The organism is Corynebacterium sp. MSK218 (assembly GCF_030232655.1).
In the GTDB taxonomy this organism is placed as follows: Bacteria; Actinomycetota; Actinomycetes; order Mycobacteriales; family Mycobacteriaceae; genus Corynebacterium.
Map to the genome: position 1 here is coordinate 1 of NZ_JASPGN010000016.1, position 57,543 is coordinate 57,543.

Sequence of the window (57,543 nt, forward strand, 5' to 3'; positions counted from 1 at the left end):
TTTCCAAAACGGAATTATGGTGTGGCACCCCAAATTCGGCGCTCACGCTATAACAGGCGATGTCCTACTGCAGTGGGTGTATGCAGAAGCAATCGGAGAAGGTCAGGGGTATCCCACCGGAGATCCACAAGATTTTCAAGAGGGATGGAAACAGCAGCCCTTTGAAAAAGGAACAATTTATGGTTCCCAGCTGGAAAAGTTTTTCCCCGAGTACCTCCCCGATGCAGGAGTCGGACAAGATACGCCCACCCTACAAGGTAGCGGAACTGCCGGGGGGAATGACTACACCGATGAACTTCTTTTGGAGACTAAGGATATGTGTGGTAAGCCCATTTTGCTGCGACGTGGATGGTTTAATACGACGGACAAAGCTCCATGGGGATACGACAAAATTGTTCATAAGCACAACATTTGGAGCTTGTGGTCTATAAAAACCGTGCTTAATAACTCTTGTGTGCGAGAGCCCCAAGGGCCTTCCATGAGATATGAAGAAATGGTTTATCAAGTCATATGCTACGATCCCGCAGGAGCAGTTTGCCGACTTACGGGTGAATCTTTTGCTTACCGTGCGATTGTTGAGCCGAAACCTCGTAAAAACGCTTCAGAGCCACGCGGAATCACAACCATGTATCCCGTTCACAATACAGGCACTCATGGAACGAGCGACAAGGCGCCCAGCTGGTTTAGCACAGACATTCCCACTTTGGACTTGTGGAAATGGCAGTAGCCCCAGAGCATCATTTTGATCTAAAGGCCGCAGCGCTCTTTTTGGCGGAAATCCTTAACAAGGATGCTTTGAGCGAAAAAAGGTTCAGGGATGAAGCTACCATTTTATCACCGAAATTTCATGGCGCCGCCGCTTGGATCGATAACTTTTTATATATTATATTAAAAGTGGAGACACTTAACGGGTCAGCCTTTGTTGGGTTTGAAACTATTTTTTACCCTGAGGGAAATTTTCAAGAATACTCGGTTGAGTATGAAAATGTCCATGACTTGTGGGCGTATGAAATTGCTGGCGATTCATTTCTTAAAGAACTCGACTTTGAGGATTCAGATCGTATCACTTGGCTGAAAACAGATAGGAATAGTTTCGTTCCCTCTACATGGAACGATTTGCTCGATTTTAAAAATGCTTCGAATGGAATATGGATCCAGGATTAAAAGGTTTTCCTTTTGGCTCTTACTACAATGAAACTTGACCACTGAAAGCGAGATGACTCGTATCCACTAGCAGGCCATCGCAAATCGCGGCTACTGCAAGGCGCTCTCGCTTCTTGACGATCACAGCTATCATTCGCGACGATCTGACACGGCCAGAGTGGCCATATCCATCATCGCTTTAGCGGAGAAACCTACCTATAAAGGAAGGATAGAAACTCTGACTGGTTCAGCTTGACAATCTTCAGGTATGAGGGCATCGCTAGGAGACATTTTATGCGTAGCTTGTTATGGGCCTCTTTGCGTCCGCGGCGCCCGGTGGTCTCACGTTGGAGTCTTTGTCGGCAACTGGTGAGCTTGTCGGCTGCTAGATGCACTACATGGAAAGGGGCCATGACTTTGTTTGCTTGTGGTAGTTGCTCCTCGACTGCAGTGGCATAACTGGTGAACCCATCCATGGTCACCACCTGTATCTGCTCCCGGAAGCTGGGGTCGCGCTCTTTAAGAGCCGAAAATAAAGCTCTTCTAGGTATTATTCCGTCCGTTTATCGAAAGGGTAAATAGACATCGGAATTGTGTATGCCCCTTTTGCAGTACCACCTTGCATAAGCTGGCTAAGCTTCGCGATATGCGCGCCATCCTTATCCGCAGATGGGGCTTTGAATGAAAAAGAATGTACGCGAAGCTCTTCAGCACCGTCAATCGGCTGAGTTACGATATATACATTTCCGCCGTCGATAGTTGCAGATACAGGACGGCGATCTGCGTCGATTAGCGGTTCAGTTTCTTTAACTTCCTGACGCTCGAGATTAACTGCCACGATCGTACCTCGACTCGTAAAGTACGACACGCTTCCTTCTTCGTAGCGAGAGGACCTATTTACGCCTGGTATCGGCAGCCTTTCGATATTTCCTTCGTGTTTTAAAGCTGGTTTTTCATTCGAGGTATCGACCGAGACAACATACACACCACCAATATCGTCAGGAAATGAAATATATGATTTTTCTTTCCCACACCCAAGAACAGAGAAGTATTCAGATGCGACTGTTCCGGCAGGTGTATCAAGACGAGATTCAGACAGCAACCCGTCGACTCCCATACGTACAAGCGTTAAACCGCTTCCGTCATCTTCGTCACGTTCTATCCAGACAGCTTTTTCATCAGTACAAGCCCTTAACGCGACTGGTCTCCTATCGCGAGTTACCGTGCTTGTAGATTCCTTAGTTGCGAGCACTATGCGGCTTGCATACGGACTATTGCTCGTGCTTTCGTTAAAAACAAACACTGCTGCTTTATTGTCCACAGAACCAGCAGAAGCCGTTTGGGTTGGTAGATCTAAACCTGCGAGTGGTTTCTCAGATTGTTTGCGAAAATCTGAATCAAAGACAACCAATTGATCCTTATCTGGAGCCACATACCCTTCACCGAGCCGCTCCATCGAAGGGTTATACACCGATGCAAGTTCAGCGAGAGAGTCCACCTCGCCAGTGCTCGTTCCAAAAACATAATTGTGGTTGCTTACGGAAGGAGTCACAGATACAGCTCTAGCGATCCCACCCCATTCCCAAGTGGCAGAAGACTTCGATGTTTGTGAACGCTCTTGCGCACACGAAGAAACGACAAGTGCACAGACGCCGAGAGCGCAAACCGCTAGGAGTTTTCGAAGTAGTGCTATGAGCATTGCGCTTTCACTTTCTGGATCCAAGCCCATTTCCCGTCCATACCGAATACCGACAGCGCATACAGCGGTTCATTCCAGTCCTACCCAGGTGGTGGTGTCGTCGGTGTGGAGCTGTTCCTTCCAGATGGGGACTTCCGCCTTGACGCGGTCAGCGCAGGTCGACGCTGCTTCGAAGGCGTCCTTGCGATGCGCGGAGGCGGCGGCGACGATGAAGGCGGATTCGCCGATTTCTAGTGCTCCAGTCCGGTGCGCGCACCAGAGGCGCACGGCAGGGAAGGCGGCGGCGACCTCGCCGGCGACGCGCTCGATCTCCTGCTGGGCGGTGGGGTGCGCGGTGTAGGTAAGGAGTTTCACACCCCGGCCGGAGTCGTGGTTGCGCACGATGCCGTCGAATACAACGACAGCACCCGTTTCCGCGGTGGCGATGTCCGGGGCCGTGATGGGCTCAGCACTGATGCGCGCGCCGAGCAGGCCGTAGTTAGTGCTCATTGATGCCTTCCAGCTGGTTGATGATGTGGTCAAGAATCGGTTCAAGGACCGCGCAGCCGTCCTTGGCAGCACCCGTGGAGCCGGGGAGGGCCATGGCGAAAGTGGACCCGCTGACTCCGGCAACCGTGCGGGAGAGTGCTGCGGTGGGGATGGCCGCCGAGTGCGCGTAGAAGGCGTGGGCCAGGCCGGGTAGTTCGCGCTCTAGGTACGGGGCGAGTGCCTCGACGGTTCGATCATCTGGTGTGATGCCGGTGCCGCCGGAGGTGAGGATGACGGAGGGGGCATCGGCGAAGGCAGTGGCGAGGGCGGAGTCAATGTCGGCGTCCGCGACGACGAGGGGCTGCGGGGTATCGAAGCCCTGCTCACGCAGGAAGTTCACCAAGATAGGGCCGGATCGGTCCTCGTACTCGCCGGCGGCGGCGCGGGTGGAGGCAACAATAACGAGCGCAGTGCGGGTCATGAGAGCGGGAACACCTCCACGAGGTCGCCGGCTGAAAACTGCGCGTCGGCCGGGATACGGATGAGAGCGTTGGCGCCGATGGCCTGGGACATCAGGTGGGAGCTGGTGCCGCCGAGGAAGGAAGCTGTTGCTGTGCCGTCGTTGATAGCTAGGGTGCCACGGCGGAACTGCTCGCGGCCCTCCAAGCCTTCGGCGGGCTCGGCAAGGCTGGCGCGGACCGGGTCCGGGGCGTGACCGAGAACGGGTGCCAAATAGAGGCGGAAGCTCACCAGCGTGGAGATGGGGTTGCCGGGGAAGCAGACCACGGGGACGTCGCCAAGGCGGGACAGGCCCTGTGGGCCGCCGGGCTGCTGCGCCACGTGGCCGAACCAGCCGTCTTCTTCGAAGATTTGGCGGATGACCTCGAATTTTCCGTGGGAGATGCCGCCGGAAGTAACGATGACATCGGGGTGGTGGGTAATGACTGCTTCGGCGAGGTCCGCGCGAAGGGCAGAAGGATCGTCGTTCGTGCGCACGAAGCCGGCCACCTCAATGCCATATTGCGCAGCCAAGGCCGCGAGCATGGGCGCATTGGAATCGGGGATGGTCGCCTCCCCGTCGCCATCGATTTCCGCACCGCCGGTGCAGATGAGGATGCGGGCGGGCGCGTACGTGAGGACCTCGGCCAAGCCTTGGGAGGCGAGGGTGGCGATGGAGGGGGCGTCGAGAAGTGTGTGCTCATTGATGAGGGTTGTGCCTGCCTTGACGTCGGAGCCCGCGCGGCGGATGAACTGCTCGGGGGCTGCCGGCACAGTGACCGTGGCGCCCTCTTCCGGGAAGTGCGGGGGCTCGCAGTGCTCGACGGGGACGATGGTGGCGGTGCCTTCAGGGACCTTCGCGCCGGTCATAATGGGGAGGGCGGTGCCTTGCTCGAGCGAGCCCGGGGGATCCCCCGCCGCGATGGTGCGGCCGACGGTGAAGGTGCCGCCGTCACATGTGGGAAGCGCATAGCCATCCATCTGCGAATTATCGAAAGGCGGAAGGTCCTGCTCCGCACGGTACGTCGCGGCGGCGCGGCGGCCGAAGGCGCTGGTTAGGGGAGTGGAGACCACCCGGGGCTGCGGAAGAGCCGCGCGAACGGCGGCGAGGTGCTCCTCATAGGTGCGCATCAGATTCCTTCCTGTCACGGAGGCTGGCATAGTGGCAACCATGGTTGACATACACTACTTTGCCGCAGCCCGCGCCGCCGCAGGGCGCGCGCAGGACACAGCGCAGGCAGCGACGCTGGGGGAGTTGCTGGACGTGTTGCGTGCTCGACACACCGGCAGCACCGAGGCCGGCATGAGCTTCGCGGAGGTGTTGGAGCGCTGCACCTTCCTGGTGGATGGTGCGAGCGCTACAGAGGACGCAGTGCTTTCCGACGCCTCCCGCGTCGACGTCCTCCCACCCTTCGCTGGTGGTTAGTTTCGGCTGCGCAGTGCTAGTTGTTGCTTCGCAAGGGGCTGGTGAAGAAGTTCACCACGCTGGAGACAATCGCGAGGACAATCGCGCCGATAATGGCGGCGCCCCAGCCGTCGATGACAAGTGAATCCATCAGCGCGCTGACGAGGAGCAGGACCGCGCCGTTGATGACGAGCGCGAAGAGGCCCAGTGTCAGGCAGGTCAGCGGTGCGCCAAGGAAGCGGAGAATCGGGGTGACGACCTCGTTGACGATGATGAACACCGCCGCGATGAGCAGGAAATTCTGGGTGGTCGCAGGAACGATGTCGATTCCGGGGACAATCGCTACCACGGCCCAGAAGGCCACCGCGACGGCAATGACGTTGAGTGCAAAATTGATAAATGTCTTCACAACTGCACTCTAACGCGGAAACTAGCTCCGTGCAGCGAAGGCGGCGTCCCACGCCTTGAGTAGTGTCTCGGTTTCCTCCGCTGTGGTGACGGTGATGCGCACGCCCTCAGGGAAGGCGCGGACGAGGACGTCATTCTCCGCGAGCTGTGCGGCGACATCCTGCGGGGAGCCCAGCTTCGCAATGGCATCGGCGGCGAACCAGATGTGGTTGGCCTGGGATTCCGGAACGCCAAAGTCCGCGAAGTGCTCCACCAGGCGGTCGCGCTGCTCAACGGTCTCATCGGTGCGCTCGCGCAGCTCCTTCTGGGCGGCCAACGAGGCCACCGCACCCGCTTGAGCGATGGAGTTCACGGAGAACGGGATGGCCACTTTGCTTAAGGCCTCGATGATCTCGGCGTTGCCGAAGGCATAGCCCAAGCGCACACCAGCCAAGCCATAGGCCTTGGAGAAGGTGCGCAGGCCAATAACGTTGTCGTGGGTATGGACATAGTCGGTAGCCAGCGGGACGGCGTCGTTGCGGTTGTACTCGATGTAAGCCTCATCGAGCGCCACGATGACGTCCTTCGGGACCTTGGCCAGGAAGGCGTCGAACTCCTCCTTGGTGATGATGGAGCCGGTGGGGTTATTCGGGTTACACACGAAGATCAGGCGGGTCTTGTCCGTGATGGCCGCAGCCATGGCTTCCAAGTCCACGCGGTGATCCGCGGTGAGCGGAACCTTGACCGGGGTAGCGCCCACGACCTGCGCGAAGATGGGATAAGCCTCGAAGGATCGCCACGGGAAGACAATCTCATCACCGGGCACCGAGGTGATCTGCACCAGCTGCTGGCATATCGCGGAGGAACCAGCACCCGTAGTGACCTGCTCCGGAGTGACGCCAAGGTTTTCCGCCAGCGCCTTGCGGATTTCCACCGCGCCCATATCCGGGTAGCGGTTAACGTGCGCGGCGGCGGTCTCCATGGCCTTGAGCGCGCCGGGCAGCGGCTCCTGAGTTGCCTCGTTGGAGGAAAGCTTCAGGGCGTGCTCGGCATTCTTGCCGGGGACGTAGACGGGCAGGGAGGAAAGGTCTGGTCGAATCATGTTGTCCACCTTAGGCGTTGCGCGGGCCGCGGGGCCCGAAGTCGAAATCAGCGGTCTGCGGGCCGAAGGCCTGGAGGCCCTTCGGCGCGTCGAAAGGATCGAGGCGCACCTCGAGGAAGGCGCCGCGCTCCGGGTGAGCGGCGATGTCCTCCAGGGCCTTCGACAATTCGCCTTCGGTCGAGGCCACGTAGGACTCCATCGTGGTGTCCTTCATGAAGGCCTTCGGCAGTGCCGTGTAATCCCACATCTGGATCTCGTTGTATTCGCGCTCCATGCCCAGAATGAAGCGCTCGATGGTGTAGCCATCGTTGTTGACCAGCACGATGATGGGCTTCAAGTCCTGGCGCAGGATGGTGGAGAGCTCCTGGGCTGTGAGCTGGAAGGAGCCATCACCGATGAAGAGGACGTGGCGGCGCTCCGGGTTGGCCAGCTGCGAGCCGAGCACGCACGGCAGGGTAAAGCCGATGGAACCCCAAATGGTGGAGTTAATGTACTGCACGCCCTCGGGCATGCGCTGTTGGCCCAGACCGATATTGGAGGTGCCAGCCTCGGCGATGACCACGTCATCTTCCTGGATGAAGCCGAGCATCTGCGGCCAGATGCGCTCCTGGGTCAGCGGGGCATCCGAGTTCGGCTCGAAGGGCTCGGGCTCGAAGGCCGCGCTTGCCGACGCCTCCGCTGCCGGAATGCGCTCCAAGAGGACGTCGAGAAGCTCCAGCGTATTAATGCCCACGAAGAACTCGCCATCGGCGTTGACGTGCTGGTCACCGAAGTTGTAGACGCGGGCCTCAGCCAGGTTGTGGGTGAAGGAACCGGAGTTGACCTCGATGAAGCGCGGGTTCGTGGTGACCAGGAAGTCGGACTTTTCGATGCGCTCCTGCACGCCCGGCGCCGATGCCGCGCCGTTATAGGTGCCGATGAACAGCGGGTGGCGCTCAGACAAGATGGCCTTGCCGGAGGAGAGCTGGGAGTAGGGCAGCTGGGCCTTGTCGATGATGGCGCGGAACTTCTCGGTGAAACCGTGGCGGTTGGTGTCCTGGTCGATGAGGATGATGGGGTCCTTGGCCTTCGCGAGGTGCTCCAGCACGTAATCCGCAGCGGCGTTGAGGCGCTCCGGATCGGAGGGTGCCAGCTCGGTCGAGAAAGGCTCGTCAGGGACCTCGATGGTCAAGTGCGTGATATCGGACGGGATCTGAATGTGCACCGGGCGCTTTTCGCGCAGGCAGGTGTGCAGGGCGCGGTCGAATTCCTCAACCACGTTCATCGGGGATACGCGCGTGGCAACTTCCGTGAACGGTGCGATGGAGTCGAGCATGTTGGCAAAGTCGCCGTCGGCAAGCGAGTGGTGCAGGTTCCAGCGGAACTCCGTGGCGTACTGCGGCGGCGCACCGGCGAGAGACACCAGCGGGACGTGCTCGGCGCGGGCACCAGCGATGCCGTTGAGCGCGGAAAGCTCGCCCACGCCATACGTGGTGAGCAGGCAACCCACACCTTTCTGGCGGGCATAACCGTCAGCGGCATAAGCAGCGTTGAGCTCGTTGCAGGCGCCGACGAAGCGGATGCCCTCAGCGGCCTTAATCTGCTCGAGGAAGCTCAAGTTGAAGTCACCGGGCACGCCGATGATTTCGGAAATACCGATGGCTTTCAGCCGGTCAATGATGAAATCACCAATGGTGGTCTGCATAGGGGAGGAGTCCTTTTCTTCTTTAGTTACTTAGTGCGGGCGTCGTGGCGCTTCTTGCCCAGCCAGATGAGAGCCAAGGTCACAATCCAACAGGGTAGGACAATCGCGCCGGTGCGGTAGTCCGGCAGCATGAACATCAAAGCGATGACGAGAGCGAAGAAGGCCAAGCACAGGTAGTTGGCAATGGGGTAGAGCGGTGCGCGGAAAGCGGCGTTCGGGCAGCGCTTGCGGAATTTCAGGTGGGCCACGGCGATAGCGGACCAAGAGATGAGCTCCGCGCCGACGATGATGGCGAGGAGAACCAGCAGGATCTTGCCCTCGAAGAGGAAGTTAAGCAGCACGGCCGAGCCCATGAGCAGGGCGTTGAAGAGGAGGGCGCGGACAGGCACGCCCTTGGCATTGACGGAATCAAAGAAGGGCGGGGCCTGGCCGCCGCGGGAAAGATCGCGCAACATGCGCGCGCCGGAGAAGGTCATGGTGTTGAACACGGAGACAGCAGCGACGAGCACGATGAGGTTGAGGCCCGTGGCGGCGGCCGTAATGCCCAGGGTGCTCAGCGCGCGCACGAAGGGCGAGGTGGAGGTATCGAGTTCGTTCCATGGGGCGAGCAGCACGATGATGCCGATGCCGCCGACGTAGAAGATGAGGATGCGCCAGATCACGTTGTTGATGGCCTTGGGCAGGCTCTTGGCGGGATCTTGGGCCTCGCCCGCGGCAGTACCAATGGAGATGATGCCGCCGAAGGAGAAAATCACCGCGACGAGGGAGAAGAGCACACCGGCGGTACCATTCGGGAAGAAACCGCCGTGCTCGGTGATATTGCTTAGCCCAAGGGCGGGCTCCGGGGTGAGGCCACAGACGATGGCCGCGCCAACGACGATCATGAGGATGAGCGCGGCGACCTTGATGAGGGAGAGCCAGAACTCCGCCTCGGCGAAGGCGCCGACGTGCACCAGGTTGATGGCGGTGACGATGACGAGTGCGACGAGGGCGGTGAGCCAGTGCGGGATTCCGGGGAACCAGAAGTCCATGATGGTGCCTGCGGCGGTGAGTTCCACCATGCCGACGACGATGGTGGTAAACCACCAGTTCCAGCCGGTGACAAAGCCAGCGATGGGCCCGATGTATTCGCGGGCGTAGGCGCTGAAGGAGCCGGCGACGGGGTGCTCCACCGCCATCTCACCGAGCATGCGCATGATGAGGAAGATGATGAAGCCGCCGATGGCGTAGGCGGCGATAACACCGGGACCTGCCTCCTGGATGGAGGCGCCGGAGCCCAAGAAGAGGCCCGTGCCGATGCACGAGCCAAAAGCGATCATCTGCAGGTGGCGCGACTTCATGCCGCGCTGCAGGCCGTCGTCTGCACTGGTGTTGTCGCTGGCGACAACGTCCTGTGCCCTGACGGAATTGTTGGTTGTGGTCATGTAGACGCCCTTCATGAACGTATATCTGTGACGTGAGTCATTGAACTGTAGGAGATTATGACGCACCACAGTTTTGTTTGTCACTAGACAATATTCGGAAGTATCTTTGACATATGTCAAAAGTGACACCCCCGCAGCTGACGAGCATCCAAGATATCGTCGACGAATGCGCCCAGATCCTGCAGCGCTCCGTTGAGGTGACTACCCCCGCCATCGCGGTGATTGCGGCTAGTGCGCAAATCGGTGCCATTGATAAGAACAGGGCTGCCTCCATTCTCAACCGCACCCCGCCCCCGGAACCCATCCCGTGGATGCTCAGCTTCGGCATTCAGGAGGCGACCCTACCGGTGCGCCTGCCTGCTAATCCGCGCTATGACATGCTGCCCCGCGTGGTCATTCCCCTGCGTCACGAGGACGGGCTGGTGGGTTACCTGTGGATCATCGATGAGCCCGCGCTGGGCGACGCCCCCTTGGCCCGCCTGGACTCGTTGCTTGCGCCCCTGGCCAGGCTTATCGACGAACGCGATGCTCCCCTCGCCGCCCGCGCCCAACAGCTCGGCGAGTTGGCCCGCGAGGTGCTCACCGGCGATCCGGCCGCGCTGGCGGGTGCCCGGGAGCGCGATCTCCTGCCTAACGATGGTGAGCTGACGGTGCACCGCGTGCTGGTGGAGGGAGATCAGCGCGCGGTGGCCGTGGAACTTGCCCGCCCGCTGGCCCGCCGACCTTTCTTGGTGGCGGATTCTCACGATTCCCTCGTGCTCATTGAGTGCCGCCGCGATGACAAGGACACCGAGGCCCTCATGGAGGAGCTGCAGAGTGCTGCGCTCGTCGCCGGCGCTGAGGTAGTCGCCCGCGGATCGGCGCCGACGGCCCCGCAGGCGCGGCTCATGGCGGACGTGGCCAAACTCTGCGGCCAGGATTCGCTGCGCTGGGAGGAGGCCGGCGCGTGGCGGCTGCTGCGCGGGTGGGAGCTGACCCCGGCAACGGTGGTGGAGATGAGCCCCGATGCCGCCGTGCTTCTCGACGACCCCCGCAACTCCTACTGGCAGACCCTGTTGACCTATTTTGAGCATTCCCGCAACGTCTCTGCGACCGCCGCTGCACTCTACATTCACCGCGCCACGCTGCACTATCGCCTAGACCGCGTCCGCGAGATTCTCGGGCCCGGCGTGCTGGATGATGGCTGGCGCTGCGCGGCGCTCTACGTTGCCCTTAAGCTGCATGCGGCGCTTCAGGGAAAGAATAGGGAAGCCCCATTTTGTCCCTAGGGGAAGCGCTCAGGTAGAGTGATGGACGATTCATTGCGAATCGCTGGAGACGTGCCAGAGCGGCCGAATGGGGCTCCCTGCTAAGGAGTTGACTTACTTGCGTAGGTCCGGAGGTTCAAATCCTCTCGTCTCCGCAAAACTCAAGTCTCGAGACATCGTTCCGGTGGTGTCTCGAGATTTTACGTTTTCGGAGCCGGCATTCAGGCTTAAGGTCACATTCACGGTAGATAAGGGCCAGAAATTTGAAATTTTTCGCCCTTATTCACCGTGAACGGCAGTGACAGGTGTGTGAGACCCAGGGCGACAGGTGTGTGAGCCCCGGGGCTGTGGGCTGGAGCTCGAAAACCGGGTAGCCGCAACGCCACGTTTACTACGCGGGGCAGAGAACTGTGCGGGCCGAGATTGCGCCCCATTTGCGGTTTTTAAACGCGATAGCTGGGGCCTGGTTCAAGACCTCAACTGTCGTTCATAGGTTGAGACACACTCCTAGAGCTGCTCCTGAAAGCGCTAGAAGCACCCGAGCTGAGCGTCACATGGACTTATTATCAGCAGCCGTCGCTTCGGTGCGGAAAAGTCGCAGAGGATCGATGTCTCCGAACCAGACACTCTCGTCTCCGCAAACTCCAGAACCCGACTCATCCTTTCACCGGTGGTTCGGGATTTTACGTTTTCAGTCGCTTCGTATGCCGGTAGCATGTGAGCGGAGAACTTAGAAAGAAAGTACTGAGCTTAATCTGTGCTGGCTGGGAGCGTCATGGAGTTACTAAAAGGGCCAATTTGGGATGTGGAAAGTGACGCGAACATCGATCCCGTTGAGAACTTTGTTCGAATTAGGCTGCATGAAGATAGCGTTGTAGCTGAATTTACTATTGCCGAGCTGTGCAGTTTCTTTGGAATTAACGGTTACGATTGCCTGCAGCGACAATTCAAGGCTTGGTATGACGTGAACGCTTTCGCGTGGGATTCAGAAGATAAAGTCCACTGTGAACAAATCCCTTTCTCCGAATATTTTGTTCCTTCCAAAATTCATGAGTGCTATTCCCCTCAGCCACTTCCCGAAGCAACGAACGGCGTGGTGAAGTGGGGGATGAAAAAGAAGTAATTATCGGGCGAATGTGCTTGACGACGAAATGGGGCAGGGCAGTTCCGAAGAATCATTGGTCTCCTAATTCAGTACTAGTGTCAGGACGAGTACGCCGGTCGAGAGCGCGAGCATTCCTAAACAGTTGATCCAGAATTCACTGCCGAGGAAGTGGGCGCGGACATGGGCTGCTGCGGCTGCGCAGAAATAGGCGATGACGCCAACCATGGCTGCGATACCTACGCCGGGGAACCAGAGGCCGGCGATGAGTCCTGTGGCTGCAAGGCACTTGATGACAATGAGTGCCCACCACCAGTCTTTGGGGAGTTTGACGCCGCTGAGGCAGGCTTCGATAAAGGGGACTGGTTTGAGGGAGAGGGCGGCGTCGCCAAGCAGAATGGCTGCTAGTAGTAGGGAGGGCCAGGCGGGGGAGGATTCTAGGATCATTGGGCTACTCCAAATGCGGCGTTGAGGCGTTCGATCGATGAGGCGGCTTGGGATGTGAGGTGCTCGGTGTCGTAGATTCCGGCGGCCCAGCCGATGAGCAAGCCGAGGTAGACGTTGTACAGCAGGTTGGAGTACTCGGCCGCATCACCGCTGCTGAGTCTGGTGCCGAGACGCAGGGTGATTTCATCGATCAGGAGCGTTTTGAGTGCGGTGAGCGCTTCGCCTTGGTTGCCTTGTTGGATGAGTGCCGCGCCGAACGCGCGGGAGAGTTCTTCGTGGCCGGTGAACATCTGGAGAAATGGTCTGAGGACGTCGAGGAGGCTATCGGATTGCCCCCGAATCTCGTCATGGAGCTCTGAAATGTGTTGGCCAATGGTGCGGATGAGCAGCGTTTGTTTGTCGCCGACTCCCATGACGGTTCCCACGCTGACGCCAGCCTCGGATGCGATGGTCCGGATGCTGGTGGTGGCGTAGCCCTGGGTGAGGAAGAGGTCATAGGCGGTGGCCAGGACCTTGCTGTCGGTGCCAGCTTTGACGGCCGAACGCGATGAATGAACGTGTTCAGTGAACATGTTCAAAAGAGTAGCTCTTGATGGTTTCGGGGTCAATGGCGCCGGGCAGGCGGCGGCTAGATTAGTGCGGGGAAGACGCGGTCGCGCAACAAGTGCGCAAGTTCGCGGTCGGGGGCTACTGGGTCTACCCAGGCGGTGTCCCCAATTTCGGCGGCGGCGTGGGGTTCGTCGGTGGTGACGGTGCGGGTGCAGGTGAAAATCGTGCCGACGACGACCTCGCCCGGTTCGTTAGCGGCAGGAGCGTCGAAGGTGCCGAGTTCGTTGAGGCTCTCGGCGTCGAGGGTGAGGCCTACTTCTTCGGCGACTTCGCGCAGGGCGGCGTCGACAAGCGCCTCGCCCGCCTCAGGCTTGCCGCCGGGCAGCTGGTACTTGGTGGAGGACTTCTTGCGCACGGTAAGCACGTGACCTTGCGGGTTGCGGATGACGACGGCTGCGACTTCAATCATGGCCGCCGATTGTAGTGGGGTAGCGAAAGCGTTAGAAAATTTTTGTTTGTCGATACAAGTTGGCGGGGTGTGTGGGGGGGGGGCAAGGGTTTTGTTTCAGCAAACCATATCAACCTTTAAGTATTAATCATGGAAATTACTTTATTGGTTTCGGCAGGTTAGAGACTCGCAGCTTCAACGGGTACACTGCCTTCAGTGCGCCAAAGTTGGAAGATTTTTATCAGAGATGTAGCCAGGCTTGGCCGCGTCCCCAGGGCGTGGATCATCCTCATCGGACTCATCATCACTCCCGCGTTGTATTCATGGGTGAACATCGCGGCTTTTCGTGACCCTTACGGCCATACCAATAACATCAAGGTGGCCGTGGTCAACGAGGATAAGGGTGCTAACAACGAGCTGACGGGGAAGATAGATGTCGGCAGTGAGGTCATTGAGAAACTCAAAAAGAATGACCAGCTAGGCTGGCAATTCCTTGAGCGCGACGAAGCCGAGAAAGCCCTTTTAGAGGGGGACGTGTATGCCTCGGTGACGATTCCGGAGGACTTTAGCGAGAACCTCGTGAGCATGCTCGACGGGAAGTTCACGCAGCCCCAGTTGGTCTACCGCGTCAATGAGAAGAACAATGCCATCGCCGTGAAGATCACGGATGCCGGTGCCAAAGGTCTGGACAAGCAGATCACGGCGGCCTTCAAGGAGCAGGTGGCCACCGTCGCGGCGGAGAACATCAAGGACACCGGTACCGACTTCGAGCGAAAAGTCACGCGCGCGATGAACAACACTAGTTCGGCCTTCGGGGAGACCGCGCAGGAGATTGACGGCAACCGTGAGAACCTCGCGCGCATCCAGGGAAAGCTTGACGCCGCCGCTGATTCCACGTTGGGCGCCAAGTCCACGGTGGCTGATGTGAGTGCTGCGCTGGGCGACGCCCAAACCGCCCTCGCCGAGGTCTCCTCCCTAGTCGAGCAGGCCCAAGGGGGCATCGGTGACTTCACCGACCAGACCACCGGTGCCTTCGTCAGTGGTGCAAGTGCGGTGGCGGACGGTACCGCCAAGGCGCAGGAATCCATCGCGGATGTCACAGCTGGCCTGAACCAGGCCGGTGACCGTTTCGATTACGCCACGCAGCGGGCGAACACTGCTATTGACGCGAGTGCGGAATCGATTGCGCAGCTTAAAGCCCTGCGCGATTCCGCAACGCTCTCACCGCAGGTGGCCAAGGAAATTGATGACGCCATCCAGCGCCTCGATGAGGGCAATGAATCCAACCGTCAGCTGGTGGGGAACCTGACTGCGCTGAGCAAGGATACCCAGGCCGCAGCGGACAACGTGCAGGCTAGCGCGGAGGCCATCAACCAGGCAGCGGCCGATACCAAGGCCACGTCGCAGACGCTGCGCGATACCGTGACCACCGCCGTGCCGGAAATCAACCGTGCCATGAGCAATCTGAGCTCCATGGCGAGTGCTTTGAGCTCCACCCTGGAAGCTCAGAAGGGAACCATGCAGGAGGCCAATGGTCTCCTGGACGGCGTGGCCCAGCAGCTGCGCGCCACGAAGGACACCTTGTCCGATTTCGATACCAACCTCCTGGCCCTGCAGGACAGCCTGCGCGCTATGCAGGGCGATGTGGGTTCGCTGCGGGCTGCGATGAACTCCAAAGTTGTTCAAAATGTCACCGGGCTGGACGCGGAAGAAATCGGTAAATTCTTTGCGGAGCCCATCGAGCTGAAGACCGAAACCGTGTACCCGGTGGACAGCTACGGCTCCGCCATGGCGGCGCTGTTTACTAACCTCTCTCTGTGGATTGGTGCCTTCGTCCTCATGGTGATCTTCCGGGTTGAGGTCGATAAGGAGGGCTTCGACCGCATCACGGTGGGCCAGGCCTACTTGGGCCGCTTCCTCCTCATGGCCCTGATGGTCATCATCCAGGCCGTCACGGTGACCGTGGGTGATCTGCTCATCGGCGTGCAGACCGTGAACGCGCCTGTCTTCATCCTGACGGGCGTGCTCGTGGGACTGGCCTACTTGAGCATTATCTATGGGTTGTCGACGTCCCTGGGTCACCTCGGCCGCGGCCTCTGCGTGGTCTTTGCCATCATTCAGATTCCAGGTGCGTCGGGCCTGTACCCGATTGAGCTGCTGCCCAGCTTCTTCCACAGCATCTACCCGCTGCTTCCGTTCACGTACGGCATTGACGCCATGCGCGAAACCATCGGCGGGTTCTACGGCGACCATTACTTCAAGAAGATGGGCGTGCTCGCCTTCATGTTCATTCTCTTCTTCGTCTTCGGCCTTCTACTGCGCAAGGCGTTGGCGCACTTCAACGTCATCTTCAACCGCGAGCTGAAGGACACCGAGCTCTTCGACTATGAAAACGTGCAGGTTGTGGGCTCCGGCTACCGCATCGCGGACGTCATCCAGGCGCTGGATAGCCGCAGTGGCCTCAAGAGGGATTTGGACCGTCGCGCTCATAACTGGGGGTATTGGCTCAAGATGGTGGCCATCGCGGGCGTTGTCGGCGTGGTCATCCTCATTGTTGTCTCGGGCCTCTTGCCCGACCAGAAGCCGTTGCTCTTGGGCATTTGGACGGCGTGGTGCTTCCTCATCATTGTCGCCGCGGTCACCCTGGAGTACCTGCGCATCAGCTTGAAACAGTCCGCGGAGCTCGTGACGTTGGATGAAGATGACCTTATTCATCCGTCCAGCATCGGCGCGGAGTCCACGGAGGGGGATAACTAATGCGTGGAACACTTGATCTTTTCCTCAACGACATGCGCACCGCATGCCGCAACGTGATGGGCGCTGTGATGCTCGTTGGCCTTATTGTGATCCCGATGCTGTTCACGTGGTTCAACGTGTTGGCTAGCTGGGATCCCTTCGATAACACCAGCCAGCTCAAAGTGGCGGTGGCCAGCAAGGACACCGGCTATGAGAGCGATCTGCTGCCGGTGCCCATCAACGTAGGCAACCAGGTGCTCAATGAGCTGCGAGCGAACGAGCAGCTGGATTGGGTTGTGACCACCTCCGATGAGGCGATTGAAGGTACCAAGTCCGGTGAGTATTACGCAGCCATCGTGCTCCCGGAAGACTTCAGTACCGACATGATGAACTTCTACACGGATGGTTCCCAGCCCGCGGATTTATCCTTCTATATGAATGAGAAGAAGAACGCGCTGGCGCCGAAGATCACCGGTCAAGGCGCAGAGGGCGTGTCGGCTCAAGTGGCTGAAGCTTTCACCACGACGGTCGGTGACGTCTCCTTCGATCTGGTCACCTCACTCTCCGATTTCTTGAGCCAGGGTGATACCAAGGCTGTGTTGGACCGGATGCAGGCGCGCGCGGATGGCGTGCAGACCCAGCTCGATATGGCCGCCCGTACCGCGCGCTCTCTGGCTGGACTCGTGGATACCGCGGTTCCGCTCATGGAAAGCGCCCAGCGCATTGCGGACTCGGCGGACCTGCAGCTTCCGGAGATTCAGTCTTCCTCACTGAACGTGTCCACGGATGCGCTGCAGCAATCGCTCGATGCCACCAGCGCTAGTTATGACGTGGTGCGCCAACGCATTGATGCGCTTTACGCCGACGCCTCCGCCTCCCGCGCCGACCGCGTCGCCGCGCTCAACACCTTGGCCGGCCAGGTAGAAGGCACCATTGCCCAGTATCAGAACCTGCACGGCCACATTGAGGCCCTGCCAATTCCTGCCGGGGATAAAGAGAAGGCGCTCAGCCGTATCGAGGAGGCCATCGACGCGCAGCGCACTCTCCACGCGCGCCTCACTGCGGCCGCGAATGCTCCCGAACCCACGAAGCCGGATCTCTCCAGCATCGACAATGCCAAGAAGGCAGTGGAGGGAATCTCCACCTCTGGTCTGCGTGAATCCCTGCGTGCGCTGCAGGACTCCCTGGGCCAGGTGAGCGCGGATCTGGATACCGCGAAGACTCCCGTCACCATTGATTCCTCTTCCCTGACGGATGCTCGGGATGCGGTACAGAAGCTCGCCTCTGGCCTGCAGGATAAGGCCAACAAGTTCGGCGACCTGCGGAAGGATATCGACTCCGCTGCGGCATCTGGTGACCTGAAGAAGTTGGCGGACCTCATTGGTTCCGATCCGGATGCCTTGGCGCGTGCGATTGCGGCGCCGGTGGACGTCGACAGGCAAGCGGTCTACCCGGTTAAGAGCTTCGGCGCCGGCATGACGCCGATGTACACGGCGCTGGCGCTGTGGGTGGGTGCGCTGCTGACTGCGGTGAGCGTGCGCACGGATGTGGTGGATAAGGATACATATTCGCCGATGCAGCGCTTCTTCGGCCGCTTCGGAATGTTTGCCGCGGTTGGCCTCGTGCAGTCGACGATGCTGATTCTGGGCCTTATCTTCTTCGTGGGCATCGAGCCCGCGCACCCGATTCTCATGCTGTTGGCGGGCTGGGTTAGCTCGCTCATCTTTATGCTGATTTGCTACACCTTCGTGGTCTCCTTCGCCAACGCAGGCAAAGCCTTGGCGGTGCTCATGCTGGTGGTCCAAGTATCGTCGTCGGGCGGTGCCTACCCCTTGCAGGTGCTCCCGGACTGGTTCCAGAACATTAGCCCGTGGTTGCCGGCGACCTATACCATCCGTGCTTTCCGCGCGGCCATCGCCGGAACCTACCACGGTGATTACTGGCTGGCGTTGCTGTGCTTGCTGCTCTTTGCTGTACCGATGCTGGTTCTGGGCGTGGTCTTCCACAAGCCGTTGGAGAAGTTCACCAACGGCTGGGTGGAGACCTTGGACAAGACCAAGCTGATGTAGCGCTCCGCCGATGCTATTTACATAAAACTGTGGAGATATTCACAGGTTTGTGGGGTCCCGTGAGACGGCATCCAGCGGTAGGCTGAACCGCTGTGAATCGCGGTCATTTCCTGGGCCCGGCTCGGCTCACCGCCGTGGGCTTTATCCTGCTCATCCTCGTGGGAACGCTGCTGCTGATGCTGCCGATTTCCGCCAACGTTCCGCAGTGGACACCGTTCCTGCCGGCGCTGTTTACGGCGACCTCGGCGGTCTCTTTGACGGGCCTCGTAGTGGAGGACACGGGTACCTATTGGACCTCCTTCGGCCAAGCGGTCATCATCGCGCTCATCCAGTTGGGCGGCCTTGGAATCATGAGTTTGGCGTCGCTGTCGGGCATGCTGTTGACCGGCCGTATCAGCTTCAAAGCCCGCCGGACCATGGCTGCGGAGGGCCGCGCCGTGGCCTCCGGCGGCATTCGCCGCGCGCTCTTGCTTACCGTGGTCATGACCCTGATTTGCGAGGCCATCGTCGCTGTGTTCATCGGCGTGCGCCTAGCCACCGAACACGGCGTGGCACCAGGGCGAGCAGCGTGGGAAGGAGTGTTCCACGCCATTTCGGCCTTCAATAACGCAGGTTTCAGTACCTATTCAGACAGCGTTATCTCCTTCGCTGCTGATGGCTGGATCCTCCTTCCCCTTGCCTTCGCCCTGATCATCGGTGGCTTGGGTTATCCCATGCTGGCGGAGTTCGTGCGACGGGCCCGCGCACGGCTAACGCGCTGGCGCGGTGGCACGCCCCGCATTCACCGCATGTCCATGACCGCCCGGATGACGCTGGGCGCCACCGCGTTCTTGTTGCTGGGTGGCACCGTGATCTTCTTCCTCTCCGAGGGCTCCGGTGTGCTGAACGGGATGCCGCTGGGCCAGAAGCTCATCAACGCCTTCTTCATGAGCGCTTCGCCCCGAACGGCAGGTTTTAACGCCATCGATTACGGTGAGGCGCACCCGTTGACGCTGATGGTGACGGACATCTTGATGTTCATCGGCGGCGGCTCCGCCGGTACGGCGGGCGGCATCAAGGTCACCACTACATGCGTTCTGGGCGCCGCGATGATCTCGGAATTCTTGGGCCGGGAGGACACCTCCATCGGGCACCGGCGTCTGCCGCTGTCCACCTTCCGCCAAGCCCTCGCGCTCACGGCCGCCGGAATGGTGGTCGTGGCCCTCGGCGTGGCGACGCTGCGCATCTGGGACCCCGAGTTCACCGCGGACCAGGTCACATTCGAAGTCATGTCTGCCTTCGCCACCGTGGGTTTGTCCACGGGTATTACCGCAAGTTTGTCAGCACCATCGCAGCTCATGCTGTGTCTCATCATGTACGTTGGCCGCGTAGGACCCACCACCTTCGTGGCGGCACTGGCCGCCCGGACCATTACCCTGCGCTACCGCTACCCAGAAGAAAGGCCGTTCATTGGCTAACATGTTCAGCGCCCTGCGGCGTGAAAAGTCTTCCATTAATATCCCGCCGGTCGTCGTCATTGGCATGGGTCGGTTTGGTTCTTCCCTGGCTCGCGAGCTGATGGAGCATGGCGTGGAGGTCCTCGGTATCGATGCTGAGGAGAAGCACGTGCGCGAGCACGCCGCGTACCTCACCGAGGCGGTGACCGCCGATACTACCGACGCCGAGGCCCTTCGCCAGCTCGGCGTCGATGAGGTAGAGCGCGTGGTCGTGGCCATCGGTTCGGATCTGGAGGATTCCATCCTTACCGCCTCCAACCTCGTGGAGCTCGGGGTGAGCGATATCTGGGCCAAGGCCGATTCAGATGCTCATGCCCGCATCCTGCGCCAACTCGGAGTGCACCACGTGATTCGCCCAGAGCGCGATACGGGTCGCCGCGTGGCACACCTGCTGGGCGGGCGCTTCGAGGATTTCGCGGAGATCGCCACCGATTATGGCGTGACGGCGATGACCCCGCCGGCGTCGATAAGCAAGGGCCCTCTCAACCTTCACAAGGTGTGGGAGGAACACAACGTCCAGCTCATCTCCCGTTGTGAGGGGCCCGGCCAGTGGCGCCCGCTTGACGACGGCACCGAGCTCACCCACCGCGACCTCATCGTCGTCGCCGGTAGTCCTGCGGATCTGGAGGCCTTCTCGCAGTCTTAGGCGCCGCGCTCGGGGTGCCTCGCGCTGTGGAGTTAGGGGCGGGGCGCTACAGTAGCGCCTATGACGAAGGCACGTTTCCCGGGCTCGGTGTACGGAACAGGGGAGGAACCCGACCCGCGCTTCAGCATGGCTAATGAGCGCACGTTCTTGGCGTGGATCCGCACGTCCTTGGCCTTTATCGCCGGTGGCGTGGCGCTGGAGACCTTCGAGTTGCCGCTGAACACCACGCTGACTCGCGTTGTCTCCGTCATCATGCTGATCGTGGCCATCGTCCTGCCGGCGGTGGCGTGGTTTCACTGGGGTGCCTCCGAGCGCGCGATGCGCCATGCGCGTCCGCTCCCGGCAAGCCCGGCGTTGGCGTTGATTGTTGGCGTGGTGATCCTTATTGGCCTGATGATTCTGGTGGGCGAGCTGCTAGCGTGAGCGAGCTTTTTGATCCCGGCCTCCAACCCGAGCGCACCCGCCTAGCCTGGCAGCGCACGGGTCTCGCCGGCCTCATCGCGGGTTTGCTCGTCGTGCGCTCCGTTGCGCCATGGGCCGCCGTGATTGTTGGGGTAGTGGTGGCCGTTGTGTTGTGGTTGGCCACCGCCAAGCTCCGCGATGCTGACGAGATCCTGGCCCGGGCCGAATCACCCGCCCTGCCCGGGGCCCCGGCGCTTGCCGCCGTTGCGCTGGGAACGATGCTTCTCGGCGCGGTGGCCTTCGCCGCTATCTGGTAGCGGTGCTCAACGCGAATCTTAAAGGGGTTGCCCACACATTGGTGAGAATTCTTTGCAGCTAATCTGCAAAGAGTTTTGCAAACAGGGGTGAATTTGGTTCTTTAGTGGGGGTAATGAGACGAAAGTGTTTGTTGGTTGTCTGTGGTCTCGATAGCCTGAACGTGTAGGCCCATTCGGTGATCCCGATAACTCTCTCGGCTGAATGGGGGCTGGTTAACCAGGAAAAGGAGGGGGCAGATGACTACCCCGCAAACTCACGTCTCAACCGCGCACACGGAGGGCGAGGACGATCGCGGTGTCGACCGCAAAGACTGGCGCCGCATGGCCATTGGCCTCATTGTCGGTCTCGCATTGGCCATTCTCGTGTGGTTCATCTTCCCCAGCAACGCTGTCGACACGGTATTGGAATCCCCCGGCGCCAAGGATGACGCCGAATACACCCAGGGTGCATTGCGTGCTGTAGCCGCCGTGACCATTCTGATGGGCGTGTGGTGGATGACGGAGGCCATTCCGTTGGCCGCTACGGCACTGTTGCCGTTGGTTATCTTCCCGCTAGCTGGTGTGGGTGCCATCAAGGAAGTCGGTGCACCGTATGCCTCCGCCACTATCTTCCTGTTCATGGGGGGCTTCCTTATTGCCCTTGCGCTTCAGCGCTGGAACCTTCACCGCCGCCTTGCACTTTACGTGGTGAAGCTGATTGGTACCTCGCCCAAGCGTCTCATTTTGGGCTTTATGGTGGCTACTGGATTCTTGTCCATGTGGGTCTCTAACACTGCAACCGCCGTGGTTATGCTGCCGATTGGTACGTCAGTCCTGGCGCTGACTGCGGAGACCGTTGGTGGTTGGGATAAGCAGAAGAAGTTCGCCACTGCTCTCATGCTTGGTATCGCGTACTCGGCGTCCATTGGCTCGCTGGGCACGCTCATCGGCACCCCGCCGAATGCCTTCCTCAATGCGTATATGGCGGATACCTGGGGTGTGACCCTGGGCTTTGGTCGCTGGATGGCTGTAGGTGTGCCGCTGGCCGCCATTTTCCTGCTCATCGCGTGGTTCCTGCTCATCACCATCTTTCAGCCGGAGATGAAGGAGATTCCGGGTGGGCGCGAGCTTATTGATGAGGAAATTGAGGCCCTCGGCCCGTGGACCCGCCCCCAAATCATGACGGGTATTATCTTCCTGCTCGCCGCCGCTTCCTGGGTGACCCTGCCGCTCGTGCTTAAGGAATTCGACAACTACGATGACGCCATAGTAGGTATTGCAGCCGGTATTCTGCTTTTCATCTTGCCGGCGGACAACGAGCGCCGTATCCGCCTCCTGGACTGGGAGACGGCGAACGAGATGCCGTGGGACGTGCTCCTCTTGTTTGGTGGTGGCCTATCGCTTTCGGCAATGTTCAATCAGTCTGGCCTGTCCTTATGGATTGGTGAGATGGCTAAGGGGCTTAGCGTTCTGCCGGTCGTGCTCATCGTGGCTGCCGTGGCTGCGCTGGTGCTCTTCCTTACGGAAATCACTTCTAACACCGCAACTGCCGCGACCTTCATTCCGATCATGGGCGGTGTCGCGGTGGGCGTTGGTCTGACCGCTGACGGTGACGTCAACGTCCTCCTCCTTACCATCCCGGTGGCGCTCGCGGCAACGTGTGCATTCATGTTGCCGGTGGCTACCCCGCCGAACGCCATTGCGTACGGCTCTGGCTACGTCAAGATTGGTGAAATGATTAAGGGCGGTCTGGGTCTCAATATCATCGGCATCTTCCTCATTACCCTGACCGTTTACCTGCTGGCGGTGCCTATTTTCGGCCTCGCGGTCTAGCTGACGTAGCCGTCCCTTGATGAAAAACGTTATCATTACGGGATGGCTACACCCGTTACCGTGCTGTCCGGATTTTTAGGCAGCGGAAAGACCACCCTTCTCAACCACCTGTTGGCCAACCGCGAGGGGCGCAAGCTGGCGGTCATCGTTAATGACTTTTCCGAGGTCAATATCGATGCCGCCCTCGTCGCTGGCGCGGGCCATCTTGAACGCGGCGAAGACCGCTTCGTTGAGCTCTCCAACGGCTGCATTTGCTGTACCTTGCGCGAGGACCTCATCGAGTCCGTCGGCAAGCTGGCCCGTTCCGGCCGCTTCGACCAGATTGTTATCGAGTCCACCGGCATCTCTGAGCCCATGCCTGTTGCCGCCACTTTCGAGTGGGAGTTTGAAGATGGAACCACGCTTGCCGACGTCGCCCCTATCGACACCATGGTCTCCCTCGTGGACGCCTCTACGTTCCTTTTCCAATTGCGCCGCGGCCGTAGTCTGGTCTCTGAGAATATCGAGGCCACGCCCGACGATGACCGGACCATCGCCGATTTGCTCGTGGATCAAGTCGAGTTCGCCGATCTCATCCTCATCACCAAGACGGACCTGGCGGAGGCCGCCGAAACTGAGCGCGTCATCGCCACCGTGCGTGCCATGAACCCCCGCGCCCGCGTCGTGCCTGTCACTAACGGTGTCATTGATCCCGCGCTGGTTCTCGACGCCCACCTTTACGACGTCGCCACCGCCGCGACCTACCACGGTTATGCGGAGGAGCTGGCCAACCCGCACACCCCCGAAACCGAGGAATATGGCATCTCTTCGGTGGTCTTCCGCGCTGACCGTCCCTTCAACCGCGAGCGTCTGCTCAAGGCCCTGCGCGCCAGCACCGGCCTGGTGCGTTCGAAAGGTTATTGCTGGATTGATACCGATCTGCGCGTAGCCCACGCTTGGCAGCAGGCTGGACCTAACCTGCAGATTATGCCGGCCTCCCTGTGGGCGGCCAATGGTGTTACGCCTGGCACCGAGCTCGTGCTCATCGGTATCGACTTCGACCACGAGTCTACTCTGCAGGCTTTCGAAGACGCCGTGCTTTCCGACGTCGAAGTGGCCGCCCTCATCTAGCCCCTCATAAAGGTGAACACGGGGTGAATTGCTATACCCATTCGCGAGGATAAAAACATGCATTGACATCGGGATTTGTCAGTTTTCTGGCGTGTGGGTATAGTTATTCCTCGTTGCACAGCAGCGCGCGCATTACAGCGTCACGCACTGCAGGCCAACGGACTGCGCCCGTAGCTCAACGGATAGAGCATCTGACTACGGATCAGAAGGTTGGGGGTTCGAATCCCTCCGGGCGCACCAAATTTTTTCGCCGCCTTCGGGTGGCTTTTCTCGTTTTCGACTCCGTGGGCTGGGCAAACCCGGTAGTGTTCTGAAATATGATCAAAGCGATTCTCTCCGCCATCCTGCTATTCATCTCCTCGCTGTTTTCTAGCGCGGGCTCCTCGGAGCTGGCGGGGAGTTCGGAGGCGTGGGGGTTAAACGTCGCCAAGCTTGGCAACATCACGGACACACCCGCGGGACTGGTCGAGGCAAACGACGAGCAGATGGAGCACATCACTGCTTTCAGGTGGGAGTCTGAGGCGAGCCCAGAGGACTTCTCCCTGAATTTTCAGAACCAGGCGGTGTGGTTGCCTTGTAATGGCGGCGACTTCACCTTGGTTGATGGCGGCGTGGAGCTCAGCATGCTGACGGATAAGGCCTGCTCTGGAGGAAAGGTTGACCTTCCCTTCATTACGTTCCTGTCCGAACCGGCGAAGGTGATGGTGGATTCGGATGCCTCCGCAACGCCTCAGCGCATTTACCTCGTGCGTGGGGGTCAAGCTATCGCGCTTACCCGCTGAGACGCACATCACGCAGCGCTGCGTGAAACGCAGAGCTGAAAACGACCATAGATGCGACCAAGCAGAACCATTGGTCAGTCTTTAGACGTCAATCACGGGTTTAGGAGTGTCAAAGATAGCGCGGTGTGTCCTGTCGGCACGGGCCAGCTATGCATCAAGCATATTCGACCGATTGACTATCGTTTCGGAACGGCAGCCTGCAGCTTTTCCTCTAAATAGTTGCTCCGTTCTTCAAGCGCTCCAATCATTGTTATGAGTGATAGGGCCAACCGATCGGAGTTGATGGTCCCGTCCTCGTTGGGGTACTGCTCGGACAGAGTTTCCAAGCGCTGTATGAAGGTGGCGGTGATTGGGAAATGGGAAGAATCTATGTCAGACGCGGCCTGCTTTAATAGCTGAAGTATGGCATTATTGCTGTTAGAATTCATTTTCATTTTGGTTTGGGGGGAGCTTTGAAAGTAAACGTGAAACTTATCGGAGCGGCTGCTCTGTCGATGGCAACCGTAGCAGGTGCTTCGCCCATTGCGCAGGCAGCTACTGTCAAGGTGCCAGTGGGAACCATTGCAGTAGAGGGGACATCGGTAGTCCAAGTAGTTTCCTTAGATGACCCCGAGGAAACACTGGTGCCTACGGGAATTCCAGAGCGGCATTGGAGTATGCGTACCAAGCAATAAAGGAACATGGCTGTTGTCCGTTAAGTGGCGTGACTAAAGCAGAGATATGGTTACTGCGTTCGTTTGTAAAACACAACGCCCTGAGCGCGTTTACCTTGTGGGCAGTGAGAACGCTATCGCGCTTACCCGCTGAGACACATATCACGCAGCGCTGAGTGAAACGCAGAGCTGAAAACGACCACAAATAAGAAGACCGGCCAGAGCCACTGGTCGGTCTTTCGACGTTTTCAACTGCAAGGAGATGAATAGGTGTCAGCGCGTGCCCGAATAGTGGGCCTTGATATTGCACGTTCCTTGGCCATCATCGGGATGATTATTCTGCACATGGCCAACCTGGTGTGGAGCACCAAAGTGGTGCTCTCCGGGCTGCCGGCGGCGGGCTTCGCCATTATCGCAGGTACCACGATGATGATTCTTGCCCGCGATTACTCGCTGCGGGTCTTCCTCAAGCTGGTCGCGCGCGGCCTGCTGGTCATGCTCATCGGCGTGGCCTTGCTGCCCGTGGGCGGTGAGATTCAGGTGGTGCTCGTGGTCATGGGCGTGGCCATGGCTCTCACCGCCTGGGTGCCGCCGCTGGCCACCGGCTGGAAGGTCCTGCTCTTTGCGCTGGCCACTGCGGGCGCCACGGTGCTCTACGCGCCCTACACCCTCCCGCAGGTCTATCCCCTCGTGGCGTTCCTGGCGTACATGGTGGCAGGCATGCTGCTTTACGACGTCTACCTCACCCGCTCCACCCGCACCCAAGCCATCACGACCGCGGTGGCCGTCGTCGTTACCGGCATCGGTCTGTGGCAGCGCTTCAACCCGGAAATCCCCGGCTGGCTGCGTTTTACCGGGCATACGGGTGTGCTTGGTGAAATCCTTCTCTCCGTGGCGGTCACCGCGGTCGTGCTGCACCTGTGCCTGATCATTGGCCGACAGCTGCCGCGCCTGACCTTCCCCTTTGCGGCATTGGGCTCGATGTCCTTGACCATTTATATCCTGCACATTCTCACGGCTCGCTACTGGCAGGCACACATCTCGCTGCACAACACCATGGCGTCAGCAGGCTTTGTGCTCGCATTCCTTTTGATGAGCGCGCTGTGGAAGAAGTTCTTCGGAAAAGGCCCGGCTGAAAGGGCCGTGGCCTGGGCAATCAAGGAGGTAGCCGCGTAATGAAGGCACGAAAGATAACTTCTGCCCTGGCCAGCTTTGTAGTCGTGGGGGTAGGCACTGCGCCGGCTATGGCCTTGGAGTTTGCACAGCCCGCTCCCCAGTCGGAGGAAAGCGCTGCCGTGGCTGCGCTGCGCATGGGCAAGATCGGCAACTTTGGCGATTGCACCGGCACGCTGGTGGCCGAGCAGTGGGTGCTGACCGCCCGCCACTGCCTCGAATCCGTCAACAACGAGGGCTCGCAGGCCCGCTTTGGCCAGGGTAAAGACACCCGCGTGTATGACGTGGACTCCTGGGCGGTTTCACCGACTATCGACGCCGGCCTTATGCACCTGACCGAACCCGTCGAGGGCGTCAAGCCCGCCAAGCTCGCGGATGCGGTTCCCACCGCCGGCGACAAAGGCCACTTCTATGGCTGGAGCAGCAGCTCCCGCATGGCCCGCAAGGGTCAGCTGCCGATGGCCGAGATGGAAGTCGGCGAACTACTATCCGGCGGTACCCCGCCGGCGAGCCCTGACGAGTCAGGCGAGAAAATGACGCCGGTAGCGCCAGGAGGAGAAGCGACTGCGCCCGGTGATTCCGGTGGCATGGCTCCTGGCGGCATGGCCGTTCCCGCACCGAACGGACCTGGCGGAATGGTCGCTCCCGCCCCTGGTTCGCCCGACGCTCCCCAGGTGATGAAGGGCGGCGAAATGCCAGACATCACCTCGGGCCCAGGCGGCGCGGAAAGCATCCCAGCTAGTGAGCTTGGGGGAGTAGGGCCGATGATTGCCGCTGCCATCATGGACGTGAAGTCCCTCAATGGCGAAGGCATGCAGGGCGGCGACTCCGGCGGGCCGTTCTTCGTCGACGGCCGCCTCGTTGGCGTGGCCACCGCTGGCACGTCGAATGCAGATCCGGACCTGCCTTCCCCGACTGCTGCTATCACGTCGGTGGTCGAAGTCCGCGATTGGATCGAGGACGTTATCAGCGGCCGCGATACCGACGGCGTTCTTAATGCCGACAACTCCCCGGCGCCACCAACAACGATGCAAGTCAGTGCCTTTGTCGCGTGGCCAGCGGGCATTACCGCGGTAGTCGGACTTATCGCGATCGCCATCTTCTCGCGTGTGCTTAACCGCAAGTCTGGCGCTGAGAAGCGCACCAACTAGGCTATTTCTCCATGAAGGAGAAACTCATTCCCTGTCTGATCGCCGGAGCCATTTTCGGCCTAGTGCTGTGGCTGGCCTCCGGCATGTTGTGGTTATTGCCGGTAGGCCTAGCAGCGGGCCTCATGGGCTACCCGCTTCTCGGCATCACGCGCGATGAGTCCCAAGCTCGCAAGCGCCGCGATGACACGTTCCGCGACTAAACACCCCGCGCACCGCCGTGCATGCTACTTCACAGTCCGGCCGATGCCATTTGCAAGACGCTTTTTGAAAACTGCTTTATGGACAGAACTGCCCTCCGGCTGATGCTCTCCGCCAGAACGGGCGAGGCAAGCTGTTGCAGATGGTCCTTTTATATTGGTCCCTTTAGTTTGGTCCTTTCGCTGACTAAAGGGACCATCTGAGTAAGGAAAACTGCCCGTAAGTGGTCCCTTTGCACTGCAAAGGGACCAGAGCAAGGGGACCGTATTAAAGAGACCTTGTGCCGCAGCGGTGTGGGCACGGTGAAACCGCCGACCAAGGACAGGAATGTGCTCAGCGGGTCGAAAGAACTCCAGAGCAGGGCCCTTCTGGAGCTTAGAAGTTGGGCCGGGAAGCCCACCAGCCGGCTAGAAGATCTCGATGCGCCCACCCAAGGATTCCGTCTGGCGCAACTGCGCTACCCAATTCGGTGCACCTGGGTGCAGGCGCAGCACCGGGCGAGAAGAAATCTTGACCGGAGACACGGATTCCTTACGAGCACCGGATCGGGCTTCGATGCGGGTGCGGGCTCTGTAGCCAGCGTCGGCAAGCTCGGCGATGGAAGGCTTATCCGAAGCCAGCGAGTCACGGGCAGACTGCATCAACTCAATCGCCTCATCCAAAGCAGTGACCAGGGCAGTCGCGTTGGTCTCACACATCTGGCGGACCAGATCCGGGCGGGTACCGGCCACGCGCGTGCCGTCCTTGAAGGAGCCAGCTGCTAGGGACTGTGCTAGGATGCCGCCATTATCGCCCACCACCGCGAGGGTCTCTGCCAGCACGTGCGGCAGGTGCGAAATGCGAGCAACCGCAGCATCATGGTTCGCCACGCGAACCGGCACGGCCTCCGCGTGGACCATCTGCGTCATGCGGACAACGTCAGCGAAAATCTTCTCCCATTCCGCAGGGATACGCTCGCCACGAGCCTCGCACTCAGCGGCGTAGTCATAAGTAATAACCCAGGCAGCGCGGTTGAACAGGCCGGTCTGAGAGTTCTCCCACCCGGACTTGGACGTACCCGCCATGGGGTGGCCGCCCACGTAGCGCGGGTGCATATTGCGTTCAACAACGAGTTGACGGATTTCCGCCTTCACCGAGACGACGTCCGTAAAGCCGCAGCTCGGGGCGTGTTCCTGAATGGAGTCAAGAACTGAGGCCACCGCATCCATCGGCACCGCGATAACGATGAGAGCCTTGTCCTCCTCAGCGCGGCGGAGAATGGCGGGGAGGTCATCGGTAACGTCAAAGCCCTGCTTCACAGCAATGCGGGCACCGGAGGTGGAGTGGTTGTAGCCGTACACAGAGTGGTTGCTCGCGGCGAGGTCACGCAGCAGGGAACCACCAATGAGGCCGAGGCCGATAATGCAGACGGGGCGTTGAACATCTTGAGAACTCACGGTGACAATTGTGGCACAACCCGACTAATCTGACGAGGTATGAGCCACGACGATCTGTCTTTTTCCATCACCGTCGCCCGCCACGAGCAGGGCTGGGTGATTCGCCCCTTCGAGGACGACTTCACTAACGTCAACACCTCCATTAAGGCGGTGCGCAACCTGCGTTCCGAGGGCGCGGCCTTTGCGCTGTTGTGCGTGGAGGATGATTATTTCGTCGTCGTGCGCCCGGTTCCGGGGGATGTGCGTATGCTGCTTTCCGACGCCACCTATGCCGCCGAAGACGACTTCGCCGCGGATTTCCTCGACTTGCGTGATATCGATATCCCGGATTTGGACGAAGACGAGTGGGAGGACGCCGACCCGTACGGTGATGGCGATTTCGATATCTTCGCTGACCTCGGCCTCGATGAGGACCAGGTGGGCTACATCATTGATAACGATGAGGACTGGCCTTCCGACATGCTCCTGCGCATCGCCGGCGAGCTGGGCTTCGGTGACGAGCTGGAGGATTTCATCGACGGCCTCGACTCGGATGACTCTTAAACCGGCGGCGGGGCTGGTGCGCGCGGAGGCCCGCATGCGCCGCGCCCTGGAGGTCGTGCGCACCACGCCGGCGGGGGATATCCCGGTAGGCGCCGTGCTTTACGACGCCTCCGGCAACGAACTCGCCACCGGCGTTAACCGCCGCGAGCAGCTCAATGACCCCACCGCGCATGCAGAGGTGGAAGCTATCCGCCAGGCGGTGCGTGTGCATGGCGATGGCTGGCGGCTGGAAGGCTGCGAGCTGGTTGTCACCTTGGAACCCTGCGCGATGTGCGCGGGCGCGATTCAAGCTTCCCGGGTGTCCTCAGTGATCTTTGGTGCTTTTGAGCCGAAGACGGGGGCGTGCGGTTCGCTTGTCGACGTCCTCCGCGCCCCCGGCGCCCTCCACGTTCCCGAGGTACGCGGCGGTGTGCTGGAGGAAGAATGCGCGGAGCTGCTCACGGGCTTCTTCGGGGGTCTGCGTGGCAGTGGCGCTTAGCCCTTGAATTGGTTAGTGGCCCCGGAGCTGCCTTGCAATTCGGGTGTAGGCTGGGTGGCCCACGTGAAAGAGTAGAGAATAAAGGAGAAAACCATGGGTGATTTTGAGAACAAGAAGGACGAGTTCGTCGGCAAGGCTAAGGAAGCTGCTGGCGGCCTGACCGATAACGAGAAGCTGGAGAACGAGGGCAAGGCCGACCAGGTCACCTCCGAGGCTAAGCAGAAGGCTTCCGACGCCGTTGAGGGCGTCAAGGATAAGGCCAACGAGGTCATCGGTGGCCTCAAGGACTAATTCATAGCCTCAAATAGCTGAATCGCTGTCCCCGCCGTATGGTGTGGGCAGCGATTTTGTCACTCGGGATGACTCCCGTAATCTGGAACGCGGTGGCGTGTCCGAGCGGCCGAAGGTGTTCGCCTCGAAAGCGAATGTTGGGTAACCCCCAACCGCGGGTTCAAATCCCGCCGCCACCGCCACACCCGGCACTCCAGTTTTTAGCTCTGGGGTGCCGGTCTTTTTATGTTTTAGAAGCCGGCCCGCCCTCTATCAACATCTCTTTGGAAATCCAGCGCGGCTTGGCGTGCCTCGGGGTCGTGGTCTTCCGTGCGTTTGTGAATCCGCCGGCTCATCATGCCTGCTGGGATGGCAATGAGCAGGATGGCCGCGACGGCAACGATGACGAAAGTGGACATGGGGGTCTCCTAAAGCACTTCAGCGGTTAAAGCTTTGACTGGGCGAGAGGTGTGCCCTGACTCTCTATAGTTAAATACTATGATTCAGAACACTATAAGATGTTGGGATTGATGCATAGTCTTTCTTTTAAAACTTCGTTCTCGCTCGTCTTCGTAGCCGCTGTCGTCTCTGGGTTAGGTGACGGCCTCATCCCGATTGCTTTTGCGCTTCAGGCGCACCGAGTAGATCCGTCGGGGCGCGGCTTGACGGTGGTGCTTATCGCGCTGTGGGCGGGCCGCTTCGTCAGTTCTTTAGTGGTCCGAAAGCTGCCGCCACCTCACCGGCCAGTGACCTGGATGCTGGGTAGTGATGTCGTTCGGATGTTGGCGCAGTGGGGACTCGTGGCGTGGGTGGTTGCTCGCGGCGATTCCATTGCTGCGTTCGCGCTCTCAAGCTGCGTGTACGGTTGTGCCTCGTCATTCTTTGGGCCAGCAAGGTTTAGCCTCTTGTCGCAGCTGTTTTCCGATGAGCAGCGCACCCGCGTCAACGGAACCCTGTCGATGCTCGGTGATGTGCTGTTTATCGCCGGCCCCCTCATCGGTACAGCGGCAGTGCTCACCTTGGGGTTTAACACGGTATTGCTTATCGACGGCGCCACTTTCCTCGTGGCCATGCTCTTTGTTCTTCCGTTTCTCTCAGTACGCAGAGAACCAGCAGGCGAAAGCTCTAATGTCGCAGCGGCTGAACCAGGACCGGACAGCGCAGGTTCATCGAGTCCGAACAGGCCTCTTACGTCCCCAACGCTCCCGAGCTGGGTGCGGGTAGGGCTCGGCACTTGGCTGGTCGCGGCAATTGTCAACGGCTTCCTGGGAAGCGCTGGACCTACATGGATTATGAATAATTTCGACGAAAAGTCCTGGGGGTTTATGGCAACTGCGCTTGCGGTCGGTTCGCTGATTGGCTCAGCCGCAACAATTCTGAAGGCATTAGATCGGGTTCGTTTTAGTACCCTGCAAATCCTGATGCTGATTCTTCTGGCCGGGCAGATCCTGGCTTTGGCATTCTCCTCTGTCTTCGTGCTCATCGCCGCAGTTGGTGCCGCTGCGTCCTTGTTGATGACTGCTGCAGGCATTGCGTGGGATTCTCTCGGGCAGTCTTTGGGAGATGATGGTCTGGTGCACCAGTTCGCTACAAAGGATCAGCTGGTCTTTACCGCCGGTACCCCGCTTGGAATGATTCTTTTCGCGGCACTTTCTTCTCAGCCTGGTGTTGCGGCGGTTGCCTTGGCAGCTGCGTTGGTAGTCGCAGCCGTTGCGTCGTTCTTGCCCGTGGCGCGTTCGCCACGTACTGCAGATATGGCTGAGGGTGCTGTTCCTTTGTAATGAAGTAGGTACACATCGCAGGTGTGCAATTGGCTATGTGCGAGCTTAGGCCTCATTGAATTGTCTAGCCATGATTACTTGTGGATCGACGACCACCGAGCTCAGGCTCATCAAGAAGTAGAACAAATTTTGTTTGTCCACATTGGATGGGTCAATGCAGCAAGCAGCCTCTGCAAGGGCAGATACCTTGCCATAGTGGATAATCAATTCATCTGGTTCTTGGTCTATTTGTGCTTGATGGGTTCTCTCATCACTCGCCTTGAGCCATCGCTCCGCGCTCTCGAGATTTTTGGAGAACTCGGATTCTCTAAGTCGATTAATGATTTCCGGAGGAATCTCTTCGAGGAATGGAGCAGACACCGCGAGGAATGTCTTAGCCATCACTTCCAATTTCGATGAATCGCCCGTCAAACTTAGGGTTCTGGAGATGACAGGATCAAACCGAAGGTGGGGGTCCTCTAATGAGGTCAAGATATACCTACTCCCGTTGAACTGGCTTAAGCGGCTTGTCGTTTGCTCATGCGATGTCTTCATCTAAGCGGACGGAAAGCCCTTGGTCTTGGGACTGTAGTTAGTATTGCTTGGGATTTCCTAGGAAAGACTTTGGGGGGATGATGGTTTAGTACACCAGTTCGCTGCGAAGGATCTGCTGGTCTTTACTGCCGGTACCCCCGCTTGGAATGATTCTTTTCGCGGCGCTTTCATCTCATCCTGGTGCCCAGCTGGGCGTGCGATACCGTTAGGGCTTCACAGCCCAACTGGTTAAACTGGTGCACATTCATGTCCACCACCAAAGCTTCCGCGAGCAATAATCGCGCATGTGAAGGGGAATTTCCGTGGCAAAGCTGCTTTACCACCTAGGCCGCTGGTCTTACATCAACCGATGGAAGGTCATCATCGCCTGGATCTTCATCGTGGCGGCTGCAGGCGGAGCGACCTTGAGCTTGATGAAGCCGATGACCACGGAGTACTCCATCAGCGGCACGCCCGCTATTGATGCCACCCGCCGCGCGGTGGAGCTCTTCCCGGAGAACGGTAACCCGGCCAATGCGCCGTCGGTCAACCTCGTCTTCAAGGCCCCGGAAGGGCAGAAGCTCAGTGACCCGCAGAATAAGGAAGCGGTCGGGGACGTGGTGCACCACATTGCTGAGGGCTTGGACATCCCGGAGGGCAGCCAGCAGCGCTGGGGTAACCCGCTTGAGGTATCGCCAGCACTTCAGCAGCAGGTCATCGAGCAGTTCACCTCCATGGGTTTGCCGGAGGAGACCGCGCGGGCGGATGCCGATAACCTGGCCATGGTCAATGCCGATGAGACCATCGCCTACACCACCTTCGACTTTGATGCGGAAAGCCCCTATTCGGTAGACCCTGCGGATAAAGATGTGGTCCATGAGGCCATGGACATCGGCCGTGCGGCGGGTCTGGAAGTAGAGGCCGGCGGCGCGGGCTTCGGTGATGAAATCCAGGTCAACTCGATTTCTGAGGTCATTGGCCTGGCCGTGGCGTTTATCGTCCTCATTATTACCTTCGGTTCCTTGGCCTCCGCGGGCATGCCGCTAATCTCCGCGGTCGTGGGCGTGGGCCTGGGCGCGATGGGCGTCATGATCGCTACCCACTGGATTGAGCTGAACAACCTCACCCCGGTGCTGGCCGTCATGATTGGCCTGGCCGTGGGCATCGACTATGCGCTGTTCATCATGTCGCGCTACCGGCAGGAGCGCTCCCGCATGGATGGGCCGGATGCCGCCGGCATGGCCGTTGGCACGGCGGGTTCCTCGGTGGTCTTTGCCGGCGCGACGGTCTTCATCGCGCTCTTCGCGCTGCTCGTGGCGCGCATTAGCTTCCTCACCGCCATGGGCCTGGCCGCTGCGGGCACGGTCTTCATGGCAGTGCTCGTCGCGCTGACCTTGGTGCCCGCGATGCTGGGCCTGCTCGGTGATAAGGCCTTCGCCGGGCGCATCCCCGGCGTGGCCGGCAACCCCACGAAGCGCCGCCCGCGCCGCACGAAAGCAACGATGGGCAACCGTTGGGTGCGCACGGTGCAGCGCGCCCCTGGCATCGTCATGGCCTTGGTGGTGCTCGGCCTCGGAGCTTTGACCGCCCCGGTCCTGCACATGGAGCTGGCCCTGCCAGCGGATACCACCTCCAACCCGGATACCACCCAGCGCAAGGCGGCGGACCTGCTCTCCGAAGGCTTTGGTCCCGGCATCAACGGCCCCTTCCTGGTGATCGTGGATGGCGCCAATGCCAACCCGGAATCCGCGGCGCTACAGCCCTATATCCAGGGCCAAGAAGGCGAAGAAGATGAGCAGAAGAAGGCCGCGCTTTCCTCCTTCATCTATTCCGTACAGCGCCTCAACCAGGTGGGCGGCGTTAAGCACGCCCAGCTGGTGGGCGTGAGCAAAGACATGAAGTCCGCGCAGATCATGGTCAGCCCCACCACAGCGCCGACGGATGAGGCCACGATTGGCACCGCCTCCGCCTTGCGCACGGCTAGCGCGGAGCTGGAGGATGCCACCGGCGCCGAGATCGGCATGACGGGCCTGACCGCGGTGCAGCTCGATATCACCGAGCGCCTTGAAGGGGCCATGGGGCCATACCTCGCCATCGTGGTGGGCCTGGCCATTATCTTGCTCTTGGCGGTGTTCCGCTCCATCTTGGTCCCGTTGGTCGCGGGCCTGGGCTTCCTGCTTTCCGTCGGCGGCGCTTTCGGCCTGACCGTGCTTGTGTGGCAGGACGGCCTCACCGGCCTGGTGCCCGCGCCGGGCCCGCTGATTTCCTTCATGCCCATCTTCCTCATCGGCGTGACCTTCGGCCTGGCCATGGACTATCAGGTCTTCCTGGTCACCCGCATGCGCGAGCATTTCTCCCGCTTCCCGCAGGGCAGCGGCGGGCAGTACAGCAAGTACAACGCCAACGACGAGGCCACCATCGCCGGCTTTACCGCCGGTGCCCGCGTGGTCACCGCCGCGGCCATCATCATGATTTCCGTCTTCGTGGCCTTTATCAGCCAGCCCCTGCCCTTCATCCAGATCTTCGGCTTTGCGCTGGCAGCGGGCGTGCTTTTCGACGCCTTCTTAGTCCGCATGTCGCTCGTCCCCGCCACCATGTTCCTCATGGGGCACACCACCTGGTGGATGCCGAAATGGCTGGACAAGTTGATTCCGCAGCTGGACATCGAGGGCACCGCACTCGAGGAAGAGTGGGAGCGCAAACACGCGGCAGCATCCCGTGAAGCGGAAGGTAAAGCAGAGCAGCCCGTAGAATAGTTCCCTATGACTCACCCTAAGCCGCTGCTGGAGACCGACCTTTCCTTCGACGTAAAGAAGGAGATGGACTTGAGCGGTCCAGCACAACCGGGAAAGCACGGCCGCACCGGTGTTATTCACACACCGCATGGAGATATCCAGACCCCGGCGTTCATCCCGGTGGCCACCAAGGCCACGGTGAAAACGCTGACCCCGGAGCAGATTCGTGTGACCGGAGCGCAAGCCATCCTGTCCAACGCCTATCACCTCTACTTGCAGCCGGGCCACGACATCGTGGACGAGGCCGGCGGCGTGGCCGCCTTCGAGAATTGGCATGGGCCGACCTATACCGACTCGGGCGGATTCCAGGTCATGTCACTCGGCGTGGGCTTTAAAAAGGTACTCGCCATGGACGTGGCAGACCTGACGGACTCCGACATCCGTGCGGCCAAGAAAGAGCGCATGGCGCAAGTGGATGAGGACGGTGTGGACTTTAAATCCTTCATCGACGGCTCCACGCACCGTTTTACCCCGGAGGTCTCCATGCAGATCCAGCATGGCTTGGGCGCGGATATCATGTTTGCCTTCGACGAGCTCACCACGCTCGTGGATACCCGTACCTACCAGGAGGAATCCGTGGAGCGCACGCGCCGCTGGGCGCAGCGCTGTCTCGATGAGCACGACCGCCTTACGCTCGCCCGCGGTCCGCAGAAGCCGCGCCAGTCCCTGTGGGGCGTGGTCCAGGGAGCGCAGTATGAGGACCTGCGCCGCCAGGCCGCGCGCGGGCTGGTGGAGCTCTCCGATCGTGCCGAGGCGAATGGCCGTCGCGGCTTCGGCGGCTTCGGCATCGGTGGCGCATTGGAGAAGGAGAACCTGGGCACGATTGTGGGCTGGGTATGCGATGAGTTGCCCGTCGATAAGCCCCGGCACCTGCTGGGGATCTCTGAACCGGATGATATTTTTACCGCCGTTGAGGCTGGTGCCGATACTTTTGACTGTGTGGCGCCGACCCGCCTGGCGCGCCGCGGTGGCGTCTACACCCTCGACGGACGTCTCAACCTCACCAATGCGCGTTTCAAGCGGGATTTTGCTGGCGTGGATGAGGAATTCGGTGGTTACGTCTCGCAGAACTACTCCCGCGCCTACATCCACCACCTGCTCAAAGCCAAGGAATTCCTGGCCGGCACGCTGTGCACTATCCACAACCTGGAGTTCATGATTCGTCTGGTGGATAACATCCGGGAGTCCATCGATGGTGGCTATTACGAGGCTTATCGCGATGAGTTTATGGGGCGTTATTACGCCAAGTGACCGGTGACGATGACGTTGTACTCCAAGTCTGAGGCACCGTCTACCGCACAGGCGATGAGTACGATGCGCCCAGGCACGTCGGTATCCATGAGGTCGGCGTCGCTGCCCAGTTGTTCCTTGGGGATGAGGAAGGCGTTATCCACGATCCACTCGCGGCCCGCACCGCCCTCGGAGGTCATGCGGATGTGGGAGCCGTTGAGGGTGGACGTCGCAAAGCGCTGCACCTGCGCCCCGTCGAGGCCCTCCACGGTGGTGGGGTTGCTCAGATCGACGTTGGCGGTGACCACCTCAGAGAAAGGGTTGAACACCAGTTTCTGCTGGCCCCACGCATGGCCCAACACGTAGGTGGTGCCCTGTTCTGCCGTGGCGGGTGACTCACCCCAGTCTTGCACCCAGCGCACCATCGTCTCCTGTGGCCCGGCGGGGTTGAGGGGCAGGACGAAAGGCATTGAATCGTAGGTAGCGCCAGTGATGGTAGCTGGGCCGTCCATCTCAAACGTGCCGGTCAGGGCGGGCGCCGGGCCTTGGTTCAGCGGCGGCGGGGTAGGGGTGGTGCTGGGCGCTGCGCTTGGCGACGTCTCACTGCTCACCGTCATCGACTCCGACGCGGCCGCGCCGCTCGTCGTTTCAGACGACGTGGTGACTTCCTCGGCGCCCGAGCACGCCACAAGGATTAAGGCCGTGGTCAGGCCAAGGAAAGGGAGGAGGGACGTTCGTAGATGCTTATGCATCGTAGATGTCCTTTAAGACCTCATCGAGGCTAAACCTCTCGCCGGAGTCCTCTGCAGCCATTAATTCTCCTTTGTCACTGTGAATGCATCGTATTACTCATGATGGATGAAAGGAAGAGAGAAATAGACCCCCTCAGCACAGTGCGTGCCAAGGGGGTGAAAGTTCGGGACGGGGCGCTGCTATTTAGACGGCGCTGCCGTAGAGGTTTCGGCCTCGTCGATAGGCACGTAGTCCTCGCGGCGCTTGACCCAGGAGATAACCAGCGTGGTCAGCGGAAGCATGATGACCTCGCAGGCGGTCTTCCACAAGAAGCCCACGATGACGTAATTCAGGAAGCCGCTGAAGGAATCGATACCGATGACGGGCGCTGCGATGGCGCAGAACAACAGGGTATCGCCGAACTCGCCGACGACGGTGGAAGCAACAAGGCGGGCAATGAGACCCTTCTCGCCCGAGCGGGCCTTCATCTTCACCAAGGTGAAGGAGTTGAGCAGCTGGCCCACAACGTAGCCGACCAAGGAGGCGGCAAGAATTTGCGGAACCAGTCCGAGAGTTGCTTGGAAAGCTTCTTGGCCCTCGTAGAAGTCCGCGGCGGGCAGCCAGATGGCGATGTAGAAGGAGAGCGCGGCAAGGATAGCCATGGCGAAGCCAATGTAGACAGCGCGGCGGGTGGACTTGAAGCCGTAGCACTCAGAGAGAACGTCGCCCACGATGTAGGCAAGAGGGAAGAGGAAGAAGGCGCCATCGGTAATGAGCGGGCCCAGCTGGACGCCCTTCGTGGCGTTGATGTTCGAGATGAGGAACGTGACGACGAACACCGTGACCAGCCACGGGTACAGAGTGGAATGTACCGGGATGAATCGGATGCTCTCGCCACCGGATTTGGTGGTTGCGGTTGCCGATTGAGTTGTCATGACACAGCATTTTTCCATGAAGATGGGGGAACTAGAAATGGGGTGGATCAAGCGCTACTACTGGGGAGTAATCCCTGTGGTGTCATTGCGAACGAAAACTGCAGATGAGCAGGTTGTTTTTGGGATCCATTAAGAGGTTATTAGTCAGAAAGTTATCTGAACTGGGCAGAAAAGGTGGCCATACTATGGCATTCTTTTGCTTGCAGTGTTGTCGTGTTCCCTGCACGTTTCTTGTCTGCTGTGCTTGCTGAGCGCTCGAAGAAATTCGGGCGCGTTCGAATTTTTAGGTCAGCACGAGAAGAACGTGTCCGAGACTGCGACTACCTTATATCTCAATGCTCTCAGCACTCCGGCTGATTCTTTGTCTTCTACGCACTTATGCAGGGAGGAGAGGGAGGTCGGTCGGGGCAAACACCGTTATAGAGAAGGTATCGCTATGACATTTGGTTCCCCAGGTTCGTCACCACAGTTTGGCGGGCGCCCTCCACAAGGTGCGCCCACGCCGAACCCCGGCGCAGGACACAACGCCGGCTCTGGGTTCGGTGCGCCCGGTGGATCCGGCGGATTTGGTGTTCCCAATCCGACGCAGAACCCGAACCCTAACCCCAGTTCAGTGCAGAGCGCAGGCACGGGCCCAAGTTCCGGCTTTGGTTCCGGTTCCGGTTCGGGCTTTGGCGCGCCGGGCTCGTCGGATGGCTTTGGCCAGTCCTCCCCAACCCCGGACTTCCGCCGCCAGGTCGCAACGCCGAGCGAGCCGACGAAGGGACCGTGGTCACTGCTCATCGCAGCAGGTGTGTCTGCAGTTATTGCGCTGATTTTGCTTATCGTGGCGCCCCTCGTTGCTTCGCCGACGCAGGGCCTGTACTTTGGCCTCGCGATCTTTGGATGGCTGCTGGCGGGCATCGTTACCTTTGTTCTTTTGGGCCTGTACACCTTGAAGAACACGCAGCGGCAAGCAGAGACCTTCTACATTGAGGACACCACACAAACCTTGCTCTACCGCGTCATTATGGGTGGTAGTTTCCTTCTCGTCATTGTCGCTGCGGTGGAAATCGCCTTCTATGTAGGAAAGGCGGTTGGCGCCTAATGAAGAAGTTCACTCGTGCACTAGCTTTGTCCGCAGCAGCGATGATTGCCGGTTTCGGCGGTAGCTTGGGAGCCGTAGCGCAAGAAGCCCCACCGGCTCCTGATGCACCAGCTCCTGGGGCGCCTCCGGCTCCGGATGCACCCGCGCCGGATAATCCGGAAGGGAATCCGGACGACAAACCCGAAGACCACCCAGAGGACAACGGCGACCACAAAACTGACGAGCACCCAGAGGACAAGCCTGCTCCGGAGGAACACCGCGAAGGTATCGGTTCTGAGTCCAAGCTTTCTGAAGTCTCCCAAAAGAACCTGTCTGACTTCGGCTCGTGTATCGCGAGCGAGAAATCCGCGGACCTGCTTTTTGTTCTGGACCAATCGGCGTCGCTCGTTGGTTACGAAGGCTCAACGCCTACGGATGCTGACTTTTTCCGCGTGGATGCTACGGCGGACATTGTGAAGCAGCTGGCTAACCTCGGCGAGGATAACGGCGCCGACATCAACGTCAAGCTCGCTGGTTTCGGTTCTGAGTACTACAGTGACCCTGCCGAATACGGCGGCTGGACCAACGTCTCCGGTAAGGAAGATGCCCTGGACAGCGAGCTGGAGAAGTTTCGTCAGGAAGACCGAGTCTCTGATCTGGAAACCAATTACGGCGCTGCGTACTCAGGTGCGCTCAAGGAATTCGCGTCTCATGAGAGCAGCAATTGCCGGGCCATCGTGTTCTTTACCGATGGCAAGTACTACACCGATGCCGAAGCACATGATCTGAAGGGCGCACAAGACAAGCTGTGTGAGGTTAATTCTTCAGTAACTGCTTTCCGCAACTCGAACATTCGCCTTTTTAATGTCGGCCTGGTTCCTGCTGCCGAAGCGCAGGACCAGATTAGCCAGCTGACACGCATGGCAGAAGGCGAGGACTGTGGCCAAGGTGCCCCGAACGGTGCGTTCTTTGATGCTGGTGAGGACCCCGCGGCTTTGTTCGCTGCCTTCCGAAATCTCATCCCGACTTCGGGTGGTGTGACTAAAGACGGAAACCTGAAGGACCAATTCGACTTCGTTCTGGATGACTCCGTCTCCCCAGTGCGCCTGTCTGCAGTACCGAAGAATTCGGTGGAGGAAGGCACCCTTATTCCCACGTTGACCGGCCCCAATGGTGAAGTGGTTGAGCTCCACACTGATACCACCAAGGTGGCCGGCGCGAAGGTCTCCGTGACCGAAAACAATAAGCTGCCGGGCATGGTGGACATCGCTATGGAAAAGGATGGCGATGACTGGGCTGGCGCATGGACCTTCGGCTACAAGGTAGCTGAAGGCACTGATGGCGAGTACCTTGCGTCTGTCGTCATGGTCCCCGGTCTCACCCTTGACCTCAAGCGCGAGGATGGCACCAAGGTTGAAGGAGGAATTAACTCCGACCAGGTACTCAAGGGCCAACTGGTGGACGGCAAAGGTGAGGCCCGCACGCTAGAGGGCGAGGGCACGCTGCACGCAGAGTTCGTACCGGAGGAAGGTTCCCCGGTCACTCTCGTGGACAACGCCCCGATTACTGATGGGCAGCCTGTCGATATTCCGCTCGATCAAGTAGAAAACGCTGCCTCTGGTCAGCTGGTCACTCGCGTGGACATCACTACGAAGGGCACGAAGGATCGTCCAGGTTCCAAGCTGGATCCCATCAATGCCGAAACCCCGCTGACTATTACTCCGGTGAACATGCCCACTGTTGGCTCGGCGCAGACCATTACGATGACGGAGAAAGAAATTACCGTCGACGTCCCTGTGACCGGCCCGGGCAAGGTGTGGGTTGCAGACCAGACAGTGAATACCGAAGACGCCATGCTGCCTGGAGGAGTGTCCTCCATCGCTGTGTCCTCGAAGAACAACTCTGAGGACTCTGCACTGGAGCTGTCCAAGGACGAGAAAGCCACCATTCCGGTGACTTTGAGCGTGGAGAATATGGCTGACGGTCCGCTGCGCGTGGAGCCGGTAATTAATCTCCAGTCAGCAGAAGACAACGAGCAGATGGAGTTGCCGCTGACCTTGCAGGGCTCCATGAGCGCTCCTTTGAGCAAGTCCGCATTTGGCTTGGCATTTGTTCTTGCAGTTCTGCTTGCACTGCTCATTCCGCTGGCCATCCTGTACTTCATGAAGTGGTTCTCTGGTCGTATTCCAGAAAAGCCACGCATGTTTGTTAAGACCATTCCGGTCAAGCGCGACGGGGCCAACCTGGTTCGCACCGATAATGGCCGTCCATTTGCCGTGAGCAAGGATGAGTTCCAGGGCGCAGTACCGGTGGAGACCTCGGCACGCTCAGCTCAGCTGGGCCGCAATGAAGCCAAGGTGAAGATGGGGCTGAGCCCCTTTACTGCCGCGCACGTAGAGATTCAGCGTGACGGCACAATTTCCGGCAAGGGCAAGAAGTCCGGTTACCGCGCAGTGCTGCCGCTGGCCATTCAGAATGAGTGGTTCTTTGTTGGTAACCAGAAGGACCGCGACTCCGGTGAGATCGTCTTGACCGTCGATACGCTGGCACAAGCAAGCCAGTACGACGAGATGTCGAAGGAAATCAGCCGACAGGCACTGCCGCTCTTTGACCAAGTAGCGTTCCCTGCTGAGAAGGAGCAGTCCCCGCCGCCAGCAGGGCAGCAGACCCCACCTCAGCAACCGGGTGGTCCGTCTGGCCCCACCGGTCAGCCAGGACCATCTGCTCCACAGGGCCCGTGGGGCCCGCAAGGTGGCCCACAGCCTGGACCACAAGGAGCTCCGCACCAGGGCAGTCAACCACATACCCCGCAACGCGGTGGCTTTGGTTCCTCGCAACCTGCGGGACCGTCCCCGCAGACCCCGCCGCAGCACGGCCAGCCGGGCCGCCCGAATCAGCCCGGCCACTCTGGCTTTGGTGGAGGGCCAGGATTCGGTGGTGGACAGGGCTTCGGCCAGCCACAGCGTCCGAATCAGCCAGGCGGTCCAGGACAGCCTGGTGGCTCCGGGTTCGGTCAACCGGGACAGCAACGCCCGAACAATCCTGGTACCCCTGGTAACAACGGCGGCTTTCCCCCGAACCCCGGGTTCGGACCCCGGAACTAAGTCGGTTTAGCACCACACAACAGCACAGAAGCGAAGCCCCTTCGAAAGGTAGTTAAAGATGAAGAAGTTCCTCGTCGTCGGTTGCGGTGGCTCCGGCGCCAAGACCCTGGCGTTCATGATGGATCAGCTCAAAGCGGAGCTGCGCAGCATTGACCCGGACATGACCGAACTGCCCAAGGCGTGGCAGTTCGTCAACATCGACGTGCCTCTTGAGGAGGAAGCCGGCCCGCAGAAACTGCCCAACGTGACTCAAAACGGCGGCCAGTACGTCGGCATTGGTTCGCGTCAGAACTACAACACCTTCGACGAGGGAGTATCCAGCATCCTCGGCCGCTCCGGCAAGCTCGGTGAAATTGCCACCTGGGCTACCCGAAACCCGGCGTCCAATGACGTCAAGCTTGCTGATGGTGCCGGCCAGTACCGCGCAATCGGCCGCATGCTGACCCTGCCGCACCTCAAGGAGATTCGCCAGTCCCTCAAGGCAGCGGTGGATGAAATGTTCACCCAGGAAGCAATCCAAGAACTCAACCGCTTGAATTACAAGCAGACCAAGTTGGATTCTGACACTGGTGACTCCCAGCCGGTCGTCCTCGTGGTCTCCTCCATGGCGGGCGGTGCCGGTGCCTCGATGTTCCTTGATGTGTGCCGCGTGCTCACTACTATTCCGAATGTGAATCCGCAGGGCACCCTCGTCTTCATGTACACCCCGGAGATATTCTCCGATAACAAGGCCGATGACATGGCTGGCGCCTGGCCGAACTCCCTGGCCATGTTTGGTGAAGTCGTGGCAGCCCAGATGGGTAATTCCAGCAAGCATGACCGTGCCATCTTCGAAGCCTTCGATATGGGTAACCCGCCGGAGGGCCAGACCTTCGGCCGAATTTTCCCGATTGGCTCCAAGATGGGCACCACCAGCGCACGTTTCGGCGATGGTTCTGCCATGTCCATTTATCGTGGTCTTGGCCGCGCATTGGCCGGCCTGATGGCATCCACAAAGGCCAGCGACAACCTCGTTTCCTACGCATTGACCAATACCCCTGCGGGTGACGGCGGCCGCCGTTTCTTCGGTTGGGATAGCCCTACCGGTGGTACCCCATGGGGCCGCCTGCCCTGGGGTTCTCTTGGTTATGCCCAGGTATCCATGGGTCGTGACCGTTTCGCCGAGTACTCCTCTCAGCGTCTTGCTCGCAGCGCCTTTGAGCGTCTCTTCAACGGCCACCTCGATCCGCAGAACCCCGAAGCCGGTGAGATGCAGATTGCTAAGAAGCTAGAGGAGCGCCTGCCCAACGCCTTTAGCTCCATTACTCTTGATCCGTCCTGGGCGCACGGCGGTCAGATTGATAGCGGCAGCGTCTGGAACTGGCTCAACAGCGTTTTCGGTGGCCAGGCTCAGCAGGCTGCGGATAGCGCAACGAAGTACCTGCAGAACTACATCCCGGTAGGCCAGGGCCGTAACGTCAACGAGTGGCGTGACGAGTTCGAAGGCAACATGGCTGACCCACGCAACGAACAGGCGATTGCCTCCGTACTGAACAACGCTGCGTATGACATTGTCTACCGCTACGCCAATTTCTTCACTGACAGCGTGCTGGCCACCGTCGAGGGCGAGCTGGCGGCCGTCGGCGTGCCTTATGTGCGCGAAATGCTCTCGAAGATTACGGATGTGTTGACGAACTCCGACCGTCTCATGCCGGTCCTAGGAGAGTACTCCGGTTACTACCAAAACACCCGCGTGCTGACGAAGCCGGAGGGCGCGGATCCCATCCTGAGCCCGCTGACCGGTAAGGGCCAGATGACGGACCCGACGCCGACGGTTAATGCACTCATGGGCTTGTACTACAACCAGTTCTACAGCTATGCGCTCATGGCCATCGCACACCTGCTCAAGGATGTTCTCCAGGATTATGCCGACGAGAACCTTTTCCACCTCAAGCGCGAGCTGGCAGATGCCCACGCCGTGCTAGAGAAGGCAGTGTCCAAGCGCGCTGAAACCAACAAGCTTGCGGATGTGCGCACCGATGAAGTCAACGCATGGCCGACGGAAATTGATGAGGTTGTCGAAACCCGCTTCAAGGGTGCCGAGAACGAAATCATGCTCACGGACGTCAACTCCTTCATCGTTGACTACAAGGATCAGATGCTGCGCACCATCCAGGGCCAGCAGTCCACGGCGGACGTCACCAACTATGAGCAGGCTTATCCCTTCGCAGTGCGTTCCGTTATTCGCGGTGAGTGGGAATCCCTCGACGCGGCCCAAGCGCCGAATGACACTTTGGCACCGCAGAAGCACACGAACGATGCATATTCCAACCGTGCTGGTTGGGTTTCTAAGTACCTGTCGCGTCACCCGCAGACTGGTGAGTCCCGTGAATCCCAGCGTGCGCACTACCACGCCAAGATTCGTCCAACGGATCTGCTCGAGCGCTCCCGCCAGTGGATTAACCGTCGTGATTACGAGTTCCAGAAGTTCAACTCGGTCGACCTCCGCCGCTACCTCACCCTGACCCCAGACATCAACGAGGTCGAGCACGCAGAGCGCCAGCGCCGCTTCGTGGAGGCCTTCCAGTTGGCACTGAGCTATGCCCGCCCGCTGGCGGCTGTCAATGACGACATGGTCCAGCGCATCCATGGCAAGTCAGTGCAGTACACCTACTCATTCTCCGATATCCCATTTGCTGAGCTCGGCTCCGCAGAGAGCGGTATCGCTGCGCAGCTGGAGTCCGTGCTCAACCGCCCGGAGATTGACGGCCCGTCCTCGGTTGCTCTCCGCAACTCCCTGAACATGTCGGATCATGTTCAGCACATCGAGATTTTCGGCTCCTACCCGAACTACTCGCCGATTGTCTTCTCCTCCATGTTTAACTACATCGCCAAGGACATTGAGAAGCAGGACAACTTCGATGGTTCTTGGTGGTCGGAACGCCGAACCCGCCCGCTCCCGGCAGCGTTGCCGCTCACGGAGACCGAGCGCCAGGCCATGGTTGCCGGTTGGATCATTGGCCGCATCACCGGGCGCGTGTACATCTCCAACCCAGACGCCAGCAACGCCGCGGCCCATATCTTTGATGACACTGATGGTGGCGTGAACAATTGGGTCGACTTCCCGAACCCCATGCTCATCTCGCCGCGCCGCATGATCAAGAAGTCGGACTGGATGTCCTCGGTACTGGAATCCATCTTCATCGCATACGCCAAGGTGCAGGAGAACGGCCCTCACGGCTTCGCATCATCGCTGTATCCGTACCAGTTGCTGCGCGGGCTTTTCGACGACGGACTCGACTTCGCTCACTCCGGCGCATCAACGCACCCGGTAGTCCACCGTTTGGCGCAGTTCCTTGCGTCTGGTGAAGTGCCGAACCGCGGCACGGTGGGCACGTCCATCCAGGATCGCTACGAAACCTTCGTCGCGGAGTTGGACAAGTTCGCACGCGGTGCTGATCACTTCGTTCCGGGCCACACCAACGCCTTGCCAGGTCAGGGCCGCGCGAACAAGCCATTCGCAGAGATTCGCTCCCGCGAGGTGGCATCCATGACGCCGTACTACCGCGACTTGGCCGAAGACGTTATCGCCATGGTGCCGGTTATCCGCAACTACCTGGACCAAGCCAAGACCGTGGCCGAGAATCCCGTGGCGCAGCCAAGCCCGCAGGCACGTACCTCAGAGTCAGATTTCGGGCAGACCACTTCACCGGAATTCAACCTCAACGATCTGGATGACACCTTCTAATGACGAACGTAATTATCTTCGGGCACGGCGCGACTGCGGATGATATCCGCTCGCGGTTGAGCGATTTGCGTGCCGTCGGCCTCCTACAAGACTTCGTATGGATCGACTACGCGCACCCCACCAACGGAGCGGTTGTGCGTTCCTTTACGGAGGAGGGCACTGCGCGCTTGTCGACGCTTGATGATGCCCTCCGCGGCTTGTCCGGTGACGTCCTCCTCGCCACCATTGATCCGATGGATGCTGAACAACCGCAGGACGCTAACAAGCTCACGGAGTGGGTCAGTGCAGTCGGCCAGCGCCTGATTCAGGCCTCAAACCTGCGCGTTCGTCTGCTGCTGTCCGCCTTGCCGATGGACAACGTTGAGGTAATGCCGCTGCAGGGATGGAGCAACCTCGTGCTTTCCCCGGAAGAAGGTGGAACCCCGGCCTCCTCACGGATTCGCCCCATCAAGCGGACCAAGGATGGTTTCGAGCTCGCACAGTTTGCTGCTCCTGCTGTGGCCAGCATTTTCGGCCTGTGGCGCGGCATGCCGGAGCCGGCCGTGCTGGACCCCGATACACACCGAGTCATCGAAACCGGTGACCGCCAGCGTTTCCGGCTTGTGCGTGCCTTCCACCGCACGATCGACGCCAGTGACATTGAGGACAAGGTCAAGAAAGCCGTCTTTGACCCCACTCAGCGTCTTCCGCAGCCGCAGGTCAACAACATTTCCCGTGCTGTGCACTACGCAAACCCTGAGCAACTCACGGATCAGTGCGCCAAGATGTTCATTGACCAGCAGATCTCCCCACTGGTGAGCGCACCTACCGCTTATGAGGAACTACAGTCCCACAAGGTCAGTGGTTGGGCAGCGCTCAAAGATAATCTGCGTCTGTACTGGTCAACGGTCGTCGGCAAGCCTCAGGACTGGGTCGAGGGCCAGCGCGGTGCCATGAACAAGAACGCCGCCACGTTCCTCCAGAAGATGCTGTACGGCGAGAATTCCAGTGTTGAGGTTGTGCTGGCAGGGCACTCTGGCAAGGGGAGCGGTGCCACCAGCGTCGATGAACTGCGCCAAGCCAGCGAACACACGATGCGCGTGGCACAGGAACAGCACTTCTCGCTGGGCCAAGAGCCGCAGCTGTCCCACACCTGGGAGGCCTATCACGATTATGCGCTCGGACTGGTTGATGGTTCCTGGCGCGAGAGTATTGATACCCAGGGGCTTCGCAATAACCAGGGCAACATGTACATCGTGCAGTACGGTGGCCAGTCCGTGCAGGATGTCAGCGCTTCCTTCCACGGCTTCCATCCACTCATGACCAGTACCTTGGGGTACACGCATGAGTCACAGGCAACGGTGGCTCCCTTCGACCCAGTAGGCGCAGAACGCTTCGCCGCCGACATCGAGTACACGAGTCAGCAGACCCGTAACGAAGCCGTCAGCCGCAAGAAGCATGAGTTTGCTTCCTGGCGTGCGAAGAACAGCACCACCTTTGCATGGAAGGTAGGCCAGGGACTGTGGGATAAGTTGGGCCATGCTCAGCAGAAATATCGTGAGGCACACGCTATGGCCCGCGAGCTGCAGGAGCTGGCCAACAGCTTCCAGGCACGTGACTTCAACGCAGAAAACAAAGCTCTTACCGGCAAGCTACGCACGATGTGGGTTGTCCTCTTCGTGTTCCTTGCGCTTCTGACCTACATGGTGGCTGGCCGCTACAACCAGGATCTGCCGCTCGGTGAGTACCTGCAGTGGTTTGATTGGCCGTGGTATGTGGTGGGCGTCATTGTGGCGATTCTGTTTTTCCTCCTGTGCTCGTGGGCGGTGTTTACCAAGGCTCAGCGAGATATTTTTGACTACGTGCAACGCCGCAAGCTTCTTGCCCGAAACCAAGAGATTGCAGCGCAGAACCTGGCAACATCTTCGGCGGAAATCGCGCGCATTTCCAATGCCTACAACCAGTTCTTGAGCTGGTCTGCCTTGTTGGGCCGTGCTATCTACGCCCCATTCGGCCGCAAGGAAACCTCGAGCGATCACCTGCGTACTCCGCAGTCGGGTCTGCCGGAGAACGCTCGTATTGCCCAGGCCGTGCTCAACCGTGACGATGCTGTGCGCATGACGGATGAGATTCGTTCCCATATTTTCCAAACGGAGTGGGCGCACCGGTCGCTGAAGTCCATGTTGGATGACATGAATAACACCTTTGAGCGCAACCGCACTGGCCACACGGCCGTGGCGCTCAATGAGATGTGGGGAATGGCTGGTCTCGGTTCGAGTACTGCGTTGGATAACCTCTCGCGCAACCTTGATCACCCTTATATGAAGGACCGCGACTTGAAGCAGCAAGAGTGGCAGAAGGTCATCACGGATCCGCGCATGTCGCGCAGTCTGCAGCAGTACCTGGGCCATGTCACCTTCCGTGAGGAAGGAGGCGCCCGGAGCCAGAGCACGAGCGAGTTCCTCGCCGGCATGAATCAGGAAAAGGGCGCTTTGCAGGCCTTCAGCCCCAATGCGTTGACTAGTGCTGGCGGCGCTGAGGGCTACACCGAGATTGACGGCTCCCGCACTCGCATTGTGGAAGTGGATAGTCAAACCGCACTGACCAGTCAGCTTTCCCGTTCGGTCACGGTGGTGCAGTACGGCAAGATCACTGATTTCAAGTACCTCATCCCTGATTCCGTCCCTGGTGCGCATACCTATGACAACACCGCGGACTTGTCCCTCGATGAGCTGGATGACACCAGCCACATGGGTTTCGGAGCGCCAGCACAGACCGATGCGCCAAGCGACTCACGTGGTACCCAGGAGAGTGCGCCGTGGCAGCAGGGCTCGAATGCTAACCCCGTGTTTGGTCAGCAGGGGACTCCGGACTTGTCGGACCTCGATGAAACCTTCTAGGGAAGATTGATCTAAGGAACGTTGATGACACACACCCCGAAACCCTCAATCAAGGATGTTCCGTTTAGCGAGCTCACGACATTGCATGAGCTGAAGCGTGTGAGTGCTGACGATGTCCGTGAGGCTGTCTCCGCCCCGTTTAGGCAGTTTGCCGAGCAGATTGCCGCTGCATTTAACGGTGAGGAAGTAGATCACCCAGAGCTGAGTGCGGAGTCTCTCAACGCAGCGGCGGCACAGGGACGCGCCGCCGAACACAAGGCTGCGCAGCAAGCAGCCGCAGAACGTGCAGCGGCAGAGCAGGCACGGCGTCAACAGCACGAGCAGCAGGCCGCCGCCGTTCAGCAGACACAGCCTAACGTGCAGCCGGGGTCGGAAGCTCCGGCTGCCGCGGCGCCGCGCGACTTCCTTGCTGAGTGGGCAGAGCTCCAAGCGGAAGAAGAACAGAAGACCCAGGTCAACGAAGAGGACTACATCACCATCCCGGGCTTCGGTATCCGGGCAGAGTACCAATACCGCCAAGACCCCAACTGGGTGGCACCGGGCATTGAGTTTGAGGTTGAAGTACCAGAGACCACCGCGGCCGAGGATGAGTCCGGTGATGAATTTGGTTATGGCGTAGAACCGGAGCCAGAAGAAGAATCCGACCAGCGCCACCCGGTACGCCTGTGGTGGCCGGAGCTTGAGCATGAGCCGAACGAGGTCGTGTTCTATCGCGTGGTGGCTGATGATTCCGAGATGGTTGCCTCCCCTGACGCTGGCGATACCCTTGTGTACACCAAGGGCACTGCCTACCGCGATAACAACCCGGGTGAAGCAGGACTGCGGCACTACGCCGTGTGGGCCTATAAAGGTACGGACCTGCGTGAACTGGTTAATAGCCAGCCGGTCTTCATGGGTGATACCGCTGTGGTATTCCCACCGGTCAACGTGCGAGTCTCGACCATCAAGGGGGCCATCCAAGTCTCCTGGGACCTGCTGCCGGGCCATTCCAGCGCCATGGTCTATGCCTGCCGTGATAGCGAGAAGGAGCTGCTTTCCCCGCGATTTGAGCAGGACGTGGACAGCTCCGGCCGCAAGGCCACCATCCCGGTTCAGGAATCCGGACAAACCATCGTTATCTCCCTGCTGGGCCAAGCAGAGTTCCATGGTGCTACCGAGCAGAGCCAGGATGAGGTTGCGGTGCAGCGCTCCGTGAAGCTGGCCAGTGAGTTGGAAAAGCTGGAGCTGTCGCGCTGTGAACGCCGCAGCGAGTACGGCCACGATTCCATTGAGGTGGATTGGTATTCACCAAAGTCAGGTGAGGTGAATATCTACCTCACCCCCACCGCTCCACCAGCAGATCTGACTACCTCGGCGGTACCAAAGACGTACGTCGAAAGTGCGCTATCGAGCGCTTTTACTGAGACCCGCGGCATTTCTGAAGCGGGTTCTTTCCAGACCGTCACTATGACGTGGCCACCGGACTGGTACGAGGTGTACATCACCCCGGTGAACTTCAACGACGCCGATGCCTGGGTAGGCGAATCCAAGGTGTTGCAGCGCGTGCAGTCCATTGAAGATGACCAGTTCCGTCTCATCGAGCGTGTGGATAGTCAGCTCATTACGTTCGATTGGCCGAAGGGCGCTACCGCGGTGGAATACTCTACAAACCGCGAACATGACCAGATTCGTGAAGAGGATTATGACCTCCAAGGAGGGATCCGCCTGCACCTCGACCAGCACGGAGATACCGTACGCCTCAAGCCCTATGCGGTGTTTGCTGGTAAGCGCACTGAGGGCGAGGAGCGCGTCATTCAGTATGAGGGGCTGCGCCCCGTGACGTATGACTTTGACGTCGATGTCTACCAAGGCCAAGTCAAGGTCTACCTGTGGAGCCTGGGCAATGGCGATAAGCGTCAGTTCTCCTGCCAGGTCGTGTACCGAGCTGACCGCCTGCCACTCTTCCCGGAAGACGGTGAGGCACTCGGCATTGTGGAAACCAACCTGCAGAGCACGACCCACGTGGCACAAGGCTTGGGCCCTTCACGTGGGCAGTACCCAGACTTCACTGTGTCGCTTGGCCAGTACGCACAGCGCGGTGGATTCATTCGTTTGTTTGCTGTGGAAGGGTTCGACACCTACGTCGATTCTTCCTTCGACAGCTTCGGCGGTAACGATGCCTTCAGTGGATTCGCTGAGAGCTATAGCGAGGCATCGCCCACGTTGAGCGCATCAGATAAGGCCGTGGTCGTGGAAGGAGATGTGGCGAACCGCTTGATGTTCTACGCCGCTAGCCCGAATGATGGCCCACAGTATTCTGAGCAGTACACCGAGCCGCAGCCCGGGCAGTACTACGACCAGAGCTATGGCCAGAATTATGGTCAGGACCAGTACTTCCAAGGAGGCCAGTAGCGATGGGCGGCGCATTTAGCTATGCATCTTTCTCCCGCGCCAAAGGCCGTGCTGGCGGTTGGGGAGTGGGCCAGAAAGTTGGTGACCTTACTCAAGAGGAGCTCGCGGAGCTGGTGTCTTTCGTGCCCACCTCGCTCAACAACGGCACTGCCATCCCGGATTTTCCTTCCGCGCAGCAGCGAGCTGAGCTTGTTCGCCGCACAGCAGTTTTCGCTCTGACACCGGAAGCAGATAAGTGGGTAACCATGGTGTCAGTCCCGGCTGGTCTCGATGCCACTGGGCGCGGCGGCAATGTGTTCACTTACACCACCGTGACGCGAACCGGTACTCCGCCGGCTCCCTTCACAGTGCTTTATTCCCCTGATGTACCTGCTCCTTTTTCCATCTATGAGGTGGATAAGGTGCAGATTCCGGAAGGAATCGCGGCGCGCGGTCCGCTGCATTCAGATGTCTTGCTCGACGAGTTCCTCGACGGGGAATTCCGCCAGCCGGAGAAACTTCCGGCGCCGTTTAAGTCCGTAACCCCGAACCCAGATTCCACGTTCAACCGTGAGTTGGTATCGGCAATGTCCAAGGTACTTAACTCTCGGAATGGTCTGGTCATCCTCGTGGCTCCCGATAACCAGGCGGCATTGTGGATTGCCGCCACTGCCCGCGAGGTGGGGGAGGACGGTTTCGGGTTCTCTACTTTTGAACGGGCCGCAGCCATCAATGAGTTCCCACTGAGCACGTCCACCATGATCGTGGTTCCGCCGAGCGAGAAGCAGCGCTTGGCAGACACCGCCATTTCCGGAAACCCAGTGGTGTTTGTGCTGGGTGAGGCCCTGCCTGATGTTAGCGCCTACGAACGAACGTCTGATGAGACGGAAGCAACCGCAGCGGAGCCAGAAGCCCCGGCTGCGCAAGAGGCAGCACCGTTTGGCGCACCTTCTTTCGGTTCCTCGCCTTTTGCTGGTGGCGGCGATCCCGCCGCGCCATTCCCGCCGAATCCTCTTGCAGCCTCGCGCCCCCTGGAGGAGCAGCTCTCCCCGAGCGATGATGGGCTACCACTGAGCGCAGCATCGGATAATCCTTTCGCAGCTGGGGCAGCTGACGCGGCCATGGCGTCGGCAGGTGCGGGGCCGGATAGGGAGACGTCGACAAGCGCAGCCCCCAGCTTTACCCCGGCAGAGCCCGCTCCTGAACCAGCCAAGGCAACAGTCACTTCGGGCACGCAGCTTGGGTCGAACGCGACCGTCCCAGCCTTGAGTGCGGAGGAATACCAGAAGCTCATCACCTTTGATGCGCGTTGGTGGATTGAGTACCTCGATACCCGTCGCGGCCGCTCTATCCAGTTGGCGTACCTAGACAAATCCGCGTTGGGTGATGGGCTGGACAAGCTACTCATGTCAGCGATTATTGCTTCGTGGGTCTTTTATTTCCCCCGGGATTTCACCCTGTTGGCTGAGGATGCACTGCGGCCGTGGGAGAACCGCGACCTTGAACACGTCGCGCACCTCACCGCTGATCATTTTGCGAATGCGTTCCACCTTGAAAACTGCGAGCGTTATGCCACTGGTCGCGTCGCCATGGTGCTTGATGCCGTGGCGCAGCTTCTCGCAGAGCGCTCCGTGCGGCACCAACAGCACCAACCAGGTTGGCAGAACCGCGGACACGGGCAGGGCAGAGGCCCGGGGCTGTGAAGCAACGGATGTTAGGCAACACACGAACAGGCAAGATTAAAGAAGGTAAGAAGCGTCATGGCTAAATACACATTGCGGGACGGCGAGTCCCGCCGCATCGGCTCAGACGGCATCCTGCGCGTCGAAGCCTTCGAGATGGGCACCGGTGGTGCATCGATGGAGCTGGCCATCGTGGGTGAAGGCGTCGATGCTGTCCGCGTGCACGACCTGTCCCTGATGGTCCACTCCCTTCCGGAGCGCGCCACCATCGTGGTGCAGCCCAAGCGCGGCGGCACCTTTGGCCAGCGCAGTGAGGTGCGCCTCACGGTGAGCAACGCGGGCGATTCGGTGACTTTCCCGCGCGTGCTTATCGACGCTGCCGAGGACTCCCCCGAGCGCCTCGCCGAAGTCACACCGGAGTCCGGCAGCTACCGCCTTGACGCCTTCGGCACGACCGAAGGCGCTGGTATTACAGATTCCGCCCGTGAGGTGCGTTCCAAGATGCGGCGCGCCGAGCTCGATGTTTCTGGTCTGGATGATGTCACTGTCATCGTCGATGGTTCTGCGTCCATGCAAGTGAACGTCACACCAAAGATTGTCGAGGCAGCCGCCAAGTACATCGATGCGCTCTCGGATGCTTTCAAGCGCTTCCGCGCCACCGATGGTCAAGACAGCATCCAGACCCACAAGGTGGATGAGCTGACTCGCTTCATCAGTGGGGTCATTGAAAACGGTGCGGAGCGCGTGGGGCAGCGCCCGTGGCACGGGCCGAACATCGTGTCCACGACGTCGCTGGCTATTTACGTTACCGACTCCCCGGTAGCGTCCATGCTGGATACCGGCGTGCCTACCGTCGTACTCATCACGAGTGCTATTGGCCGCCAAGAGCTGGAGCTCGCCCACATCAATGGCACGCCACGCCAGGTGGCGTATGCGGTGATTGATGAGGACGTCGTCAAGCAGCTCGACAGCGGCGCCAATACCGAGCTTTCCGAGCTCACCGACCGAGTCACTGCCATGCTGAAGGAGAGGAACTCATGACCCAGGCACGTTGCCCATGGACGTTCAAGCCGCTAGAGGCGGGCGTGACAGTGAGCCCGTACACGAACCGAGAATTGCCGGAGGGGTGGACCGATGCGGTTACGCATTGCGTAGCTATGGCCGGTGCCCGAAACTCCGGCAAGTCGCTGTACACGGCGGTGATGATTAAGCAGCTCAAGCAGTTGGCCCACAAGCACGATAGATCCGTGCAGCCAGCGGATGAGTCGACGCGCGAGCGCTACGCGGAGGTCTATGAAAAGCCTCTCTTCGAGGAGATGCGCGCCATGGATCCCACGCCGAGCGCTGTGGCGACGGATGCCTACCAGCGTGACCCACTCATTTACGAGCTGGGCGTATGGCCGGATGAGCAGGGACAACCGCGCATGAACTACCTGGTCTTCCGCGATGTGGCGGGCGAAGACCTGGAAAACCCGCCGGAGAACGAGGCTGATCGCGAGAATCTCGCGTTCTTTTCCCACGCAGACCTCGTCATTTTCCTTTTCGATCCGCTGCGCGTAAAGCAGATTCAGGATTTCATCCACGGTCTTATCCCCAACATTGGTGAATTGGGCGCGGATTCGCTGAGCGTGCTGGATAACCTTCTGGATCTTCTCGATACGGATACCCCGCCGCCACTGGCTGTGACTATTTCCAAGTTCGATACCGTGCAGAAGCTTGAACAGGTTGATGATGTGCGGTGGAAGAAGCTCATGTCCAACCGTGGTGCGGCCTTCCGGCGCGATACTGGCTGGAATTTCAACGACTCGGACCGCTACATGGTCCACCAGGAAGCCGAGTCTCTGCTGCGCTTCCTGGGCGCGAACGATCTCATCAACAAGCTGTACTCCGCGGCGCCTCGCGAGGGAAGCTTCTTCGTCGTGTCTGCTCTCGGTGAGGCCCCGACGGGCCGTCAGCTCGCGCGCAGCGGCATTGCGCCCTACCGTGTGCTCGACCCCATCCGGTGGCAGTTGAGCCGTCGTGGCGTGTTTACGCAGGACGTCTCATGACCTTCGGTACCCCACAACCTGGGCCTTTGGGGCCGGGGCACCAGCATCCCGCCCCAGCGCCCACGCCGGCTGGCCCGAATGCCGCGCAGGACTATCGCTATGGGCACGTCACGGATGCTGCCCGGGAATCGCGCCGAGCAGCGGATATGAAGGCCCAGTGGGCGCCATGGCCGTTGAAAGTCGCAGCAGTCATCGAGCTGCTCATCTGCACCTATGCGGTGTTTAATATCTGCAAGCTCGTGGCCTTTGAGAACAGTCCGGAAGCAGTGACTCGCACGGAACAGTTGTCGACCGAATTTGGTGTGCTGCTGGGCGTTCTGGTGCTGCTCGTCTGTGTGCTGACCACCTACGTGCTGCATGCGCAACAGTCAGCGCGCATCGCGCTTACCGCTATCAGCGCAGTGCTGGTGTTGCTCATCCCCGTAAGCTCGGTCATGCCGGTGTCCATCGCCTCAGCCGTGGTTATCGTGCTGTTATGGCTGCCGGTGAACCGTCAGTGGTTCGGTGGGGCTTAGGCTTTCTTACGCAGCTCCTCCAGCGCCCGCGTATTGCCGGCGGCGTCGAAGAGGTTGTAGGCGAAGTGGTACATGTTCCGCGCGCGTTCTGCTACGTTGCCGGCGGCATAGCGGTCACCGAGGAGTTCGGCTACTTCCGCTAGGGCGCTTTGCTCGGTCGGGGTCGTGGCTGCGGAGGCGGTGTGCTTCTCCAAGAAATCAAGCAGAACCTGCGTGGACTTGAACATGTCCTCGGCCTGCGTGCGCAAGCTCTCGGAGTAGAGCACCGTCCATTTAGCGGCCACCGGTAGGCTCTTCAGCTTCGTAGAATCCGCATAACGGGAGGCCAGAATGTCATAGGCCTCTTGGGGGTCATTGGGGAGAACATGCAGGTTTACCCGCTTGAGGATGGCCTGCAGCTCGTTGTCGACATCCCCGATGCGGGCGTACTCCCGCTCGGCGGCCTCCAAACATGCCAGGCGCTGGGTTTTATCCCCGCTTGAGTTGGCTGCGGCATCGCTGTAGAAGCGCGCCAGCATCGCCGGTGGTAGCTGCTGGTATTCCTCCTCGCGGCGGGCATTCGACAGGATGGCAAAGGACTGCGCGGCTACACGGGAACAGTCGTCCTGCGAGTCAGATGCCCAGAGAGCACCGACAGCGGATTCAAGGATGACCGTGAGGACATCCACAAACGAGGTTCCCGATCCATCAAAATTCCCGGAGGTCACCGCGTCATTGATGGTGACAAACTCAGCGGCGTGAGCTTTCGCATCGCCGTTCTTGGCCGCGTCGAGGCGCGTGCGCAGTTCAGCAAGTGTGGACGGGCTGCTATCCCCACCAGAGGCAGCAGACGCAGCCGAAGAATCGGCAACGGGCTGGGACATTGATGCAGTGACGGCCTCAGAAAAGTCCTTGTGGCTAGCAGCGGTCTGCGCGGCAGCAATCTCATCGAGCACGGAGCGATCTCCCGCAGCAGCGGCCTTGGCGGCGAACTTCTCTGCTTCTTCCTTAAAACCATTATCCAGCCAGGCGCGTGCCACACGGGCGTAGCCGGTAGCCACCAAATCCGGCTGGCCGGTCAGCACGCCGATGGAGGCAATAGCGAACGAGTCGTTGGCATCTTCGATGGTGCCTGCGGCCTGGCGGAGAGTCTCGCGGGCTTCCAGGTAGAGAGCAGCGGGACGCGCATCCTCGATGCTGCCTAGGAAAGAATCCTTCGCGATGACCCGGTTAATTTGCGCGTCAATGTGCGCTGACTCCGAAGTGGGTAGTGTTAGACCAGAGCTCTGGGAGCGCGCATAGGCCAGCATGC

General features: G+C 59.7%; 49 protein-coding genes, 3 tRNA genes and 1 pseudogene (1 of these 53 only partly in view). 35 read left to right on the top strand and 18 right to left on the bottom strand.

Annotated features, from left to right (window positions below):
• Positions 1-727 (top strand): LGFP repeat-containing protein (locus QP922_RS11430; RefSeq protein ID WP_502869613.1); only part of this gene is annotated, 727 nt, incomplete at its 5' end.
• On the top strand, positions 718-1,164 hold the full coding sequence (locus QP922_RS11435; protein ID WP_284809614.1) for a hypothetical protein: 447 nt from the start codon (positions 718-720) through the stop codon (positions 1,162-1,164). The genes QP922_RS11430 and QP922_RS11435, both read left to right, overlap by 10 nt.
• Before the next feature lie 242 nt (positions 1,165-1,406).
• Here QP922_RS11435 and QP922_RS11440 read toward each other — a convergent pair.
• From QP922_RS11440 to QP922_RS11460, 5 genes and pseudogenes are all read right to left on the bottom strand, one after another.
• Positions 1,407-1,682: pseudogene (locus QP922_RS11440) on the bottom strand (transposase); the annotation flags it as partial.
• Positions 1,683-1,693: 11 nt separating this feature from the next.
• A complete protein-coding gene (locus QP922_RS11445; protein ID WP_284809615.1) occupies positions 1,694-2,695 on the bottom strand; it encodes a hypothetical protein in 1,002 nt (333 codons plus the stop codon).
• Positions 2,696-2,911: 216 nt separating this feature from the next.
• Positions 2,912-3,331, bottom strand: a complete 420-nt coding sequence (locus tag QP922_RS11450) for a molybdenum cofactor biosynthesis protein MoaE (protein ID WP_284809616.1) — start codon at positions 3,329-3,331, stop codon at positions 2,912-2,914.
• On the bottom strand, positions 3,321-3,791 hold the full coding sequence (locus QP922_RS11455; protein WP_284809618.1) for a MogA/MoaB family molybdenum cofactor biosynthesis protein: 471 nt from the start codon (positions 3,789-3,791) through the stop codon (positions 3,321-3,323). Before QP922_RS11455 ends, QP922_RS11450 begins: the two co-directional genes overlap by 11 nt.
• Positions 3,788-4,939, bottom strand: coding sequence for a molybdopterin molybdotransferase MoeA (locus QP922_RS11460; protein ID WP_284809619.1), 1,152 nt, complete (start codon positions 4,937-4,939; stop codon positions 3,788-3,790). The genes QP922_RS11455 and QP922_RS11460 overlap by 4 nt, the downstream gene beginning before the upstream one ends.
• Before the next feature lie 40 nt (positions 4,940-4,979).
• Here QP922_RS11460 and QP922_RS11465 point away from each other — a divergent pair, with 40 nt between their 5' ends.
• The gene (locus QP922_RS11465) at positions 4,980-5,234 is read left to right on the top strand and encodes a MoaD/ThiS family protein (RefSeq protein ID WP_039673307.1); all 255 of its coding nucleotides are present in this window, start codon (positions 4,980-4,982) and stop codon (positions 5,232-5,234) included.
• Positions 5,235-5,250: 16 nt separating this feature from the next.
• On the opposite strand, the gene QP922_RS11470 is transcribed toward QP922_RS11465, so the two are convergent.
• Genes QP922_RS11470 through QP922_RS11485 form a run of 4 tightly spaced genes read right to left on the bottom strand, consistent with a single transcriptional unit; the run spans position 5,251 to position 9,810 of the window.
• Positions 5,251-5,622, bottom strand: coding sequence for a phage holin family protein (locus tag QP922_RS11470; protein WP_284809621.1), 372 nt, complete (start codon positions 5,620-5,622; stop codon positions 5,251-5,253).
• A 21-nt stretch (positions 5,623-5,643) separates the two neighbouring features.
• Positions 5,644-6,702 carry a histidinol-phosphate transaminase gene (gene hisC, locus QP922_RS11475; RefSeq protein WP_284809623.1) on the bottom strand — a complete coding sequence of 353 codons (1,059 nt, stop codon included), beginning with the start codon at positions 6,700-6,702 and terminating at the stop codon, positions 5,644-5,646.
• 10 nt (positions 6,703-6,712) lie between these two features.
• Complete coding sequence (locus QP922_RS11480) at positions 6,713-8,386, bottom strand: alpha-keto acid decarboxylase family protein (RefSeq protein ID WP_284809624.1); 1,674 nt, start codon at positions 8,384-8,386, stop codon at positions 6,713-6,715.
• 26 nt (positions 8,387-8,412) lie between these two features.
• On the bottom strand, positions 8,413-9,810 hold the full coding sequence (locus tag QP922_RS11485; protein ID WP_284809626.1) for an amino acid permease: 1,398 nt from the start codon (positions 9,808-9,810) through the stop codon (positions 8,413-8,415).
• Positions 9,811-9,923: 113 nt separating this feature from the next.
• Between QP922_RS11485 and QP922_RS11490 the strand changes: the two genes are divergently transcribed.
• The 3 genes from QP922_RS11490 (at position 9,924) to QP922_RS11500 (ending at position 12,180) form a co-directional block, all read left to right on the top strand.
• Positions 9,924-11,078, top strand: a complete 1,155-nt coding sequence (locus QP922_RS11490; RefSeq protein WP_284809628.1) for a PucR family transcriptional regulator — start codon at positions 9,924-9,926, stop codon at positions 11,076-11,078.
• Between the two features lie 45 nt (positions 11,079-11,123).
• Positions 11,124-11,212 (top strand) — tRNA-Ser (locus tag QP922_RS11495).
• A 620-nt stretch (positions 11,213-11,832) separates the two neighbouring features.
• On the top strand, positions 11,833-12,180 hold the full coding sequence (locus tag QP922_RS11500) for a hypothetical protein (RefSeq protein ID WP_284809630.1): 348 nt from the start codon (positions 11,833-11,835) through the stop codon (positions 12,178-12,180).
• 63 nt (positions 12,181-12,243) lie between these two features.
• Here QP922_RS11500 and QP922_RS11505 read toward each other — a convergent pair whose 3' ends face one another.
• Genes QP922_RS11505 through QP922_RS11515 form a run of 3 tightly spaced genes read right to left on the bottom strand, consistent with a single transcriptional unit; the run spans position 12,244 to position 13,624 of the window.
• The gene (locus QP922_RS11505) at positions 12,244-12,606 is read right to left on the bottom strand and encodes a DoxX family protein (RefSeq protein WP_284809631.1); all 363 of its coding nucleotides are present in this window, start codon (positions 12,604-12,606) and stop codon (positions 12,244-12,246) included.
• Positions 12,603-13,178 carry a TetR/AcrR family transcriptional regulator gene (locus QP922_RS11510; protein ID WP_284809632.1) on the bottom strand — a complete coding sequence of 192 codons (576 nt, stop codon included), beginning with the start codon at positions 13,176-13,178 and terminating at the stop codon, positions 12,603-12,605. Before QP922_RS11510 ends, QP922_RS11505 begins: the two co-directional genes overlap by 4 nt.
• 56 nt (positions 13,179-13,234) lie before the next feature.
• Entirely contained in the window at positions 13,235-13,624 is a 390-nt protein-coding gene (locus QP922_RS11515; RefSeq protein ID WP_284809634.1) for an NUDIX hydrolase, read from the bottom strand.
• A gap of 195 nt (positions 13,625-13,819) precedes the next feature.
• Between QP922_RS11515 and QP922_RS11520 the strand changes: the two genes are divergently transcribed.
• From QP922_RS11520 to QP922_RS11580, 13 genes are all read left to right on the top strand, one after another.
• Complete coding sequence (locus QP922_RS11520; protein ID WP_046648871.1) at positions 13,820-16,360, top strand: YhgE/Pip domain-containing protein; 2,541 nt, start codon at positions 13,820-13,822, stop codon at positions 16,358-16,360.
• Positions 16,360-18,408 (top strand): YhgE/Pip domain-containing protein, encoded by a 2,049-nt coding sequence (locus tag QP922_RS11525; RefSeq protein ID WP_046648870.1) that lies wholly within the window; start codon positions 16,360-16,362, stop codon positions 18,406-18,408. Before QP922_RS11520 ends, QP922_RS11525 begins: the two co-directional genes overlap by 1 nt.
• Positions 18,409-18,500: 92 nt before the next feature.
• Complete coding sequence (locus QP922_RS11530) at positions 18,501-19,865, top strand: TrkH family potassium uptake protein (protein WP_284809636.1); 1,365 nt, start codon at positions 18,501-18,503, stop codon at positions 19,863-19,865.
• 1 nt (position 19,866) lies between these two features.
• Complete coding sequence (locus tag QP922_RS11535) at positions 19,867-20,550, top strand: potassium channel family protein (RefSeq protein ID WP_070562061.1); 684 nt, start codon at positions 19,867-19,869, stop codon at positions 20,548-20,550.
• A 60-nt stretch (positions 20,551-20,610) separates the two neighbouring features.
• Entirely contained in the window at positions 20,611-20,973 is a 363-nt protein-coding gene (locus tag QP922_RS11540) for a YidH family protein (RefSeq protein WP_070533393.1), read from the top strand.
• Positions 20,970-21,269 (top strand): DUF202 domain-containing protein, encoded by a 300-nt coding sequence (locus QP922_RS11545; RefSeq protein ID WP_070670820.1) that lies wholly within the window; start codon positions 20,970-20,972, stop codon positions 21,267-21,269. The genes QP922_RS11540 and QP922_RS11545 overlap by 4 nt, the downstream gene beginning before the upstream one ends.
• A 237-nt stretch (positions 21,270-21,506) precedes the next feature.
• On the top strand, positions 21,507-23,081 hold the full coding sequence (locus tag QP922_RS11550; RefSeq protein WP_010188388.1) for an SLC13 family permease: 1,575 nt from the start codon (positions 21,507-21,509) through the stop codon (positions 23,079-23,081).
• Positions 23,082-23,123: 42 nt separating this feature from the next.
• The gene (locus tag QP922_RS11555; protein ID WP_284809638.1) at positions 23,124-24,191 is read left to right on the top strand and encodes a GTP-binding protein; all 1,068 of its coding nucleotides are present in this window, start codon (positions 23,124-23,126) and stop codon (positions 24,189-24,191) included.
• Between the two features lie 164 nt (positions 24,192-24,355).
• Positions 24,356-24,431, top strand: a tRNA-Arg gene (locus QP922_RS11560).
• A 77-nt stretch (positions 24,432-24,508) separates the two neighbouring features.
• A complete protein-coding gene (locus QP922_RS11565) occupies positions 24,509-24,973 on the top strand; it encodes a hypothetical protein (RefSeq protein ID WP_284809641.1) in 465 nt (154 codons plus the stop codon).
• Positions 24,974-25,896: 923 nt separating this feature from the next.
• Positions 25,897-26,802: a DUF418 domain-containing protein gene (locus tag QP922_RS11570; protein ID WP_284809643.1), complete on the top strand. Its 906-nt coding sequence runs from the start codon at positions 25,897-25,899 to the stop codon at positions 26,800-26,802.
• Positions 26,802-27,950, top strand: coding sequence for a trypsin-like serine protease (locus QP922_RS11575; protein ID WP_284809645.1), 1,149 nt, complete (start codon positions 26,802-26,804; stop codon positions 27,948-27,950). The genes QP922_RS11570 and QP922_RS11575 overlap by 1 nt, the downstream gene beginning before the upstream one ends.
• A gap of 11 nt (positions 27,951-27,961) precedes the next feature.
• A complete protein-coding gene (locus tag QP922_RS11580) occupies positions 27,962-28,150 on the top strand; it encodes a hypothetical protein (protein ID WP_201828809.1) in 189 nt (62 codons plus the stop codon).
• A 405-nt stretch (positions 28,151-28,555) separates the two neighbouring features.
• Here the strand turns inward: QP922_RS11580 and QP922_RS11585 are convergent, their stop codons facing one another.
• Positions 28,556-29,584 carry a prephenate dehydrogenase gene (locus tag QP922_RS11585; protein ID WP_284809648.1) on the bottom strand — a complete coding sequence of 343 codons (1,029 nt, stop codon included), beginning with the start codon at positions 29,582-29,584 and terminating at the stop codon, positions 28,556-28,558.
• 39 nt (positions 29,585-29,623) lie between these two features.
• Here QP922_RS11585 and QP922_RS11590 point away from each other — a divergent pair, with 39 nt between their 5' ends.
• The 4 genes from QP922_RS11590 to QP922_RS11605 all read left to right on the top strand — a co-directional run bounded on the left by QP922_RS11590 (position 29,624) and on the right by QP922_RS11605 (position 31,078).
• Positions 29,624-30,127, top strand: a complete 504-nt coding sequence (locus tag QP922_RS11590; protein ID WP_239187064.1) for a tRNA adenosine deaminase-associated protein — start codon at positions 29,624-29,626, stop codon at positions 30,125-30,127.
• A gap of 34 nt (positions 30,128-30,161) precedes the next feature.
• Positions 30,162-30,605 (top strand): nucleoside deaminase, encoded by a 444-nt coding sequence (locus tag QP922_RS11595; RefSeq protein WP_284809672.1) that lies wholly within the window; start codon positions 30,162-30,164, stop codon positions 30,603-30,605.
• A gap of 93 nt (positions 30,606-30,698) precedes the next feature.
• The gene (locus QP922_RS11600) at positions 30,699-30,896 is read left to right on the top strand and encodes a CsbD family protein (RefSeq protein WP_193628839.1); all 198 of its coding nucleotides are present in this window, start codon (positions 30,699-30,701) and stop codon (positions 30,894-30,896) included.
• A 91-nt stretch (positions 30,897-30,987) separates the two neighbouring features.
• Positions 30,988-31,078: transfer RNA gene (locus tag QP922_RS11605), tRNA-Ser, on the top strand.
• Positions 31,079-31,126: 48 nt separating this feature from the next.
• Here QP922_RS11605 and QP922_RS11610 read toward each other — a convergent pair.
• Positions 31,127-31,294 (bottom strand): hypothetical protein, encoded by a 168-nt coding sequence (locus QP922_RS11610; RefSeq protein WP_010188407.1) that lies wholly within the window; start codon positions 31,292-31,294, stop codon positions 31,127-31,129.
• A 111-nt stretch (positions 31,295-31,405) separates the two neighbouring features.
• Here QP922_RS11610 and QP922_RS11615 point away from each other — a divergent pair, with 111 nt between their 5' ends.
• Positions 31,406-32,656: an MFS transporter gene (locus QP922_RS11615; RefSeq protein WP_070564221.1), complete on the top strand. Its 1,251-nt coding sequence runs from the start codon at positions 31,406-31,408 to the stop codon at positions 32,654-32,656.
• Between the two features lie 45 nt (positions 32,657-32,701).
• Here the strand turns inward: QP922_RS11615 and QP922_RS11620 are convergent, their stop codons facing one another.
• Entirely contained in the window at positions 32,702-33,037 is a 336-nt protein-coding gene (locus tag QP922_RS11620; protein WP_070564224.1) for a hypothetical protein, read from the bottom strand.
• Positions 33,038-33,492: 455 nt separating this feature from the next.
• Here QP922_RS11620 and QP922_RS11625 point away from each other — a divergent pair, with 455 nt between their 5' ends.
• On the top strand, positions 33,493-35,925 hold the full coding sequence (locus QP922_RS11625) for an MMPL family transporter (protein ID WP_284809651.1): 2,433 nt from the start codon (positions 33,493-33,495) through the stop codon (positions 35,923-35,925).
• Positions 35,926-35,931: 6 nt separating this feature from the next.
• The gene (gene tgt, locus QP922_RS11630) at positions 35,932-37,215 is read left to right on the top strand and encodes a tRNA guanosine(34) transglycosylase Tgt (protein ID WP_502869614.1); all 1,284 of its coding nucleotides are present in this window, start codon (positions 35,932-35,934) and stop codon (positions 37,213-37,215) included.
• On the opposite strand, the gene QP922_RS11635 is transcribed toward tgt, so the two are convergent.
• Positions 37,203-37,946, bottom strand: coding sequence for a sortase family protein (locus QP922_RS11635; protein WP_284809653.1), 744 nt, complete (start codon positions 37,944-37,946; stop codon positions 37,203-37,205). The two genes, tgt and QP922_RS11635, sit on opposite strands and share 13 nt — an antisense overlap.
• Positions 37,947-38,126: 180 nt before the next feature.
• The gene (locus QP922_RS11640; protein WP_284809655.1) at positions 38,127-38,861 is read right to left on the bottom strand and encodes a queuosine precursor transporter; all 735 of its coding nucleotides are present in this window, start codon (positions 38,859-38,861) and stop codon (positions 38,127-38,129) included.
• Positions 38,862-39,297: 436 nt separating this feature from the next.
• Here QP922_RS11640 and QP922_RS11645 point away from each other — a divergent pair, with 436 nt between their 5' ends.
• The 9 genes from QP922_RS11645 to QP922_RS11685 are packed head-to-tail and all read left to right on the top strand — an operon-like array spanning position 39,298 to position 56,252.
• Positions 39,298-39,948, top strand: a complete 651-nt coding sequence (locus QP922_RS11645; protein WP_284809657.1) for a hypothetical protein — start codon at positions 39,298-39,300, stop codon at positions 39,946-39,948.
• The gene (locus QP922_RS11650) at positions 39,948-43,031 is read left to right on the top strand and encodes a VWA domain-containing protein (RefSeq protein WP_284809659.1); all 3,084 of its coding nucleotides are present in this window, start codon (positions 39,948-39,950) and stop codon (positions 43,029-43,031) included. The genes QP922_RS11645 and QP922_RS11650 overlap by 1 nt, the downstream gene beginning before the upstream one ends.
• A 58-nt stretch (positions 43,032-43,089) precedes the next feature.
• Entirely contained in the window at positions 43,090-46,758 is a 3,669-nt protein-coding gene (locus QP922_RS11655) for a tubulin-like doman-containing protein (protein WP_284809660.1), read from the top strand.
• The gene (locus QP922_RS11660) at positions 46,758-49,637 is read left to right on the top strand and encodes a hypothetical protein (RefSeq protein ID WP_284809661.1); all 2,880 of its coding nucleotides are present in this window, start codon (positions 46,758-46,760) and stop codon (positions 49,635-49,637) included. The genes QP922_RS11655 and QP922_RS11660 overlap by 1 nt, the downstream gene beginning before the upstream one ends.
• Before the next feature lie 24 nt (positions 49,638-49,661).
• Positions 49,662-52,028 carry a SaeA-related protein gene (locus QP922_RS11665; protein ID WP_284809662.1) on the top strand — a complete coding sequence of 789 codons (2,367 nt, stop codon included), beginning with the start codon at positions 49,662-49,664 and terminating at the stop codon, positions 52,026-52,028.
• Between the two features lie 2 nt (positions 52,029-52,030).
• Complete coding sequence (locus QP922_RS11670; RefSeq protein ID WP_284809664.1) at positions 52,031-53,710, top strand: GAP1-N2 domain-containing protein; 1,680 nt, start codon at positions 52,031-52,033, stop codon at positions 53,708-53,710.
• Between the two features lie 57 nt (positions 53,711-53,767).
• Positions 53,768-54,730, top strand: coding sequence for a hypothetical protein (locus QP922_RS11675; RefSeq protein ID WP_284809665.1), 963 nt, complete (start codon positions 53,768-53,770; stop codon positions 54,728-54,730).
• Positions 54,727-55,737, top strand: a complete 1,011-nt coding sequence (locus QP922_RS11680) for a TRAFAC clade GTPase domain-containing protein (protein WP_070671433.1) — start codon at positions 54,727-54,729, stop codon at positions 55,735-55,737. Before QP922_RS11675 ends, QP922_RS11680 begins: the two co-directional genes overlap by 4 nt.
• The gene (locus QP922_RS11685) at positions 55,734-56,252 is read left to right on the top strand and encodes a hypothetical protein (RefSeq protein WP_284809666.1); all 519 of its coding nucleotides are present in this window, start codon (positions 55,734-55,736) and stop codon (positions 56,250-56,252) included. The genes QP922_RS11680 and QP922_RS11685 overlap by 4 nt, the downstream gene beginning before the upstream one ends.
• Here the strand turns inward: QP922_RS11685 and QP922_RS11690 are convergent.
• On the bottom strand, positions 56,249-57,543 hold the 3' portion of the coding sequence (locus tag QP922_RS11690) for a hypothetical protein (protein WP_284809667.1). 49 nt of this gene lie beyond the right edge of the window; only the last 1,295 of its 1,344 coding nucleotides appear in the window; its start codon lies off the right edge, out of view; the stop codon is at positions 56,249-56,251. The two genes, QP922_RS11685 and QP922_RS11690, sit on opposite strands and share 4 nt — an antisense overlap.

Excerpts from the sequence above, each read along its gene's own strand:
- QP922_RS11435 (WP_284809614.1), top strand. The coding sequence starts at position 718 with ATGGCAGTAGCCCCAGAGCATCATTTTGATCTAAAGGCCGCAGCGCTC.
- QP922_RS11450 (WP_284809616.1), bottom strand. The coding sequence starts at position 3,331 with ATGAGCACTAACTACGGCCTGCTCGGCGCGCGCATCAGTGCTGAGCCC.
- QP922_RS11455 (WP_284809618.1), bottom strand. The coding sequence starts at position 3,791 with ATGACCCGCACTGCGCTCGTTATTGTTGCCTCCACCCGCGCCGCCGCC.
- QP922_RS11460 (WP_284809619.1), bottom strand. The coding sequence starts at position 4,939 with ATGCGCACCTATGAGGAGCACCTCGCCGCCGTTCGCGCGGCTCTTCCG.
- QP922_RS11465 (WP_039673307.1), top strand. The coding sequence starts at position 4,980 with ATGGTTGACATACACTACTTTGCCGCAGCCCGCGCCGCCGCAGGGCGC.
- hisC (WP_284809623.1), bottom strand. The coding sequence starts at position 6,702 with ATGATTCGACCAGACCTTTCCTCCCTGCCCGTCTACGTCCCCGGCAAG.
- QP922_RS11480 (WP_284809624.1), bottom strand. The coding sequence starts at position 8,386 with ATGCAGACCACCATTGGTGATTTCATCATTGACCGGCTGAAAGCCATC.
- QP922_RS11485 (WP_284809626.1), bottom strand. The coding sequence starts at position 9,810 with ATGACCACAACCAACAATTCCGTCAGGGCACAGGACGTTGTCGCCAGC.
- QP922_RS11490 (WP_284809628.1), top strand. The coding sequence starts at position 9,924 with ATGTCAAAAGTGACACCCCCGCAGCTGACGAGCATCCAAGATATCGTC.
- QP922_RS11500 (WP_284809630.1), top strand. The coding sequence starts at position 11,833 with ATGGAGTTACTAAAAGGGCCAATTTGGGATGTGGAAAGTGACGCGAAC.
- QP922_RS11505 (WP_284809631.1), bottom strand. The coding sequence starts at position 12,606 with ATGATCCTAGAATCCTCCCCCGCCTGGCCCTCCCTACTACTAGCAGCC.
- QP922_RS11510 (WP_284809632.1), bottom strand. The coding sequence starts at position 13,178 with ATGTTCACTGAACACGTTCATTCATCGCGTTCGGCCGTCAAAGCTGGC.
- QP922_RS11515 (WP_284809634.1), bottom strand. The coding sequence starts at position 13,624 with ATGATTGAAGTCGCAGCCGTCGTCATCCGCAACCCGCAAGGTCACGTG.
- QP922_RS11525 (WP_046648870.1), top strand. The coding sequence starts at position 16,360 with ATGCGTGGAACACTTGATCTTTTCCTCAACGACATGCGCACCGCATGC.
- QP922_RS11535 (WP_070562061.1), top strand. The coding sequence starts at position 19,867 with ATGTTCAGCGCCCTGCGGCGTGAAAAGTCTTCCATTAATATCCCGCCG.
- QP922_RS11540 (WP_070533393.1), top strand. The coding sequence starts at position 20,611 with ATGACGAAGGCACGTTTCCCGGGCTCGGTGTACGGAACAGGGGAGGAA.
- QP922_RS11550 (WP_010188388.1), top strand. The coding sequence starts at position 21,507 with ATGACTACCCCGCAAACTCACGTCTCAACCGCGCACACGGAGGGCGAG.
- QP922_RS11555 (WP_284809638.1), top strand. The coding sequence starts at position 23,124 with ATGGCTACACCCGTTACCGTGCTGTCCGGATTTTTAGGCAGCGGAAAG.
- QP922_RS11565 (WP_284809641.1), top strand. The coding sequence starts at position 24,509 with ATGATCAAAGCGATTCTCTCCGCCATCCTGCTATTCATCTCCTCGCTG.
- QP922_RS11575 (WP_284809645.1), top strand. The coding sequence starts at position 26,802 with ATGAAGGCACGAAAGATAACTTCTGCCCTGGCCAGCTTTGTAGTCGTG.
- QP922_RS11580 (WP_201828809.1), top strand. The coding sequence starts at position 27,962 with ATGAAGGAGAAACTCATTCCCTGTCTGATCGCCGGAGCCATTTTCGGC.
- QP922_RS11590 (WP_239187064.1), top strand. The coding sequence starts at position 29,624 with ATGAGCCACGACGATCTGTCTTTTTCCATCACCGTCGCCCGCCACGAG.
- QP922_RS11595 (WP_284809672.1), top strand. The coding sequence starts at position 30,162 with ATGCGCCGCGCCCTGGAGGTCGTGCGCACCACGCCGGCGGGGGATATC.
- QP922_RS11600 (WP_193628839.1), top strand. The coding sequence starts at position 30,699 with ATGGGTGATTTTGAGAACAAGAAGGACGAGTTCGTCGGCAAGGCTAAG.
- QP922_RS11610 (WP_010188407.1), bottom strand. The coding sequence starts at position 31,294 with ATGTCCACTTTCGTCATCGTTGCCGTCGCGGCCATCCTGCTCATTGCC.
- QP922_RS11615 (WP_070564221.1), top strand. The coding sequence starts at position 31,406 with ATGCATAGTCTTTCTTTTAAAACTTCGTTCTCGCTCGTCTTCGTAGCC.
- QP922_RS11620 (WP_070564224.1), bottom strand. The coding sequence starts at position 33,037 with ATGGCTAAGACATTCCTCGCGGTGTCTGCTCCATTCCTCGAAGAGATT.
- tgt (WP_502869614.1), top strand. The coding sequence starts at position 35,932 with ATGACTCACCCTAAGCCGCTGCTGGAGACCGACCTTTCCTTCGACGTA.
- QP922_RS11635 (WP_284809653.1), bottom strand. The coding sequence starts at position 37,946 with ATGCATAAGCATCTACGAACGTCCCTCCTCCCTTTCCTTGGCCTGACC.
- QP922_RS11640 (WP_284809655.1), bottom strand. The coding sequence starts at position 38,861 with ATGACAACTCAATCGGCAACCGCAACCACCAAATCCGGTGGCGAGAGC.
- QP922_RS11645 (WP_284809657.1), top strand. The coding sequence starts at position 39,298 with ATGACATTTGGTTCCCCAGGTTCGTCACCACAGTTTGGCGGGCGCCCT.
- QP922_RS11650 (WP_284809659.1), top strand. The coding sequence starts at position 39,948 with ATGAAGAAGTTCACTCGTGCACTAGCTTTGTCCGCAGCAGCGATGATT.
- QP922_RS11655 (WP_284809660.1), top strand. The coding sequence starts at position 43,090 with ATGAAGAAGTTCCTCGTCGTCGGTTGCGGTGGCTCCGGCGCCAAGACC.
- QP922_RS11660 (WP_284809661.1), top strand. The coding sequence starts at position 46,758 with ATGACGAACGTAATTATCTTCGGGCACGGCGCGACTGCGGATGATATC.
- QP922_RS11665 (WP_284809662.1), top strand. The coding sequence starts at position 49,662 with ATGACACACACCCCGAAACCCTCAATCAAGGATGTTCCGTTTAGCGAG.
- QP922_RS11670 (WP_284809664.1), top strand. The coding sequence starts at position 52,031 with ATGGGCGGCGCATTTAGCTATGCATCTTTCTCCCGCGCCAAAGGCCGT.
- QP922_RS11675 (WP_284809665.1), top strand. The coding sequence starts at position 53,768 with ATGGCTAAATACACATTGCGGGACGGCGAGTCCCGCCGCATCGGCTCA.
- QP922_RS11680 (WP_070671433.1), top strand. The coding sequence starts at position 54,727 with ATGACCCAGGCACGTTGCCCATGGACGTTCAAGCCGCTAGAGGCGGGC.
- QP922_RS11685 (WP_284809666.1), top strand. The coding sequence starts at position 55,734 with ATGACCTTCGGTACCCCACAACCTGGGCCTTTGGGGCCGGGGCACCAG.